Here is a 57,671-nt window from a genome sequence, read left to right on the forward strand (position 1 = left end):
TAAGTGCGGTGGTTAATGTAAATCCAGTATAGGAAATCAATCCCGTTTTTTTTAGAATCCCCAACTGCAACGCGGTGGTATCGCTAAAACCAACCAGTATCTTAGGGTTTTGCGCAATTATCTCATAATCAAGTAAGGGCAAAAGCCGTTGAGATCCTTGACCGCCTCGACTACAAATAATTGCTTTAATGTCAGGATCTGCAAAAAAGCTCATCATGTCTTGAGCACGATCGACGTCGCTACCTGCTAAGAATCGCTCCTCGTCCTGATAATGGGCTCCAAACCTTAATTTAAAGCCCATCTCATGCAGATAATGAACGCTTAAATCAATGGATTTTAATCTTAAGGGACTGGAAGGTGAAACGATACCTAAAGTATCGCCTTTCTGTAACGGCATGGGTCTTATGTTCATGAATCTCAAGTTTTATTACTCCTTGAATACCCTTAATTTTATTCCATATTATTTATGCTGAAAATTAAGTGATGCTGGTGAATTGATTTCCATTTACCCTACGTGCCCCAGCTTGTCCGAGGCATCCAGGAAGAGCTTCATTAAGAACAAATTTTTTCGTGGAAAAATCATCTAGAGAGCTCATTTTTTAAATGCGGGTTTTAATTTGACCATCCACTGGATGCCTCGGACAAGCCCACGTGGGTAGTGAGGACCAATTGTTCAACACACCTTATAATTTTGTTAACTGAATAATATTAGTATAATAACCCCAATTATATAATGAACGGCTATCAATGGGATTATGCAACATAGAAATGTCCTTAATCTAGTGCAGCATTACAGTTGGATTGCCTCTTGAAAAGAGTATAGGCTATTTTTGTAATTATTTTGTACAATAGATTATTTTTAAAAATATAACCTTGATAATGCTCAATACTTAAGGCAAAAATAATGGAATTTCATCCCACTTATACGCGTGTGATATATGGATAATAATCATATAGTTGTACTCAACTCAGGCTCTTCAAGTATTAAATTCGCTGTATATGAATTGAGTGCCTCCTTGCCCAAACAGTTGCATGGTATTGTTGAAAACATTCGGGAATCACCTGTTCTGAAACTGTATGACGAAAATAATGTCTTAGTGAGAGAAAATCATTTCGAAAAAGATCGCGGGTACAGCTACTTTTATGAATTATTATTGTCAGCTTTAAAAAACAATCAATTTGGTTTTCAAATCAGTGCCGTAGGACATCGGGTAGTGCATGGTGGTCTTGAGTTTAATTCCCCTGTCTTTATTTCTACAGACATCATGGAAAAATTAAAAAAACTCATTCCTTTTGCTCCGCTGCATCAGCCATACAATCTTGAAGCGATTGAGAATATCAGTAAACTCCATCCTGAATTACAACAAATCGCCTGTTTTGATACTGCATTTCATACCACTCATCCAAAGACAGCAGATCTATTTGGCCTTCCAAGAAAATTTTTTGAAGCAGGGGTTAAGCGATATGGTTTTCATGGGCTTTCTTATGAATTTATTATGCATCAGCTGAAAAACATTAATCCGGAAAAACACTCAGGTCGCATTGTCATTGCGCATCTGGGAAATGGTGCCAGCATGTGTGCGATCAAGAACGGAAAATCAATAGACAGTACTATGGGTTTCACCGCATTGGATGGACTGGTGATGGGCACACGTTGTGGCACTATCGATCCCGGGGTCATCCTTTATCTTTTACAATCTGAAAAAATGAGCCCAGATGAAATTCAAAATTTACTTTATAAAGAATCGGGCTTGTTAGGTGTTTCCGGCATTACTTTTAATATGCAAGAGTTGATTGAAGACAAAAGCCCGTATGCAAAAGAAGCAATTGAGCTGTTCGTCTATCGGATACGCAGAGAGCTCGGAGCACTTACTGCGGCACTTGGTGGGCTGGATGTATTGGTTTTCACTGGCGGTATTGGGGAAAATGCCTGGCAAATTCGTCATGCTGTCTGCCAAGACAGTGAATGGATCGGAATCGAAATCGATACGACTTTAAACAAGACAAAACAATTAATGATTAGTAGTCCCAAAAGTTTTGTCGATCTCTATACAATCCCTACCGACGAAGAATGGGTTATTGCCAATCATTGTTTCCATCTTATTAAGAATAAGGAATTATGACATGGACAACACATTACTTTCAGGAAAAAAAGCGTTGGTAGTTGGAATTGCCAATGAAAGTTCCATCGCCTTTGGTTGTGCCCATGCGTTAAAAATGGCTGGTGCTGATCTGGCAGTCACCTATTTAAATGAGAAAGCCAAGCCATTTGTGGATAAAGTCGCCAACATGCTGCAACCTTCCATTTATCGCCCGTGTGATGTGACCCAAGAGCATGATTTGGATGATTTATTTTTGGAAATTGGCAAAAAATGGGGGAAAATTGATATCGTGGTTCATTCGATTGCATTTGCACCCAAAGAAGATTTACAAAATCCTGTGCATGAATGCTCTAAAGAAGGGTTCCTCATGGCGATGGATATTTCCTGTCATTCGTTTATCCGTATGGCGAATCTGGCTAAACCGCTGATGAACAATGGCGGCTCCTTGTTTGCCATGTCATTCTATGGTGCAGAAAAAGTGGTCGATAATTATCATCTCATGGGGCCAGTTAAGGCTGCATTGGAGGCTTCTGTGCGTTACATGGCAGTAGAGCTGGGGCCACAACAAATTCGCGTCATCGCCCTTTCTCCCGGTCCGCTAAAAACCCGTGCAGCCTCAGGTCTGGAGAAGTTTGATGATTTACTTCAACTTGCAAAAGAAAAATCCCCCTTAAGGTCATTGGTTGATATCGATGATGTAGGTGCAATGGTGGTTTTTCTTGCCAGCCAATATGCTAAAAACATTACTGGAGATGTCATTTATATTGATAGTGGATATCATATTATTGATTAGGGTTTGTTGACCCAAGGTATCGTCAATTTTTTGATTAGAAACCTTGATGTATTGGATCATTAAATTAAACCTTCAATTCCATATTCAGACTTAACTTCCCAAATCCCACAATGATGCATTAAAATATAGTGAAACCACTGGTGCCACATCGCACTCCATGTCTCATGTAAATAATGGAAAACTATAATGAATATCGATCAAAAAATCACGTGTCCTATTTGTAGGAAACAAAATACCTGGTGCCCCGAGAACCAGTTCAAACCTTTTTGCTCTCAGCGATGTAAACTCATTGACTTAGGCGAGTGGGCTAGCGATTCTCGGAAAATTCCTGGAAATCCGCTTGATCCAGACCTCAAGGTTGCTGTTCATAATGGCCAAGATGAATGACTCTTCTTTCTTCTCATTCAGCGGAGATCAAAATCATATTATTTTATAGGAGCAAATCACCCAGGTAATCGCCAGTTCTCTATATTACGAGGAGACATCCATTCTATATGCGTAGGATAAAAACAGTCTACTTAATCAGCCTGATCTTTAGAGTCATCAGCGTCTTTTTGAGGATAAATTCTTACCTTAATAATTTTTGAGGGACTAACTTTTTCAATTTTGGCATGAAATTCTGGAAATTCAATGTGCTCTCCTTCCTTAGGTAAGTAGCCCAAGCGATGAATAAATAATCCATTTAAAATATCAATCTCATCGTCTATATCGATATCCTGGTTCAATGCTTGTTCTAAAGAATAGATGGAGCAATTACCTGAAGCAGATATACTCCCATCATCATTTAATACCCAATCCACTTTAGTACGATGAAATTCATCTTTAATTCGACCAATCATTACCTGCAGTAAATTATCGAGCGTAACAAATCCCAAAATACTCCCGTTACCGCGGTAAACGAGTGCAAAATGAGACATCCCTTCACGGAATTTATGTAACAAATCCAATGCAGGTACGCGACGTGACACTTTGAGAACCGGTCGGAGAAGTGATTGCAATTCTTTGATCTCGCCGTGTTGATAAAAGATGGGAAGGAGATCTTTAACATGAATAATACCTATAACATCTTTTTTATCTGGATCATAAACTGGATAACGACTGTAACGATGCTTCATAATGATCTCGATGATTTCCTGGATAGGTTTGCTTATATTGAGCATGACCATTTCTTCGTTAGATCGCATCACTTCAGTTACTTTAAGTTCCGCTAAATCCAGAGTATGCTCAATGATTTCAACCTCCTCTTCCGTAAGCTCACCATGAAGATGGCTTGTGCCTAAAAGCAGTTTTATTTCATCTGTAGAATAAAAATACTCACTCTGATGCACTTCATCTAATTTAAAAATTCTTAAAAGAAAATTTGAGCAAGTATTGAGTAGCCATATTGCAGGATACATAAGCCAATAAAAACCATATAGAGGTAGGGCAGTCCACACAGACACTCTTTCTGACTGACGAACTGCAAGGGATTTAGGCATTAACTCCCCAACGACAATATGGAGAAAAGAAATAAATGAAAAAGCGACAAAAAAAGCAATGACCGTGATTAATTGGGGTGAGCTCACACCAATAAAAATCAAAAATGGCCTCAACAGATCAGCAAAAGCGGGTTCTCCTATCCAACCCAATCCAAGTGAGGCAATCGTGATACCGAGCTGGCATGCAGATAAATACGCATCAAGATGTTTGTGGACATGGACTAAAATTCTTCCGCGTAAACCATACATATCCTTGATTGCTGCAACACGAGTGGCTCGCAGTTTTACCATTCCAAATTCGGCTGCCACGAAAAATGCATTAAGTAAAACCAATAAAAACGCTAATAGAACCTGTAAAAAATTGATCACCAGGAATTTCCTTATCTCGAAACTCAAAAGTTAGTGAGATTTATTTTTTTCAAGAGTCTCTCTCCAAGCTTGCTCTTCAGACATAGTTTCAAAAATCTCTTTATCTGTTTTTTCTATGTCATGTTCTTCTATTTTTTTCTCATGCTTAGAGCCTGCCAAATTACTGGGTTTCTTTTGATTTTTAATATTATTCACACGCTCCACTGCGTGGGGTTGAGGATTTTGATAGATTTTCATATAAGTCCTTTTTTACCAATAGCCGTAAGTATAAGTATAGTTCCTTCAGGTAAATTGGCTTATTTTTCCCGGAAATAACATACATTTGCCTATAAGTTTTTATGTTTTTTACTGCTGTAGATAGAACCTGGAGAACGAGTGGCGCAGACTGGTGCGAGCCTGTTCTATTGCTTATTGATTATATAGAGCGGCAGCATCAATTAATTCGTTCTTGGGGAGCGGCCGTTGTATGATGCGACCCGAGCGCCCCACTCCAACAGATTTTTATTGCAATCATCTTTATCCAAAATCACCTCAATAAAACATAAAGCATCTGTTTTTTTGGCTTCTTTAATTGCATCGAGAAGTGCTTGATGCGTTGGAGCTCTAAAAGCTCGAGCGTTCGCTTGTTCTCCATTAAAAACATCGACTAAATCCGCATAACGCCAATTATTAATCACATTATATGGACCGTCATGAATTTGCACCTCGATCGTATACGAAGCATTATTCATTAAAAAAATGATGGGCTTGAATCCATAACGAACGAGTGTAGAAAGCTCCTGGGCACTCATTTGAAAAGAACCATCGCCAATCAAAGCAATAACCCGCTTTTTATTGTGAAGCGCTGCTTGCATACCCAGAAGTGCTCCTACAGACCACCCAATCGATCCATATTGCATTTGAATTTCAAAGGGGCAATTTTCAGGCAAGTTAAGCCGCATACCATTGAACCATGAGTCTCCAGTTTCTGCCAAAACCCCATAATCACTGCTCAAAAGCTTTTGAATTTGTCCAAATAGAAAGCGGGTGGTCAGTGGTGAATTCAGATCATCAGGTTCGTTATATAAAGGTGCAGAACCTGCGATTCGTTGATACGCTTTGACTGAAGCATCATTAAATTTTAATTTGTCCTTTAATCCTCGCAAGAACTCATTCATATACACTTCGGTATATACTTTGCCAGCGATAGAGACACTCCCATCAGCAATAACAATAAGTTTCTTAGGCTGGATATTACACACATGCCCAACAGTCGTATAATCGTTAAAATTAGGCCCGATAAAGAAATACAGGTCGCTTGATTCTACAATTTCCCCACATCCCGGGGAACTGACGGGCCCCCAATAAATACCCATGTAATTAGGATGTTGTTCTGAAACAAATCCCTTTGCATCAGGCATTGCTGCTAAGGCATAGCCGCAGGATTTGCTTAAGGTTTCGATCATAGCGGTTGCTTCGCAGGGGCGAGATTTACTGCCTGCAATCAGTACTGGCTTAACAGCAGTATTGAGCTTCTCTGCTGCATCTTCAATCGCTGCAGTAAGAGAGGAGGTATCGCTCAAACGTTTGACATTAAGCGCCCGCTGTGTGGGTGGGGAAACAGTCAGCCCCGCAATATTGCAGGCAATTTCAATATAGACAGGTTTTTTCTTTTCCAAGGCAATTGCTATAGCGGTGTCAATTTGCATGGGCGCATCACTTGGCCTATGAATAAACACACTATGCGCCGTAATTTTCGCAAATATTTCGCGAACGTAGCTGTAATTTTCCGTTGCCAGCGTATGATGTAAAATTTCTGCATCCTGTACGGAGTTTGTATTAGGACCGCCTGAAATGACGATTACAGGCAAATTCTCAGCATAAGCTCCTGCAACTGCATTGACCGCACTTAAGCCGCCAACACTAAAGGTGACAACCAAGGCAGAGACGCCTTTTATTCGCGCATAACCATCTGCTGCATAACCCGCATTGAGCTCATTACAGCAATTGATCATTTTCAGGGACGTATTTTTTAATAATTCATCCAATAAACCCAGATTATAATCCCCAGGAATTGCGAAGTAATCATTCATTCCTAATTCTTGGAGACGCTGTGCGAGATAAGTACCTACAGTAGCCATAAGGAATCCTTTCTTTGAAATACTGAACAGAGCATTTAAATTTATTATGGCAGTGGGTGATTCTTTCTTCAAGGAATTCTTTGCCCTTTTATTGAGCACAGCAGTGAGGTGGAAATTTATGAGACAGTTACTTTTTTAAATGCTCAACAAAATAGTCCCAAATTCTACGCCAAACATAAGCATTCATAAAATACAGAGAATGGTTCTCATTCGGAACTAACAGCATATCGAAATTTTTATCTGCCTTAATTAACGCATCAACCAATTGCAACATATTGGATGGATGGACGTTATCATCTAAATCGCCATGAATCAGAAATAGCTTTCCCTTAAGTTGAGCAGCCAAGGGATAATTCGATTGCAGGGCATAATCTACATCGTTTGGTAAACCATGATACCGTTCACCCCAAAATGCCAAATAGCTTCGTAGATCTTGTAACCCAGAAACACAGACTCCTACCTGGTAAAACTCAGAATAATCCAACAAAGCGCGAGTTGCAGCATACCCGCCTGCTGATTGTCCGATAATCCCGACTCGCTTTATATCCATATAAGGATACTGCTCTGCCAGGCTTTTAATCACCGCAACATGATCTTCTAATCCCCCAGCGGTTTCTAAATGTTGGTAAGAATATTCATGAAATTTTTTAGAGCGCAAAGGGGTACCGCGCCCGTCCATGTTAACGACGATGAAACCTAATTCAGCCAAACTTTGCGGCCACCAGCACCCGTAGAAATATTCAGGAGGATCATAACAATAGGTTTTAGGCACACGTGTTAATTGTGGACCTGGATAAATGTCATCAATAATTGGGTATTTTTTCTTTGGGTCAAAATGGGTAGGAAAATACATGACCCCATAAATATCTGTTTCCCCGTCTGCACCCTTGAGGCAAAAAGAGTTCGGTTGTTTATATCCCAAGGCATGGAGCAGAGAAAAATCAGCTTTTTCCAATAGAGCAATTTCGTTCCCAATCTTATCATATATTTTGGTGACTGGAATAGAGTCCATGGAAGAACAATAATCAATAAAATAGTCGCACGAGGGTGAGAAAACAATGGAATGATCTGCAATTTCCGGGGTCAATAATTGCATCTCTTTCCCATCCAAGCGCGCTCGATATAAATAACGAAAATAGGGATCAACACCCGGTTCTTTGCCATTCCCTAAAAAATATACCCAGCGGTTTTTGGTATCAACATGAACGACTTTGCGAACCATCCATTCACCTTGGGTAACTGGATTTTTCACTTGCCCAGTTGATAAATCATATAAATAAAGGTGCGCCCAACCGTTATGCTCCGATAACCAAATAAATTCATGTGTCTCTGCAAGTATTTGCGTGTAATTCTGCCACAAAATTAATTGACTGGGCTCAACATATCCTGAGGATTTTTCAGTGAGAATGATTCGATACTGTTCTGTTGTAACATCCAACTCACACAAAGAAAGTTGATGATTGCCCCGTTCTTCTTTTAAAAAAAAGATTTTTTTACTGTCCTCACTCCACCAAACATAGCCGGCTTCAATGGGGGATCCGACTAATGCAGGCAACAATGGGGGCATATCGATTTTACTCAGTTTCTGTTCTGTGACATCAATCAAACATAATTTGATTTCTGGGATCGCCTCGTCTCCTACAAAAGGAATATGCGCATCATAAACTTTAGGACGAAATGAACCGTCCTCCGGAACATGTTGCAGCAGTGCTAATTTTTTCACCAGCTGCTGATTGCATTGAAAAGTAATAATTTTTTGTGAATCGGGAGACCAGATAGCCATAGGCGGTAATGGGGTCTGCATCCGATGCAGCGTTAATGAGGTTAGATTCGTATCAGGAGAAACAGCATATGCATTCGTTGCGGTGCCGTCAGTTGTAAGTTGATACTCTTTATTTTCAGCAAATGAAAATAGAAATAAGTTATGCTCCTTACTGTATATATCCCAATATTGATCTGGTGAACGAATTCTTGGCGCAATGGAAATGGGTAAAAGCCCCCAAAGCTCCATAATCGTGGGACATCGGGACATTGCAGCAGGTTTTTTTCTCTCTGGCACAAGCGAGAGCACCTGCGTCGTCCGATCATATTGAAAAATAAATTGCTCAATATGGAGTTGCAAAATATGTTCGTCAACAAAGCCAATTGTATTGATTGGCAAGGCAAAAGCCGTGATTTCCCGATTTAATTTTTCTGCAACGTTGCGCGCCAGCAATGAATGATCAAAAGCAGGTTCCTTCTTCTTGTTGTGCAGATTAAAAATAAGATATTCATAGCCTTGAATCGTATCATGTCGATAGCAAATCCGCTGTTCATCGGGTGACCACGCAATTGAAGGTTGAACGTTTTTTAGTAAAGCAACCACATTTTGCGGAAGAAATTTTTTTGCCTTCTCATAACGCTTTTCTCTCTCTTTCTCCATAAGCATCCCTATTACTTGTGACTTTGTTGCATTTTGGTGAGCATGTCATTTAAATCACTGTATACCCAAGCTTCCACAATTTGCTGATTATGATCCAAGCGGAAAATAGTAATGCCACTATAAAATACAGAGATACCTGTTGCAGGAATTCCTGAAAATTCATTACGATGGGTCCCATGTCCATGCCAGCGTGTCACCACTTTATCACCACTAACCATCAGATCATCAATAGAGTGTATTAGATCCGGGAAAGCGCGATACCATTGCAATAAGGCTTCTTTAAAATCCTGTAAATTGGCTGCTTGATCATAGCTAAAATGAATTGCAGTCTTTGCTGAAAAAAGCTCATCCGCCAATGCAGCATTTTGTTGATTCCACATCTCATCAAATACTCTTCTCACCGTCTTTTCTATTGCTGTAGTCATCTTCATTCGCTCCTTGATTCCTAGGACTTCACATGTCACGCTGCGGGATTCTGCGGAGTATTCGCCAATTGCTCGGCTTTATTTTTATATGCTTTAACTTCTTCAACTTGCTCAAACAACCGTTCATGTTTTTTTACTACAGTTGAATACAATCTGGAATTAAGTAACGCCGCAATATCAAAATCGGTAAGTCGCTCTCTTGATTTTTTATTTTCCAATGCAGCAATGAGTTTTTCTGCAGCCTTTATTTTATCTTCAACACTAAATCCAAATTTTAAGGTAATAAGATTCGTTTTATATTGCGCTGACTTTTCATTGACATGCATCCATTTTGGCAGGTTCCATTCCGCTCGACGTGTCTGACAATATTTTTTCAGATCGTCAATAAAATCATTGATTGCGTGATCATTATCTGATGAAGGAGCCTCTTTCTGAGCAGCCTTTTTATCAGTTATTTCTTTTCTTGGAGGAGGATTATTGAAAAGCTCTAAAAACTCTTGCAAATTATTTTCTTCTGCAAATTGACGTGCGGATTTTGATTCGTGTATATCTTCTAGTTCGGGATCATCTCCATACTCCAATAGTAGCCTGGCGACCCCCAGCTGATTACTCTTGACTGCCAAAAGCAGAAGGCTGAAGTCTTCTTCAAATCCTTTAGGGTCCACACCATGATCAAATAGCGCCTTTAAACTTTCAATAAAACCTTTTTCTATCGCCGCTGCCATGGCCTTATTTTTTCCACTAGGGCGTTGAGAGGCCTTCCCTCCGTATTCAAGAATTAATTTTACAATGTTGTAATCGTTTAAGCTTATGGCATCTTCCATGGCACTGTCAATTATAGCGCCCACCCCCTTAGGACCTACAGGACGAGAATTAGGGTCTGCACCATTTTTTAAAAGCATTTCAATAATATGCAGGTCTTTCATTGCTATTGCTGCGCGCAGGGGGGTGTTAACACGATCATAAGGCATATTCAGATCAACGTTGTTCTTTATTAGTTCTTCTATTGCCTGTACTTTTCGATTCAAAATAGCCAAAATTAGAGGGGTCACCTTATCCGCTCTCGGCTTATTAATATCTGCTCCATGAGCAACCAGAGGAGTAATCACTTCAAAATCGTTGCCTGCAGCTGCAGCAGTCAGCCAAGTTCCCCCTTGAGAATCAGCCCAATTGGCTTTCTTTGCCATATCTTTCTGTGAGCGACTCTTTACTTCCTGCGCCCAATTGATTAGTTCTTGATTTAACTGTTCATTCTCAGACAATACAGAGACGTGGGTGTAAATCGCCGCAATGTCATTGGCAGAACAGCCCTTTATCACCGCTCGAGCAAGTTCATCATTTTCTGTGAACTTCTGAGCTGGAATCTTGTTCGCATCGATAAAGGTCCATTTATCACTTCTAGGATCAAAAGACACTGCAACAGCATGTTGTATTCCATAACCTGCTAAAGTCAAGCATATAGGCGTAGTTGGCTTTGGAATCATGGCATTAATTTTTTCTCTCAGAAGCCCAAAATAATCACTTGCCATATCTTCATATCGATAAGCACCGGATAAGGTGATTGGTACAGAAATTATTTCTCCTTGGTTTTCAATCTTTCGAGGGGTAATTAATTTAACAAAGCTATCTTGCTCGAGTGATTCTGTATCATTAAATAAATGAGGATAGAGATGGCGTTGTTGCGTCAATTCGATTCCATCCAAAAAAGCATGCGTATCAACAAGGAGATTGTTCGCCTGCAATTCATCTTCCAGTATCTTCTTGAGCAAGTTTTCTGTGGTTTCTTTTCCCTCCTGTGCGTTAAATTGAATTGTCGCAGCCTTTTTAAAATCATCAAGAGGAATATCTAATAAACGGTTAACTCTTTGCTCAAAAACATCGAATTCATCTGCAAAAATAGCTTGCATTGCCATATATGCATAGCCGTTACATATACCTCCCTCACTAGAGGTGTAACCTAATGCTTTCATTAAATCAATCAGTTGGCCATGCTTGCTAAGTAGTGGTGGTGCTTCCTCTTTTTCTTGCATAATAAAACTAAACAAAATAGAGAATAGTTAAAGTATAGCTTTTTTTTAAATTTTTATGATGCCACACCAGTCTTACGTAACATGTCGATAGCTGTTTATGCTGAACAGCTAAAAAAGGGGATTACTGTTCTCCGAATTCATTGCATCGATCCTCAATTAAATGTCGATATAATTTACGTTTGTTGATGTAGTTGAACACCACCAAAGGTTCCTCCTGCACTCCCGATGTAATTTAATGCTTTCATCAAATGAATCAGTAGCCATGTTGCTGGATGTTGTCTCAACATTTTTCTTTCATTGTTCAAAAACCGGAACGTAAAGATTATTTTGTGTATTTATGGGTCACAACTGGATCGGCTTAATGCAGTTGCAGCAAGGACCCCTACTGCAGCGATGCTGAGCGCCACAGCAGGTTTAAAAAAACTAAATTGATTTGTTTTTTTTCTTTCATCTGTTTTAAATTCCTGAAGCATAGTAGGTCCCTGTGGAGGGCTTGCATTCACAATCATTCCTGGACGTGCTTTAATTTTTACTTCGGAAAATGGTATGTTCCCCTTTTCTGCCCTCATGGTGTAATCACCGGGAGGGACGTTGATAAAAGCAACGCCGCCATCCAAAGAAGTCGCTTTTAATGTTTTGATAAAAGGATTGGTTTTGTGAATAATTGGAAAAATATCAAAATAAAAAGTTTTTGCCTCTACTTTAGGAAACAATGATACCGTAACACCCTCAACACCTTGGGGAATATCATCCATAGTGGTATTAGGCGGCGTTACCGTTGCCGCAATCTGACACGCTTGAGGATCTTCAGTTTCGCCCATTGCAAAAGAAAGAAATTTATATGCCATATTGGAAGGGACCTGAAATGAAATATTTTTTAGAAAATTCTCATTATTTATTCCTTCGGGGGGAACAATTAGGGTCGCTGTTTGTATCGTCTTATACCCAGTCCAAAAAGATCCGGGTTTTTCAAAAACCAAAGTAATAGGCGTTCCAACAGGCCACTCAATTGGTCCAAATTTCCCGGAGGAGTCCGTCTTAAATTTTAATTCCTTATTTTCCAGTACCGTAACCGTTGCATCCGCAATGGGCTGACCAGATATAAACGAACGAGCAAACCCATATATCAATGCTGTTGCCATAATAAGTTCCTTTTAAAAAATCATAAGGCAAAGAGCGCCCGATGAGGTTTCCGCGAATAATTTTCAACCCTTTAGACTCTAAATGGGTTCTGGCGAAAATAAAAATATTCAATTACATCAAATTGCTAGAAAAGTGATTACAGGGTTAATTTTTCCTTATAAAAATAACGCAAGATGATATAGATTAAAAGTGCAAAACCTTTGTACTATTAATTACTGGGTGTCAAGCTGCTTCTCATCACCATTGCACTGAGGTATAGTAATTTTAAACCATGTTCCTTCTTGAAAACATTGAGGAGACCTATCCTGCTCGCATGTATTGCTTATCGCTGGATCACCGCCCAACTTCCAACTCTTTGCTGCCTTACGGGCATGGGCCTATTTTTATTATCAATAACGTGTCATGCAGAAAGCACACATACTCCTTCCTTTGACTATATTGTGGATACAGATATTGGAGGAGACATTGATGATGTTTTTGCATTATTGCTTGCAATTAATAGCGAGCATAAGCCACTCGCTGTGACAGCAAATCATATTGAAGTTGAGGAAAAATCCCGTATTGCCAAACTGATTATGACGGAACAAGGCTATCCTTATATCCCTGTCTATGCAGGCATAGGAGTAAAAAGATCCGATCCTAAGACTCAATTCTTACAACAAAATCCTTTATGGCCGCCCTTTTATGGCTATCCTAATCCTGAAAAAGGGGAAAAAAGTTGGCATATAAAACAAGCCGTCGCTTATAAAGACTTCTATGGGGAAATTTTTAATAAACAGTTTATAGAGCAAGAGACTGCTCCAGCCTTTATTGCAAGAACTGCAAGGCATTATTCGGCCGAACATAAGCTTATTATCGTTGCATTAGGACCTTTACATAATATTCATGCAGCTCTTTTGCTCGATAACTCGATTAAAGATAAGATCAAAATCTATGCAATGGGGGGAAATTATCCTAAAGGCTACAATTGGCTAATATCCCCTGAAATCACAACAGCAGTCCTAAAAAATGTTGAAACAATTTATGTTGCAAGCGAACTTATAGAAAAGCACCATCTGTATATAACCCCAAAAGAATTCGATGATATTGAAATAAGCCTGCATTCACGACTGGGGAAGACCATTATAGAAGACTGGAAAAATTGGCATCAAATAGATGCAAATCATAAAAAAAATACTTATTTGGCCGATCCAGTTACGTTGTATCTTGCACTGCATCCTGAAGAAATTACCCTATTAACCCCACAAAAAATTACATTTCCTTGCTTGGATGAAAAAGGAGTTTTAAAACAAGAATTTCAAGGCTTATGGTATTCCATGCCAGGTCTTGACGAGAAGCTTATTCAAATCTTGGACAAACCAATGAGCCCCATTCAAGCTGTATCCGAAATTGCAGCTCCGGACACTATAAAACAAGCAATTATGACCGCCATTTTAAGTTCAGACCGGAATTGAGTGCACGCGCATTTGATCTATTCCACACCTCTTTACTCATTGATGATGGAACAGTATCACAAGATAGAATTAAAAAGAGTAAGAAATTGACCATTGACAAAGATATGGAAAAAGTTGAATCTGAGTTATAAATTTGCCGATTTACCGTCTTTGTATCTTAAAAACTTACTTGGAACTAAGTCACTATGGTCACTTTTAAAAAAATAATCTTCTTCTTTTTATATTTCCTCTTAAGTATCACTTCCTATAGCCAACCACTGAAAAATGACCTGGAAATGCTGGTTAATTATAATTATCTGGGGGCATTTTCTAAAGAGGTAGCGCAGAAGACATTAAAAAAAATGCCACCGCTTGATGTGCTCGAAGCAAATTATGATGTGGATCTTTATAAAATCAGCTATAAAACCCCAGCCCCTGATGGCCAGATGACTATTGCTTCTGGACTGGTAGCTGTACCTCATGGAACAAATAAGATAGGAATTGTCAGTTATCAGCATGGTACTCGCTTCAAGCATGAGGATGCTCCCTCCAGGATAAAAGAGGGCGATTATGTATATCCCGCTTTGTTTGCCAATCATGGCGGTTATCTGACGGTAATGCCCGATTACCTTGGATTGGGGGATAATGAATTACCTCTGCATCCTTATGTACAATATGAAACACTGGCCAGCAGCAGCGTGAATATGCTTTTGGCTGCCAAAGAGCTTGCCGCAATAATAAAAATCGAACTCAATGACCAACTATATATTGGCGGTTACTCTGAAGGAGGATTCTCCTCCTTAGTGATGTTTGAGCTCCTTGCCCAAAAGTATCCACACATACCGGTTACTGCAGTTGCTTTAGGCTCTGCGCCATATGACTGGGATGAAACGATGAAATTTATTATGCTGGATCCGGGACCACGGGCTACTGCGTATTTGGCGTATTTTTTCTATTCACTGCAAACCTATAAAAATTATTGGCCTAATTTGAATCAAATCTTTATCAGTCCTTACAATACCCTCATTCCAGAGTTATTTGATGGGTTCCATTCCACCAAAGAAATACTTGAGGGGCTGCCTCAAAATCCGGCATTAATTTTTCAACCGGAATTTTTTAATGCCATCTTAAATCATACAGACAGCAACTCAGAGAAATTGAAGCACTATTTCAATCATTATGATTTTTCCCCCACAGCACCATTATTGCTTGTTGGCACAAAAGGGGATAGAGATGTTCCTTACCATGGGGCAGAAATTGCTTATGAGCAATTTACAAAATACAGTAGTGCGGTCTTTATTCAATCAGTCAGCGACACACTGGATCATCGGGATGCGGGGCCGTATGTCTTTTATAAAATGCTGCAATTTTTTAAACGTAAAACGTACCTGCTGAATAAGAAACATCTGTTAGGGCCCCGGAATCAATGGGGCAATCTGAACCCTTAGCAATCCTCAAAAATTTTTACTCTACATACCGCGCTTTAGGCGCGGTACGTAGAGAGAATTTTTAATTAAACTGAACAATATTTCAGCTCAATCTCCCCAAGCATCTGTTAATTTCTTCCTGCCATGACGCCCCCATCGACATTGATGATCTCTCCAGTAATCCAGCTTGCTTTATCTGACAAAAGAAATTCAATAGCGTTCGTGACATCTGTTGTTTTACCTACCCTGCCAATGGGATGAAACTCATTAAAACCCTGTAGTGATGCTTCAATTTTATCTTCGGGTATAAATGACTTATAGATGGGGGTTACTACTACTGCAGGCGCTACGGCATTCACTCTTATGTTGTATTCTGCAAGCTCCATGGCTAAATGCTGAGTTAATGAATGAAGTCCAGCTTTTTGCATGGAATAAGCCGAAGAAGGAGTGGCTTTCACCGCTTGATTTGCCCACATGGATCCAATATTAACTATTGAACCCCCTCCATTTTGTTTCATCTTTGCTGCAACAGCCTGAGTAATAAAAAAGAAAGCTTTGTTGAGATTAACTTGCCGATCATAATCTCCTTCAGTATGGTCTAAAAAGCTTATGGGTTTAAAATAGCCAGCAGCATTAACCAGATATTTTATTTTGCGTACTTCATTCTTTATTTTCATAATACATTGTGACACATAGTCTTTATCATAAAGATCACCCACTAAATACTCTATTTTGCCTCCTCCATTTTGCATTATTTCGTCGACTGCATATTTCAGTTTTTGTTCATCCCTTCCTGTAATTAAGAGATCGAAGCCACCTGATGCAAGTTTTTTTGCTGTTTCCAGTCCCATTCCACTGGATCCACCTACAATAATCGCTAAATTTTGATTGAACATGTTCCCCACCTTTTTAGTTTATAACAATTTGTTCCGTGGAGTATGTGCATTATATAATTCTAAAAAAAGTAAGTACTTAATGGTACACTAGGTACTTATTGGTACACATTATTGAATTATTTGAAGAAAAAATTGAAGCAAAAAATACCCCTAAAAACAGCAACAATGGTTGAAACAATTTACGGGTGTAAGTGGTCTCTTACCATTTATGCTCTTTTGCGAGAAGGAATTAACCGCCCCGGAGAAATGGTGCGCAGCATAGACGGCCTCACCACAAAAGTTTTGAACCAATGCCTCAGAAAAAATATTGAATTCGGTATTCTTGACAGGAAAACGTTTCATGAAATTCCGCCCCGTGTTGAGTATTTTGTTACCCCATTTGGAGAAAAATTTTTAAAAATTCTTGATGAAATCGAAGAATTGAATCGTTCTATTGACCCAGACCCCAGTCATTAAATTTATTCTAACTTACAGGAGACTGGGCCATTATCCAGTTGCAATTGATTACCACCAAAATCTGCCATATATTGGCCCTCATATGTTCGATTTTGTTTGTTTAATTGCGCAGAAATAAAAATTCGCGGGCGATCTTTTTCATCTTGGTCCATAGCGACCAGCAGTAAATTTCCTGTGCGCATACTAAATCGGGTCACAGTTGCTGGATAATCAAAATCAACTGCAGGTAAATCACCGATTTTATTGGGGACTGCAAAAGAAATAGTACCTTCTAACCCTTTCATGTGACACACAACTGATTTTTGCACAGCAGATGCTGCTGCAGATCCAATTAGAATCAATGATAACGATAACATGAGACGTTGCATAGGAATCAACTCCTATAATATTTTGAAAGCGCTACCTTTTTGAAAATAAATAATAACTGAATCAATACGAATTCACCAGATCCTTTCATGAGGTTCTTTTTAGGCAAAAATTTCGGTGAGTAATTGGGAGGGAATACGCGTATTTTTTGCCAATCGTATCAAAAATACGATTGGTGAGTTTTTATTATATAAATTAGGAATTACTTGAAAAACCCATCTTCATTTTTTCCAAAACTATTTCATTTTCTTTGGTCCACTGTTTCTGTTTAAATAAGGTTATTCCTGTTATAAAAATAGAAATACGTTCTGAATTCTTTTGCTCCGGTGATGGTGCCACTTCTTCTTCAAGTTTAAATTCTTGTTTAATTGCTTCGACTAAGCTTGCAAGATATTTTTTATCAGAGTTATCTTTATTATCAATTCCTTTATTATAAAAAGCTAAACGCCCCTTAAAAAACGATTGAATATCACTGAAATCACAACCAAATAGCAAAGGGCTTTTTGTTTCAAATAGTTTACGCATCATTTCAATTTCATAGATATACGCATTGGTCTCTGTATTAGCAATTTTTGCTGCAACATTAAAAGCATGTCCTCCCTCATGAATAATCGCACCGATCACATCAATTGTTTTTTGTTCAAAAAAAGTTGTCTTTAAAGCAATGGTTTGATTCATGACCCAATTTTTATGGAGATGTCCTAACAGTTTGTAAGTACTTTGGTTGACAAAAATCGCGGGATTACCCTGGACCCCCAAGAAATCATGCGGTGGTTTTAAAACATCAATTTGAATTTGCGGCATCGAAGCAGTTTTACCGTTATTGAGCCCGCTCCAACCCATTTCACGACATTCTTCTATAAGTAACCTGATGTGATAACTTGATATCATGATATTCTCCTTGCTTACATATTAATAGAACACAGCAAATAGTGACCAAAATGACTAATAGTTACAAAATGATTATTGCGAATTGATATTCGCCAGTCAATACATTTCATGATCATTTAGTTTATATTTGATGTATGTTGTTAAAAACCATCGAAGAAGTATCGAAAAGTACGCACGACTTAAAAATTTTGACACGTTGATTATTGAAAGTACTCGGGTGACATTTGAAGAGTGCTTACGCCTGTTTTGGCCTGATTACAGCTCTATGAGGAGGTAGGACAAAAAAATGCCCCACCCATAAAAAAGTTTTCTATGATTATCATGTGCTGATCAAGCACCACATCAACTCTTACCCATCCCTTTTTGTTGTATTTTTTCCAGAGCCGCTGCATCAGGCAACACTTCATAAAGAGAAAAATAATCTCGAGTAATAGGATCGCGTCGTAATTCAGGGCGTTGGGGGTGTCGTTCTTGTATGGCGAGAATTTCAGTTAAATCATAAAGCTCATTCCCGACCCCTGCTTCCAAACGTGAATTAGGTAATCGCACTGGAATTCTGGGCACGCTAAAACCAATAGGAGAGCGCATAGAGTTACCAAATATTGCTGTGTTGAGTGTTTGGAGCAAACCAGCATCAGCATGAGGCGTACAACAGTGAACAATATGGTCCTGCATTGTGTCATTAAATCGATTCCAGCGTAACTTTATTTCCTCAGGAATTACATTCCATATTTTTTGGTCCACTTTTGCGGAACCGGAAGTTAATCCAAGGACTTGGGCAAATTTTGCGATATTTACATTAGAAATTTTTATGCAGGGAATCGTTGCTTTCTTACCGTCAATTTCAGCTTTTATCACTGCGTCCTTCAGTTCAAACGCCCCTTTTTCAGCTGCCTTATGAAAAAAAGCTAAAAATAACTCAACCCTTTCTTTTCTACGTGCAATAGGAGGATTTTGAGTGCTTTCACGAATAACAATCTCCGATCCTAACCGCATCACTCGATAATGCTGGGCGCAATTTATCATCTCTAATATTTTATTAGTTACCCATTCAACAAGCTTCGCACCTTTTCGCTCTTTTTCTCCACGTTCACTTCTCATTTGCATGATTAATTCTCACAAGGATCTATTGGGAATTGAATTATAACAACAAGATTATTATTTGGACATCAATCGGATTATTAGAGGGTATCAGTTTAATGGATAAAGATTAAGTTATTCCGTTTAAAGAACATGGCCCCCATCAACTGCAATGATTTTTCCTGTGATCCAATTGGCTTTTTCTGAGGCAAGGAATAAAACCATATGTGCAATGTCATCAGGTGTTCCTGGTCTTTGCAAGGGAATATTGTTCACATAATATTGCCACAATTCCGGATTACTGGAAGCCGTGTCTTCATTCATTCCTGCCTCAATAACACCGGGCGCAATCGTATTCACGCGAATGCCGTACTGTGCTAAATCCAAGGCCGCATGCTTTGACCATTTATTTAGTGCCGCCTTCGAAGCGCCATAACCAATTCCCTTGGCCATTGTCATGATGCCACTGATTGAAGAAATATTTAAAATACACCCCTTATTTTCCCTTTCCATCATATTCTTGGCACATAATTGGGTTAAATAAAGTGGGGAAACGGCATTAACCTGAAAGACATGCTGCATTTTTTCTGGAGGCAATTCAAATATCGTTTCCCGGCAAAGCATTCCTGCATTATTAACTAACGTGTCCACGCAGCCTAAATATTCTATCGCTTGCTCAGCAAAAGTTGCCACATGTTCCATTTTGGAGAAATCTGCATAAAATGCTTTTGCGTTCCTCCCCATTGCTTTAATCGCTTGAACCGTTTCCTCCGCGCCTTTTGCGTCACTGCGGTAGCTAATAACAACATCTGCGCCTTGCTCAGCAAAAGATATGGCTATCCTTTGACCAATACTGCGGTTAGCGCCTGTAACAATGACCTTTTTCTCTTTAAAATCCATGTCAATCCTTAAAAATATTTAGTTAAAATCTTTTTTTATCATTCGTGTAGTTGAGAGCAGTGAAGCAAACCACAGCACCTTGTTCCAATTTTTTTATCATCACCATAAAATAAACACAATAATTGAAAAACTCAATTTTCTTTGCGCCAATCCTATTCATCGTACTGGAACAAATAAAGAAAATTTTTTACTGCGCTGATGATTAATTTCTTTTAATAATAAAACGTTATCGAAAAAATTTAACATCTTGACACCGAACCTGGCCCCCTGTAGAAATTAAACCATCAATAAAGGACTAAATAAGGAGAAGGTTTTATGGAAGGAAAACTGGAGCTCTACCAGCAAGAAATTAAAACTGCAACTCAGCCAATTTTTGCCCGCCTGGAGCACTATCGTAAGGCCATGTTTGACATAAGAAAATTATTGATGAACTATTTTTTTAATCCAGGGCGAACACAAAGTCTCACTGAAGTTGCCCAAGGGGAACAACTCGTTTTTAGCTTTAACATGGTTCAGGAGGCCATGGAAAAATGTTTGGTCGATGAGCATCAATTAGTAGAAACTGCTCAAGCAATGCTCGAGTCAGAAAAAAATCCAAGTCTTGTAGCAGCTTTCGATAGGAATGTTTTCCAAAGCGGCTTACCGCTGGAATTTCGCGAACAAGAAGGCTTGTATCTCTTTAAACCAGAGAAACCCTACACACCTATGGCGCAAGTTTTTATGCGTCAATTTGCTTATGCACTGGGTGCTTATCGTGTGTGTCTGGGCATTTGTGAGACCTATTTTGCTCTCTACAATCACGAAGAAACATCCACCAAGCAGCTGCAGAATTATATTGACTCAGCGAATGATTTAAAACAACACATTACGGAAGAATCCGATTTAATTGCTTTACATAAACAGGCAAAAACAATAGAAAATGAAATCATAGCCTTGCTGCGAACTGAGAAAGTACATGAAGGTTTATCTCAATTTAAGCGTGATATTGACGCGCTCAAAATAAAATTAATTGCCGTACTGGAAGCCGGAGCAGTTCATTTACAAAGCTGTTATACAGAATTTCCTAACGATGCCATATTATGGATGCTGCATGATCGAAGCTGGCACGCATTAGTCAAAACTCTTTCGGGCTTACTCTACACGCACTATAACTATTCTACTCTATATAGTACATTGGAAATTAATAAAGAAGTTATTGGAGCAATAAAAAAAGAAATAGAACATTTTGATACCGTCGTATGTGCAAAAGAACCCTTGCTTAAAATTGAATTATTAAGAAAAGCAGCAAAACTGATTAGTGAAGCAAAAATTGATGTACTCGCAAAGCTTGCCGAGATTGAAATCGAATTGATTGAAGCACCTAAAATGGGTATGTTTTCCACCCCCCCAACCCATAGTATTTATGGACTTATACTCGCCTATCAACAACGACAATTGGCGCTTGTGAATACATTTGGAGCTGATGTTGATGAGGATGAAAAAGAAGAGTTTAAACAAAGCACTCATGATCTGTAAAAATGACTATCTATCACAAATCATAATTGTTATGCTAATTTAAGGGGAAAATGCCATAACTTTATGGTAAACAACAATTTTTTTAAGGAACAATATGTTAAGGAAAACAAAATTACTCGGTATTGTGTCTTTATTGTTAGCCAATCCTTGTTTTTCAGGGTTTTACGTTGGTGTAGGAGTTGGACCTGAAGGCGCTCATTTTATGCAACGATCTCATGTAATGAGGCTAGGAGCGATTTCCAATACAGCAGGCGAAGGAGCTTTCAATGTTTATGATACAGAGCATTTCTCCGGGACAGGAGAGTTCGGAACTTTATTTGGTGGTTACAGTTTAAGATATAGAAATTTTTATCTGGGAGCAGAAGCCAACGCCAATATAAGCTCAGTTAAATATACCCTGGTTAACGACGAACTCATACACAGCAATTTTCTCAAAACTACTTTTTCAATCCCAAATAGCGAAGGTATCGGCATATTGCCTGGATACTTTTTCTCAGACTCTTTTTGGGCCTATGGACGAGTGGGTTATGCAAATGGGCAGGTAAAAATTAGGGAATCCGATCCAACGGTTAGGAGTTCTACATCAAACCGCAACGGTATTCGCTATGGTGCTGGAGTTCGTTATAATCTGTTGGATCCGCACTGGACCTTGATGATGGATTACAGCCAAATCAATTACACCAAGATAAAAAGTCATGTGTTTGAGCCTAATGGCGGAGTAACCAAGATTGCCCACATTTATCCCAATACTGCACAAGTCGCTTTTGGATTAATCTTTAATTTTGATACTCCTAAACAAGCCTTTGTTAAATAACGTAAGGAGACTCATAATGAGTCTCCTTATCCCCTATTTCTGGATGGGAAACAAACGGTTTATTTTTCTGTAACTAGAAAACAATTGAATAAGCGAAAGCCAGAGCAATCGTATATCCCAATATCAACAGAACTTTCTGGGCTGCCTTAATGGATACGCCAAAGAAAACTAAAATCAAATGGATCAAAAATAATGCGTAAAGAACGTATTCATTAATTCTTTCCGCTGCAGAAAAAGAGTAATTCCTAAGGAACCCATCAGGAAAGGCATTCAAACGCATAACAATTGTTGCCATAAGAATAATTAAAAAAAATAAATATAACACAATGAGATAAGTGATAAAAAAAATGGGGATCTTAAATTCTGCAACCTCCTCTTCTTTATCTAAATTTTTAATAAAAATCAAAGCAATTAAAGAAACAATAATCCCGATAAAATTAAAGCGAACAAATGGGGAAGTGAGTAAAGGAAAAAAATTCACCTGGGTTAACAAGGACCATTTATACTCAGCGATTAATACGATGAATACAAGTGGAAAAAAGAATGCTGCCTTCAATAAGATAGGAGATTGGTTGTTTGTCTTACATGAATGAAATAAGGAATCTGTATATTTAATATTGAGAAAAACAGTCCATACAAATGAGGTAACAAAAGTCAAAAAAAATGCAGTAACAAGAAATAATAGTGTAATAGGACTCAGTAAAATGGATATAAGATTTTCGTGCATTATATTTCTAGAAAAATTATTGGATATTCATAATTATAGAATGCAAATCAAACTCCTTTGTTAATTAATAAATATTTAAACCTGTTTTAACTCCATCCGGAGGAGTCCATTCAAATCGATCAAAATACAATCATCTATAATATAAAAACATCTTGTTGGTTTTATTTTGATCATGAAAGAGAAAATTGGGAACATTGCTAACCGCCTCGATGCATTAGGCATTAAGCAGCTAAAGCCATTACCTCAAGAAGATGCTCATGCCTTAATGCAGTGGGCAGCCTGCATTGATCATTTAAATCATGCAGCATATGAAGCAATTGAAGCGCAATACTCACAATTTAACCCTAATGCATCGAAAGATGAGCAAATTATTTTTTATAAAAGAATTTTGGCAATAAAAAATATTTTGCGAGAATTGCAAGTAGTTCATAACGATTTAACCAAGAGTTTACAAGAAAATTCAGCACTTTATATTCCTGATGAAGCAACTATCTCCTTAAACGCAAAATATATTCTTCCTGAATTAAAAGCAAAGGAACCTAAAGAAATTGTGCGGGCCAACTTTTATCAACTGCTAGAAAATATAAGTAAAAATAACTCACTCAGCAAAGAGGAGTTTAATTACATTACCTCGCTCCTAATGCAAATTGCCTCCAGACCCCAAGGGATGCAATTGATTGTAAAACTAAATTATCTGCTCACAACCAAAAACGCCCAGTTAATCTTAAAACCCAGCAATAATTTTGAATGTTCCTTGATACAGGAAGGCCGTGCAGCAACGAGTCCAAATTATACCCGCAAATCAATAACGCCAGAGGAAGATTTTAAAACCCTTTTTAAAAGAGAGGTGCTTCGTGGGGCTGGCGCTAAAAGGATTCCTATTGGTGTGGATTATCGCTTTAACGATAAAATATCTTCTGTGGATTTAGATGCCTATGCCTCTGCTGGACATGGATTAACTGATGGCGGTCCTGCATTTATTTTATTAGCGCATGAACTCATTCATGGTTTGCATAATCTTACCGGTAAAGCACTATATAATTTCAGTCCTTTTTTCCAAGGGCCAAAATATGAAGATGATCCAATGATGCAACTCTTATATCCGAAAAATTCCGGATTTAGTCTTGGTCCATCAGCTGAAGAATATTGGACCATAGAAGGTGGCAGTCTATGCGAAAATAGCATCCGCCATGAACATGGTTTTTTTAAGAGGACAGGGCATGTCAGTGCTGAACCAGGGGGACGTGCTCTTATCGATCTCTATTACATTGGATTAGCTCGAAGTTATGAGCAGTCGGATTTGCTAACATTCGTAAATCATTTCGAGAACACACAAACAAAGCCAGATGCCACGGAAGACGATAAAGTAGTAGAGAGGCTTTTGCTGCTTGAAAAATATAATTATTTTAGCTATTCCTTAACTGATCTCGTTGAATTATGCGAATACCTTTCCCCTATCCAACTAAAAAGAATAGGGCAACTTATCCAAAAATTGAGCGCCCCAGAAAATCCAGAACAGACTCTACAGGAGTTTTTAATGACGTCCCCTCCTAAAAGCGCGCAGTTATTGATGGCTATTTCAAAGAGTAAAGAAATAAATTATGACGAAGAAATAGATTCAGAGACACTTGAAAAGGCATTACCTAACATTCAAAAGCTTAATGAACTATTCAAAAGCTCCGGATTCCCCGATGAACTCGTCAGCGCATTTAGTGATTTTGCAGAAAATATGGAAACAAAATCCTCTAAATCCAATAGCTTTTCCGCCTAACAATTAAAAGAAGAACTCTTTTCTTGTTATTTTGATTGCCCCTGCGACCCCGAAAGTTTCAAAATCCCAGAAGGACTTTGGTTTTTTTCTATTAATTATTCATCTCGGTTAAAAAGTAAAGAATTGGGAGAGATCAATATATTCGTTTCAGGAAGCTATAATAAGAATAATAAGTCAATATGTTTTAAATTGGACGTCACGATGAAAGTCTTCAATAACATGAAAATGTATACTTCTTATTTAGGAGGCCTCTACCCGCATATTTTTGGGAATACTCCCATCTCTACCTGGGGTTATTTCTATTATGATTTGAACGGGCGTTGTCTGCAATTGATGTCTGATAAGTGGCTGCTCGATGTTTTCTTTAAAAATGATTTATTTGCCACTCAAATTATCGCTAATATTACTACAACTCCGGAAAGTTTATATGCTTCAGATGTTATTAATGATGAGCTACTGCCTTATTCAATCAAAGAAATTTTAATTGACCATAAATATGCTTATTTTTTCGATATCGTCCATAAAAATGAGAATTACACAGAAATCTATACATTTGCATCGATTACCGATTCGCATCGATCTAATAATTTTACTCTTAACAACGTAGATATTTTAAAAGTCATCAGCCAAGACCTAGCCACTCGATGCAGACGATTATTAACCAAAGAAAATATTCTAATATTGCCTAATGACTTAATCATTGAGATGAATTCGCTTGCAGAATCCCATTGTTCAAGGAATTCTTTAAATTTGAAGGAATTTATTTTGGCACAAAAAGAAACGAAATTGAATGAAATGGTAAATGATACAGTTTTTGATTTTAATACGTTACCTTTTAACTTTATGTCATCAAAACAACTAACCTTGAAAGAAAAAGAGATTATTTATCTTTACTATCATGGTTTTAAGGTACAGCGTATTGCTGATATTTTGGAAATATCAAAACGCACCGTTGATAAGCATTTCGAAAATATCAAGAAAAAACTTGTGTGTGAAAGTACAGGCCAGATCATTCCTACTTTATTACGATCTAATATTTCTATAAATCAATTTATTCAAAAATCTTAAGTTATCCGACATGAGCTAATGCTCCGAGTGTTTTATTTTTACCACCACGCCTCTTGCTTGACATCTCTGTTAAAAAAATTAAAGTATTAGCGCATTTTAGGGATTTTAGCAAAAATTTAAAATCTAAGTTCGTTAATTTAACAGGGATTTATATGTTTTTAAGAGATACAAAGTATGAAAAAAAACCTTCTTCTAATTCACCAGTACAGCCAATAGCACCAAAAATTTCTTTACCCAAGCCTTATATTGATGCCAAAACTAACTTATTAAAAATATTAGCGCAACTTAAAAGACTCGATAATAAAGGAGAGTTCGGTTCGATATTCCTCTCTTTAGAGCAAATAAGTCACGATCCTGAGGATAAGAGAGATTTTGAAGAATACAGTAAGAAGATTCAGACTAGAGCGTATCAACGTTTTATGGAGGCAATAAAAAATTTTATTTGCACTGCTTTTTTAGGACAAAGCGAACTAACAAATGATCAGTCCAAAGCAATTCAACTCAATATTGATGAAATATTAAGTCTATGTAGTCCTTCGCAGAAAAAAATATTTGCTCATGTGGCAAGTAGTTTAATAGTGCTTCTTTATAATAAAAAACAAATTTTGACACATGAAGAAGTGAGCGATTTAGAAAAGCAAGATGCGTCAAAGAAATTTTCTGATTTTAACCCTTTTATAAGTCCTGATCTAAAAAAAAGAATCAGTCAAGAAGCTTATCTGAAATTAGCTAAAAAATTTATGTCTCTTTGTGCATTAAGTGAAAATAAATCAAATCCTGCCCTAAAAGATACTGTATTTGATCTACGCGAAAGAGGATTATCTTCATATTGCAGAGTTTTTAAAGAAATTCTTGTTACTCTATTTAATGAATATAAAATAACAGAACACAGTGATTTTTTGAAAAAGGTAACTGATCCTTTCGAAGAAGGACTTTCTGAACATATACTAACCCATGGAGCAGAGGTCTTAAAAAAAATTAAAGCATCTATGGAAACAAATGCAGGGGCTAATACTTTAAAAAACTTAAAAAACTCTTTAGGTCGCCGTAATAAAAGTAAAAATGATCTTACTGTTGTTGAAACACCTCAACTATATCTTGAAGAAGCATCACAAGCTTTGGTAAGTCCTGATTTATTTGCCCTTAATGCTTCTATTAGAGAGTCAATCGCATTGCTCCTGAAGGGAGCTTCTACGGTCTTGCCTAAAATAGAACAAAAGCCATATGAAGAGCAACTTGTAGCAAATTTTTTAACGAATGAAGCGGTTCTTACCTTGTTTGGTAATGAAGATAATTTAAAGCAGGTTTTCCTTCGGTGGTTCATTAAAGTTTTTTTTAGAGCTGAAAATTCTAATATCAGAAAAGAATTATTCATAAAATTAGAAGCGGATGTTCAATTACCTTCGAATGTAATATTAAAATTTTTTCAATTGACGTACGATTTTCCAGATATCATAAAATCTCAACCAACTTATGCAAAATCAAACCAAAATTCTTTTAGAAAAAATAAAACCAAAGAAAGTCAAAATGATAAATATTCGATGTATGCTGCTTATTGTTTAAAAAGTAGAGACCTTGATCCTCTTATTATAAGTTTTTATAAAAAAGCTAAGGAGCAAGTGGATTTATTTAAGGAGAAAGAAGATCAGGGTCCTGAAGAGGTCAGTAATGAGACGGTTGTACTGAGGAAATCTAAAGAACACCATCCTTCCGTTACTACAATTTTTAATGATGATAAAGAAGTAAAAGAAAAAGTTAAGTTACAAAGAGAGGATTCAAAAAGTAAACTAAAATTAGCAAAACTACTTTCATCGGTAATTGGTGGCAACAAAATGGCTTTTTTTAATACCTCTTCTATAACAGAAAGTTCTTTAACTGATTCTCTGGCAGAAGATGATAGAAATGAAGATGGAAATAATTTACCACCTACTACTGTCCCTAGATCACCTCTATCATCGGAACAAGAAAAAAGACAAGGAAACAAATTACCTCTAAGAAGACCTCCTAATAAAGAGCTACCTCCCGTTCCAAAAGATAACCACAAAAAGGAGGAACCAACCTCTGCTCCAACCCTCCAAATGTAGGTTAATAGCAAATAGGACATTAGAGCGCAATTTTAAAATAGGGCACAACAACTAATTGGCATTGCCTTCTCTTCCGCTGGCTGAGCAAAATAATGATTTAGTGTTTTCTTGTTCAGCCTTTCATAATACGTAAACTCTTCATTACTTAGCAATTGATTCAACCATGATGCCTTCATATTCAGAGACGAACCATAGAATTTACCAAGATCTGCTTCAGTAAGTGAAAAAATCTTACCTATCCAAGGGTCAAGAAGAAAATCTTTTGTAATCACTACGGTATGCTCAATATCTTCGATATCATAAATAAAAGCAGGGATGTTTTGTAGTTTTAGCAAAGTGGCCAAATAAAATGCTTGGTGTTCACAGTTTCCCGCTCTATGCGTTGAAATTATATATTTTAGTGGTGCTCTCGCATCGAAAAAATCAATCTTTTTTTCCTCACGATACTTTGAAATTTTAAGCAAAAAAGATCTCACTTCGCCTACTTCCTTCACTGCGATTAAGCTATTTTCATTATATTTAGCCATCCGCTCTTTGCCTATTTTTGCTGTTAGAGGATTGATAACTAATGCAGAAGTGCTGGCAATGCACACGCCCATAGTGTGTTCTAGTGCGTCACATAAAGTTTCACGATATTGATTTGAGGTATTCGTTTCGATTTTTTTGTTTTTGAAAAATTTAACCCGCATCGCCAATCTCCATTTGGACTCAATACCCTAGTTATTGATAAAGAATTTTAAACATAGCTTCCAGTGCCAAAGCCAAAATCTTTATACTCAAGAAAAGAAACTAAAATCAATTGCTTTTCCTGTAGCTTACAATGAGTTAATATTAGGCACTATGACTATCATAACGATTTTTAAGCTTCATTTTTAAATTCCAAAACTGGCATATTACCGCGGCTGGAAAAGAAACAAAGCGGTGAAACAGCAGAAATGGATATCCCCGAAAATAGATCTGTGATTTTTGGGTATTTTCTGGCGAACTATACAAGAGAGGGACGATGAGCATTTTTAAGGATATGACACACCGTTATTGTCAAAAAATACTGGATGCCTACCAATTGCAGGCGGATGAAAAAACGTATAAAGGTAAGGAAGCTGAGTTATTAATTCAAAGAAATGAATTTGCAAGATGTTTAATTAAGAAAATTAAAGAAATAGACATTGATGGGGATAATTACACAGCTTATTTTGAAAGAATTTTAAAGGAAATTGAATCGATATCAAAGGAAGTTGTAACTGCCGTCAAAGAATATAATAAAGAACATAGCACCACATTCACAACCGATCTTTATGAAACATTCTTCACATCCAGCCTGAACAATTTTATTAATGCATTAAATGATCTAGCCCAAAACAGTCCTTCTCTAATTACTAATATTAAAGATGTATCATTATTTAAAAATAATAGAACTGTTCCCTGGGTCAATCAATTTTCATTTGTCTTATATGAATACATTCTTGAAAAGGAATTTGACATTGCTACCAATAAAGTTGAGCGAGATATTTTTGACATAAAAAAACGATTGATCCTGAAGTATGTGGAAAATGCAGGGAATCTTTATTCACGCTTTGAAGACGAGGGGGATACTGAATACCAGGAACTGATGAAGCTATTATTAACCAGTATGAGCTCCGATGAAAAGAGCATCCAACGACGTAAATCTGATGAGAATAACACAGGTTATATGTCTTATTTATCCCAAACATTTTATAAAGCCTCTGAAAAAATAATCGGAAAAAATCAATTGGGGCAAAAAATCGAATTTTTGGCGAAAGAATTTAATGAGCGAGCAGTGGGAAGCAAGGGATTAATGATATAGGTAATCCCTTGTTACCACATTAAGACAATATATTACTAATTTTTAATTTACCCGGCTCCTATTTCAAATAAGTTTGAAACGAAGAACAATTATCAAAATTGATAATCAACGCTTAAATATTATCAACTATGGGAGCCAAACTTACATCGTATTCTTCTGATTTATTATTTTCTTTAGCACCATTTAAATCGTCTTTAAAACTTTTAATTTTTTCAACGTCCTTGGTTATTAGGTTTTTATCAAAAATCGAAGCTACTTTTAAAAAAAACTCAGATAGCTTTTGTAAAAATCTAGGCAATTTGTGGTCGAGATTAGAAGCAGATTGTAAATCCACCATTTTATCATGCGGTGCGTCTTTATTCTCAATTTTATTAATTAGCAACGTACAAAATTTCTCTAATTTTTCTTTACGCATCGTTTTATGGGATGGATCCATTCTATGGACTTCCTTATCGAGTAATGATACTAAATGATAAATATCTTTCTTATATAAAATAACATTGCTCAGACTATGGACTTTTGCTTTTCCTTCTTCCTTAAGTCTGTGATTAACAACCTCTAATAATCTACTTCGAACCCCATAGGTAAAAGGGCCTCCTTTAGGTAGTCCAGTAATCTCACTTAATACACTAATTAAGTCCTTTACTTGAAAATGAAAGCGAGTATTCTTTTCGACTACTTCCTTTATATCGCCTGGAACTTTTACTCCCCCAACTACCAAACAACACCCAAGCTCCAGGCTTTCATATATTATTTCTCGATCAGTATGGCTGTAACTTTTTATATCAGCTAAAAGTCCTTTTATCTTATCCCATTGTCCTTCTTGTGCGTACAGGGGGATGAGTTGGCGCTGGACTTCAATGTTATCTTGGATACCTAAATTTTCCAAAGCACTGATTTTTCGTGCACGACAATGTATATGATGAATTCTATTAAATTCCGTTTTAATCTCTGGTGTCACTAAGGGAATAATAGAGATTTTTGAGGGAACCATGAGTGCTTTTTCTCTAGGTAATTCCTCAATGGCATCTTGTATTCCTTTTGCAGCTTGATACCAGGTTATTCCATTTTCATGTTTAAACGCCTGGTCTAATAGTTTATTAATTTTTTCATAGCCAGGTGAATCCTCAATGATATTCCTCACATACAAACAATATGCTTCTGGGGAGCAATAGGTAGTACGTTGTAAATCGTCAATATCCCGTGCTTTTACGCGAAACATAATATTCGCATACGGGTCTTGACCAACAACTGCGGTTCCCACAAGTCCTATATTCTTTTTCCATACCTCAAATGGAATTGAGGCTGATTGTTCTTTTCCCCAAGTCATAATACGAATATTTACTTTATCATTTTGTTCATCAAACTCGATATTTCTAATAATAAAAAAATGACCATCCATAAAACGTTGCACGAGATTTTGATTTTTAGGTTCCCCATCCTCTGGATCAAGAATATATGCAGCAAGGCTTCCTGTGCCGGCAAAACCCACCATATAACCATCTTGAATGAGTAATTGTAATTGCTTTATTGCCTCCCTATTATGAATGGGGATATTTCGCACATGGTTGTACCCAGCTTGTTGCATCCAGCCATTGATTTCATGATGCGTAGTAACACCAAAAAGTTTTTTGGCCAGATCTGCTCCTTCTTCACTGTAGTGAACAATAGAATTTTCTGATGAACGTATTCCATTTAAAATAATGTGATCTGCATCGTGAATCGTAGTTCCGTCCGAACTTTTTTTATTTGCAACCCCTTCCGTGACTTCGACCCGTAATACGCCTTCCTTCCCGGCAAACTCTTTAAGATCACAAACCCCTTTTGCAGCGAGTTCAGTTACTATCTGTACGTATTTTAATGGATTGAATAAGGCGATATTATGCACAAAAGCATTGACGCCACACACTTGCTCATCACGCTGATTGATATAACGAGGATCCAACACCCGAATCATCATTTGTAAAACGAGAAGATCACGATCAAAATTTTTAAATTTAAGCGGATCGCCATTATTTAGAAAGTTATTATACAGATAAGACTCATAATCACATTTTACTAATTTCAATAAGGGGAATTCTTCAACTATCGCGTTAATAGCTTCTTGTTCGCCTGTTAAATAAGCAAAAGCCTCCAGCTGCTTGGCCACTGTATATATCTTTGGATTACTTTTATCGTACCAATCACTTTTGTTTTCTCTAAGATGCTCTTGGAATTTTTGCAATAAAATTTTAGCTAAATTTTTCACATGGGCTTTTGCCAGGGGAGCATCATCCTCATGCTCACAAATACGAGTAATCTGATCTATAACTTGCAAATAACCCTCATATGAAGTGACTTTTTGGTTATTTATGTAGGCATCAAATGTTATTTGTCCATTATCGTGATACGTTAAAAGTTCTAATAATGATAAACCCATGACCACAAAGCTCCCATAACAAGTGAGTAAAAAACATTATTTCACATAGAAAAAGTGATTAGAGCTCTTTCGCAAAGTCTCTCGTTTCCATTGAATAATACAGATCCTACTCTTCACTTATATGTAAATTATAGTTTAAAGATTAAACGTATTGACGCTCTTGTGGTGTGTGGGTGGTTTTTTGGGCTACTGGATACCGCGAACACGTCGCGGTATGAGGGCAGGAGAAGCTTACCCACTATTTGTACAACTCTTGCTCTATTTTTATTTAATATGCTGCTGTAGGAAATCATAGGCCTTTTTAGCATACTGAAACGGGGAAGCTTTAGCTGGATCCTGTTCTGCTTCAACAATCATCCAACCTGAATATTGATGTTTTTGCAGCATTTGCATAATGGGAGCAAATTCAATGGCACCATCTCCAGGAACCGTAAATACACCAGTGCGTACGGCGTCCATAAAGTTCATATGTTCACTCTTAACTTTGTTGAGGATTTCGGCACGAACATCCTTTAGATGAACATAGCCAATACGATCATTGTATTTATTGATTAAAGCAAGTGAATCAATATCTGCACATGCAGCATGGCCGGTATCAAGTAATAACGAAATCAATTGAGGACTCGTATTTTCCATTAAATAATCGATTTCCTGTTCATAAAAAACGCCTGTTCCTGCATGATAGTGATAAACAAGCTGCATATCAAAATCATAAGCAATCCGGCCAATAGTATGTAATCCTTGAATCAGTTTTTCCCACTGCTCTTCATTAAACTCCGGTTTATGAGGACTTAAAATAGGCCAATCTGTTCCTTGGATAGAGTGCCCGCATTCACACACATTAATAAAGGATGCACCCATAGCGCGCATAAAGCTCAAATGCTCCATAAATCGGGATAAAGTATGTCCATGCTGTTCTGGCTCAGTAAAAAAAGTACTGAACCAGGCACTTGATAAGTGTAATCCACGGTCACTTAAAGCCTTTTTTAAAACAGAAACTTCACGAGGATACTTATTACCCAGTTCTGTACCTATGTAACCCGCCTCTGACATTTCCCTAATGCATTGTTCAAAACTAATCTCTTTCCCTAATTCGGGATCGTCATCATTGCACCAGTTAATTGGTGCAATTCCCAGTTTAATGTGCATACCTATTCCTTAACCTTAATATTCTCTAACCTGTTTCAATTGCTTTTGCATCATGTGATGCGCTTTAGTTACTTCTTCAGAGTTAGATACCTCTGCCACCCCTACACGCCACCAAGTTTGATAGCCATTACTCATGGTTTTAGGCAATATGGGTAAGACAATTACTGAAGAACATGGATCACTTCGCGCAGTATCCATAGCAACGACCAGCTGCTCATAAGAATCCGCAAAAAAAGTTTTAGCACCTAGCCCTTCAGCATATTTGCAAAAATCGATTGCCAAATAATCTCCAGAAAGCCTTTTGGTTTTTTCTTCTCGATAGCGGAACTCATTGCCAAAACCTTGACTGCCCTGGCTTTCTTGTAAATTTCTAATGCATTGAAAACCATGATTATTAAAAAGAACGATGGTTATTTTCTTGTGTTCCTGGATGCTGGTAAGCAACTCTGAATGCATCATCACAAAGCTGCCATCTCCAACCAAAACATACACTTCGCCGGGAGTATTTTCTTTAGCTAACCTTACCCCTAAACCTGCAGCAACTTCATAGCCCATGCAAGAGTAAGCATATTCCAGATGATAATCTTTAGGCTTTTTGGATTTCCACAGCCGATGCAAATCTCCAGGTAAGCTTCCTGCTGCGCAGATAATAACATCATCTTCTGTCACCATTTCATTTAACAAACTGATGACTCTGGTTTGTGATAAACCATCTGTTACAGTATGCGTTGCGGTACCAATTCGTTTTACTTCTTTCTGCCATTCATTTTGATAGTACTGCACGCATTGTTGATATTCTTTAGATGTTTGATAAGCCCCTAATTTTTTCCCTAATTGTTCTAAGCCTGTTTTTGCATCCCCCTTCAACATCAAACCATTCATTTTGATTGCATCGAAACGGGAGACATTAAGATGAATGATTTGGCATGCTTCATTTCTAAAACCCCATTTAGACGCAGTAGTGAAATCTTGTAGACGCGAGCCAATCACTAAAACCACGTCCGCTTGTGCCGCCAGAATATTAGCTGCTTCAGAACCAGTGACACCTATTCCACCTACATTCATACAGTGGCTGTCTGGCAAAGCACTTTTTCCAGCCTGAGTTTCGGCAACTGGGATTTTATGGTGTTCTGCAAATTGAGATAAAACTTCTGTTGCAAATGAATAATGAACACCACCTCCAGAAATAATAAATGGTTTTTTTGCTTTAAAAATAAGTTGCACTGCTTCATCCAGAGCGCGCTCACTAACAGGCTCTCGATCTATATACCAAAAACGTTTTTCAAAAAAAGAATGCTCATAATCATACGCTTCGGATTGCACATCCTGTGGTAAACATAAGGTGACCGTACCTGTTTCAACAGGATCCGTAAGCACTCTCATTGCATTGATGCATGCTGTCATCAATTGTTCAGGCCGAGCAATTCGGTCCCAATATTTACTCACCGGCTTGAAACAGTCATTCACAGACAAGGTATAATCATGTGATACCTCAAGTTGTTGCAATACGGGATCGGGTTGTCTGCAACTGAAAATATCTCCCGGCAGCAACAAGAGGGGAATTCTGTTTGTGGTTGCTGTAGCTGCTGCGGTAATCATATTGGTAGCACCTGGACCTATAGAGGAAGTACAGGCAAAAATGCTTAATCTGTTTTTTTGTTTTGCATAAGCTGTTGCTGCGTGTGCCATCCCTTGTTCGTTATGTCCCTGATAATAAGTCAAGCCGTAATTGTCATACTCAAGCGCTTCACCTAAACCCGTCACATTCCCATGCCCAAAAATTCCAAATACTCCCGCAATAAACTGATGGGCGTTACCATCCAGCACTACGTATTGATTTGCCAAAAACCGCAATAAAGCCTGAGCCATTGTCAATCTAATTTTCATGAAAATTATTCCTTGAAATTATTATTTTTCCAGACTTGACTGCCGTCCTGCTTCCTACCTCCCGCGACTTGTTCGCGGGATCCAGTGTTACTGGACAAACTAGACTCCGCGGATAACCCCGTGACCAAGTCATGGGGGCAGTGCGTAGGCTGGTTGCAACGGCGGTCGAGGCCTGTTTTCCATACCCTGTTATTTGCCTTATGCGTTCTTGTCCATTCATGCTCTTTGATAAAAGTCGGTGTCGTATAAGGGTTCTCTTTTAAATGACGAATAAACCAAAGTGTATAAAGGGCATATCCTGGAGCAGCACAATGAGCATGGGTCTGGCCATTAGCAATTCGATACGTATCATAATTTTCAATACGTAAAACTTCTTTCCCATTCTCACCAAACGCATAGCCTTGTGGTTCTGTAAAACGGTAATGATAGATTTCAGGTTGCTCATGATAATGGGAAGGATAACTTGACCATCGTCCTTGAAAAGTAATAATTTCTCCAACGACCAAATTAGACTCGGGTCTGTTGCGCTTATCAAATACAGTCCTCACGATGCGATAGGAGCTATCGTCTAAAATGTCCTTCCCTCGATTATCTAACTCCAAAAGATTGGATTGATTAAATAATAAAGGAGCAAATGAAGCATAATTCTCTGTCTCAATCAACAAAATTTCACAATCAGTCAAAGCATCCACAGAAGCTCTTGATCCTGCAGGGCAATGCAAGACGATAGGCTCCTGAGAAAAATAATCGTATCGTGCTGCGTGTTGGCTTTGATGTGCATAATGAAATACTACTTTCCCCGTCATTAATAAGGCAGCAAATTCATAACCCTCATTAAATAAGTAGCTTTGCCCTGCATCTAATTTAATCGAACTAAAACTCATACCATCGGATAAGGAATCCAGAGTGACAATGGTATTTAATCCTTGCTTGAAACCTTGGGAATTTTTAATAAGCATCTGAGAATTATGCTGATTATGCTTTTGATGTAATTGCCTCAAACGCGCACTGTTCCAAATTTGTGGTTCTTCATCAAAATGTTGAATAAAATAGTCCAGCTCTTCTTTATAGGGGATTGCTGGGGCACAACCATGGCGAGTGACTACCAAAGCTCCGCTGGCATTTGCATAGGTAGTAGCGGCCTCCCAGGATTTTCCTCGCAAAAGAGCGGATAAGAGGCCAGCCATAAATCCATCGCCAGCCCCAAGCACATTAAGTATTTCCACAGGAAACGGCTTAGATTGTAAATGCTGGCTGTTGTTGGCAAAATGAACCGCACAACCTTTCTCTCCACGCTTTATCACCACGGGTGCCTGAGTCAATTCCCTTATTTTCTCTAATGCATCATAGACTTCCTCACATCCGCCTGCGATACAAATTTCCTCCTCAGTCCCTACGATTAAATCACAATGAGATAAAATACGTTGATAGATTTTACTTACTTTCTGGCTATGGCGATATCGCGTTTCCCCATCTCCTAATGCTGTTAATCCCCAAAGAACGGGACGATAATCCAGGTCAAGAACTATTGCTGTTTCAGCTTTTCTTGCAAGATGGACAACCTCTTCAGTAGTTTGTAACATTGCATCTGTAGATAATCCTGTACCCGTTATTAGAATTGCTTTCGCCTGTTGCAATACATTCTGGCTTATTTGCTGTGACTTAATTTGCATGTCCGCACAATCAGTACGATAAAACATCAAAGGAAATTCATGAGGAGGCTTAATACCCAGCAACACAAGTCCTGTTAAATGATTTTCAGTGGTCTGCAACAAATCGGTATTAACTCCTTCGGCGTGTAATTCATTTTTTAAAAAACACCCCATTTCATCGTGCCCCACACAAGAAAACATCATGCATTCCAGGCCAAGACGGGCAGCGCCCACCGCAATGTTCCCTGCACAGCCCCCTAGATATTTTTTAAAGCTCTGAGCGTCGCTAAGCGATACACCAATTTGTTCCGCATACAGATCAACTGCTACCCGGCCCATGCAAATCAAATCCACGGTTCGATTTGCATCAAAGTAAAATGATGGATAAGTCATGTCATCCTCAGCTCAAAAAAACAGGTAATTTAGTAACTAAAGAGTGTTTCGCAGCTTGAGCTATACGCAAAGCTTGCAACCCATCTCTTCCAGAAACAGGGCTAGGTTTATTATGCAGCCATGCATCATAAAATGAATTTAACTCCGCTCTAAAAGCCTGATGATAACGTTCAAGGAAAAAATATTCTGGATTGGCTTGTTCTGTGCAGGTATTCGCATAATGAAGCACTGAATGTTTCAGTTGATTATTGGCCAACAACATTCCTTCTTTTCCGAACACTTCAATCCGTTGATCATATCCATAAACTGCCTGGCGGCTGTTATCAATCACGCCCATAGCGCCATTAGCAAAACGCATTTGTATGATTGCAGTATCCACATCATCCAATGCTTCAAAATCAGGATTAATTAGTACTGCACCCGTTGCATACACTTCAATGACTTCCGATTGGGTTAAAAAACGAGCCATATCAAAATCATGAATGGTCATGTCCATAAACAGGCCACCTGAGGTGGCACAATATTCCTTGCTAGGACAGACAGGGTCACGAGACGTAATCTTAACAAGATGAACTGCACCAATTTCACCTGCCTGAACCTGTTGTTGCAGTTGGGCAAAACTGGGATCAAAACGTCGATTAAAACCGAGCTGCAATAAGGTATTGTTTGTCTGTACTGTGTGTAACGCATCCAAAATTTCTTTTTCATTCAAACCTATTGGTTTCTCACAAAATATCGCTTTACCTTCTTCGCTCGCAGCTTTAATCTGCTCCACATGTAAATTCGAAGGTGAAGCAATCAGGATTGCATCCAGATGTTGATGAAACAGTACGTCTTCAAAATAAGTGTATTGACCTGTAATCGCCAATTTATCTGCCCATTCCTTATCCAGGTTAGGATCTGCAATGGCGAGTAATTCATATTGTGGTAAATAATATTTGATATTCTCTGCATGCAACTTACCGATTCGTCCTGCACCAATGATACCTATGCGACATTTTCTTTGTTGATTTGCATCATCCATTTTTAATCTCTCACTAATTCAAATTCGTTTGTTTTTATTTCTGATAATGGTTTGCCAATGTCTCTGATTCTTTTACCTGACATCAAGTTTTTCTCTATTTTTTCCAAAGAAGTACCGGTCGTCTCCGGTATAAAATGATATATAAAGAAAAAAGCCAGCAAACATAATGCACCAAATAAAGCAAAAGTAAGTCCTTCTCCTAAATTTTGATAAATCGCTAAAAAAGATATAGACACCACAAAATTAGCACCCCATTGGGCCACTGTGGCAATGCTCATCGCCAGACCACGTACCGATGTAGGATAAATTTCAGAGATCAAAACCCAAAATAAAGAGCCTACACTAATGCAATAACCCATAACGTATGTTGATAAGGAACCCAATATCCATAATTTTTGACCAGGTAATTCCGTATTAAATAACAAGCTCACTGCAAAAAGGCTCAGTGCAGCGATCATTGCACCGCTTAATAATAAGAACCGCCGGCCTAATTTATCGATATAAAACAAAGTAAGTAATGTAAATAAAAAATTAACCGCCCCCATACAAAAGGTAGCCAAAATGGCATTCGAAACTGGATAAAAACCTGCCGATTCAAAAATAACTGGTCCGTAATACATCACTGCATTAATTCCAGAGAACTGCTGAAATATTCCCAAAACAATACCAACCAAGAGAACAAAAACAATTGGGGATCTGAACAATAAATTATGATTCGGTTGAGTTTGTTGTATATTGCTCTGAATCTCTTCGACTTCTTTTTGAATATCATAACCTGACGGACGAATACGTTTTAAAATGTGTAAGGTTTTATCCATTCCATATTTCTTCATGAGCCAACGCGGTGAATGGGGAACAAAATGCATCCCTGTAAATAAAACCAGGGCAGGGATACTCCCCATCGCAAATAAGAGTCGCCAGCTGTTTACCGAGTAGTCATGAAAAAAATAACCGATTAAATACGCTATTGCCTGACCAAAAGTAATTGTTAATCCATTAATCAACACTAAAGTTCCTCTTCGGTTGGGAGGAGCAATTTCCGCAATAAATAATGGAGCAATATAAGAAGCAATTCCGATGCAAATACCGATGATAAACCGACCAATTAATAACAGAATGAAGTCATGTGTGATTGCACATAGCGCAGTCCCTAAAATAAACCCCATAGCGACTGTTTTGAGTAGAAAACGCCGACTTAGTTTATCGGCAAAGAAACCACTTAAAGGGATACCAAGAACACAACCAAGTATACTAATACTCACTACCTGAGACCATTGCCATTCCGAAAGCAACAATTGGGCCATCACCTGATCTTTAACATCGGCGATCACGCTGGAATCAAAACCAAATAAAAAGCCGCCAAATCCAGCAATCAGGGCGACAAAAAAAACAAATGAATTGACTCCTGCATTCATAGTATCACCTTCCCTAGCTCATACTTAATGGTTGGTGATGTTATCATTCTCCATGTTGAATAAACAGATGGGAATCTCGAGAATAAACAATTTTCCAGCGAGGTATATTTAATTACAATTATCCCGACTTCCCGCGGCTTGTCCCTGAACGATCGTCAGTTTTTTTAAATTTATCATGTAGCACTTAAGTTTCTCTACGTACTGCTTTCCTACGTACCGCGCTTTATGCGCGGTATCCAGAACGATATTTTAAGATGCCGCTGAGCATTTCTAGAGCAAGATCCCCTGGATACCGCGCATAAAGCGCGGTACGTAGACGAAGAAATTAAGCGCGGTAGGTAGGCGAAAAATTTAGTGGAGGTTTCTCAAAACTGACGATACCGCAGGTATACAGACCCTGAACGATCGTCAGTTTTTTAAATTTATCATGTACCACTTAAGTTTCTCTACGTACTGCTTTAAATTTCTCTACGTACCGCGCTTTATGCCTGAGAGATGGTCACTTTTTGTGACCATCTCTCAGGGCTTGTCCGCGGGATCCAGAAGATCTGCGCTAAAACACTGGACCCCGCGGACAAGCCTCGGGGAGTAGGGAAGATGTGATCAAGAGACAGCTGCAAGCAGCTGTGCTACGTTTGCTCCCATTAATCAAGTAGCAACTGCTTTTTTATTTCTCTATAGATATTCCTTGATGAAATACCATCCGCCATGAACCATTCTTTCTTCGCCAAATTGAAATACGTCGTGCACGTTTACTTTCGGAAAAGTGGTTTTGTTGCATCTCGCTCAGGTAGGTTAATAAAACCACATCTTCTGTCAAGAATTTTGCCTCAAACTCCATGCCTTTTGCTTCAGAATAATCCTCTAATGACAACCATCGGGCTGCTTCATTTTTATCATGGATTTGGCCGTTACTCCCATATTCAATAAATTCATCATCGATTAAATTGATTAAAATATCGACCGAATCACTCTTGGCAAGCAACTGTTTTTCATGATTAATAATTTGGCTTACAATTAACTCCATGAATTATTTCCTCTCGAGTCAATTTACATAGTTAGTTAGGAATCGTATACGCTATTTACACAAATTTTTATCAAAAAATATGATAATATGTAAAAATGAGTGATGCAAAATAAGAAATCATCTCCACTATGAAATGTATTTTCTAGGATTTTATACTTTTCTTAAACACTTTATAAAAGCTATATTTTAAAAAAGCCTTTTTTCCTTTACCAAGGTTAAGTTATGAAAAAAAAGCGGATTATTATCGGCATTACTGGAGCTTCTGGAATTATTTATGGGATCCGTCTGTTGGAGTTATTAAGCAATACAGAGTATGAAACTCATTTGATAGTATCCAAAGCCGCCCAACAAACTCGCGCCTATGAATCCGAACTTTCTGCAACAGACCTTCATCATCTTGCAGATAAGCATTATCCAATTCATGATATCGCCGCATGCATTTCGAGTGGTTCTTATATTACTTCGGGCATGATCATTGCGCCGTGTTCCATGCGAACTTTAGCAGACATTGCTTGTGGAACAACCTCTAATTTATTAACCCGCGCAGCAGATGTTATTTTAAAAGAACGCAGACGCTTGGTATTAATGGTTCGTGAAACTCCTCTGCATCTTGGCCATATTGAAAATATGAAACGGGCGACAGAAATAGGTGCTATTATTGCTCCTCCGGTGCCTGCGTTTTATAATAATCCTCAAACAATCGATGATCTTGTTACTCATAGCGTTGGACGCGTTCTTGATTTATTTGATATAGAACTCAATTGCATTAACCGTTGGGATGAAAAAGAAAAAAAGGGTTCTGAATAGGGAGATTAATGTAAGATAATTTAATTATCTTTCGTTGCAGGAAAATTGGCTTGATTTTTGGGTTCGTATTATGCAGAAAAAAACTGAGAATGTTATGATCGGGAGGGTTAAATTATCTCCTATTCAAAGTTCTGGGGATTGCGGCTATCATGTCGTGATCATTGGACTCCTTTATTTAGCCCTAAAAGCCACTGAAGATGCGAAAATAGCATCTACGATTAATTCAAGCAATGCAATAAGCAAACTATTATCTACTCACCCTAATTCGTTCAAATGTCTTGAAAGACCATTTAAAACCAACCAAGAATGCCTGTTGAATTATTTAGATGCCATGGCCGTCCCAGGTTTTGAACAACTCTCTTTTTCTGAAATTTTATCTCATGTTACATTACAATTAAAACAAATAAATTCCGGCTCAGATTGGCTGCAAGAGCGTATTAAAAATGAAATAAAAAGCGGTTTATGGTTAGAAACCAATCGAGCATGGGAAAAATTATCTTCATTCAAAAATATAATGAAAAAAATTCAAATGAAAGCAGATAAGCTTTATGAAAAAGCAACTGCAATCAAGAGTGATATTTCTAATAACGAACAACTTCTTGAAATTATATTCCAAGCACAAATTGAAGCGTGTGATGCCTTAACCGAGGACGAGTTAACCGCCTCATCTAAGGAAGTAATTTCTCATTTTTATACAAAAGATGCACCGAAAGCTTGGCTGGATGATGAGTTTCTCAAATGTTTAGTCACTCATTTATTAGGCTCATCAGATATTATGTTTGATAAAAATGCCATCCAAATAACTGGGAAAGGCCCCAGCAATAATCATTGGTACCTAGAACTTCCTAATGATAAATGGACGCAAAAATTTATTTCAATCTATAAAACAGGTTATCATTCGGGGCTTACTCTGATACTACCAGGAACCCAAGTTGAAGTTGTTTTATCGAGTTATAGTTCTCTATTTCCACCTGTATCGACGATCGATAAAAAACGTCAGTCTGAAGATCCCACAACGACTCTATGTAATAACTAAAATACATTTAGGTTGGTAGGCTTTTATTTTTATTCATTTCAAAATCATCCAGTACTTCGGATTTATCATGAGTTGCGGGTTTTTCTTTACTTGACTGGAAGGATAAACTCGAACTAATCAATGATGATGTAGATATTTTATCTTTCCTTGATTCAATCTCTTTTTCAACTTTTTTGATTTTTTCATTCAGCGCGACAATAGATTTTTGCGTCATACATAAATTGGTATAGTCCGAAAGATTGTCTTCACTAGCTGCTACAATAGGCATTAAAACCTCATCTATCGTTGCTTGAAGGGGCGGTTCTTTCTCAAAACAACTTAAGCCTGAAAGTCCAATCAATACCTCTTCCGGAAAAGAGGAATCAAGATATTTCGCATAAAGACCAGAAGCGATTTCTTTAAATTTCATGATCAATTGTTGTTGGGCTTTAAGTAAGTCTTCATGCTCTTGTATCAGAGGAGAAAGATCATCTAAGTTGCTATCTTTTACTCGATACACTTCAATTTCTTTAAGATCCTTACTCGGCCCTGAATTTACGGTTTTTAATAAAGAGTCCGATATCTCACCATTAGGAACATCGACATACCAGTGTATTTGTGAAGGACCATCACTGGTAATTTGAATTCTTTTAGGATCAAAAAACAAATTATCGGACCCGGGGAACAGTTGTTTCGAAAAATATTTTAAAAATTCAGCGTCAAGCCAGGCTTTCTCAGAACCAGGACCATAATATTTTTCAATGACTGCCTTGGACATACTTTTTAATGTTTCTTCATTTAATTCTTTAAAAATCTCCACTGTAGCTTGGAATCGCAACGCTCCTGCCTCATCTGCGGTGACATCCTTGCCATTGGAAAGCATCAGCATTTTATCTAAAATTTTTTCATTTAAACGTTTAAATGGTGGCAGATCCATCCATTTTTGGTTATCAAATACCCACGCGCCTTCATGTATTGTTTTATTAAAATAATCCAATCCCCAATCCGAAGTGACAAGCGAGCGACGTATCCCATTACTGAACTCATTCAATACCTCTCTAAAAGAAATCCTATCCCATCCGGAAGCATTAAGCCCTATGAATATGTTCTCAATAGTTTCCATATTATTAGAACCCGTCATTCTACTGAGCAGTGGCATATGGGAGAAAATGGTCGTTAACACTTTACTATTATTAATTGTTGCGGCGAGTGCTTTATCTGTTTTAGCTTGCATTCCAAGATACAACAAACATACACATACTGCATAATAACCACAATCTCCTGCATCATATGGGGGTTCAAGTTTAGAACGTTTGCTCACAGGGAGTTCTTTTGTAACATTTGCTTTGCTTCTCATACAACAACCACGAGATGGATTACAATTATTCAAATTATAGTATAGTTGATCTTTTTGTCATTTTTTATCACAGGCCGTCTTATGGTCTTTCTTTATGGCTTATTTAATGCATGTCATTACCTTACCTTCCTTGTTGTCGCAGTTGCCTTGGATACTCTCCATGCCAACAGGAACGATTGAATTATCGGCTACAAGGACACGTCCAGTGTCGTCAATTCCTCCTTGATTGAAAGGAACCATACGGCAATGGCTCTGAAAATGCATATTTGATATCTCTCATTGAGTTCTGTTCCCTGGTATTCTTGTGATAGAGTAGATCAACAATCAGAAACATAAATTAAGACAACGTTACAGCCAGCCAATTTTCAGTGATTTCTTAACAAGGAATGAAAAATGATGACGCGCCAATTATTTAGAAAAATTCTCACTATTTTTTATCTCTGGGCAGCTGTAATATCACTTGCTTCGTGCACAAAAGCTGCCAACTCTGACCCACAAATTGGGGAAGAATATGGTACAAACGAGCCGGGCTGGCGTTAAACGCGCATTGAACTGGAAGGGAAATTCGCATCTTATGAGAACTTTCTTGTTATTGTTTACTTTTTTATATTGCATCGCTACTCAAGCACAACCCCTGCTTGCATTTGAGCGTGATGGTTCCATTTGGACTGCCAAAATGGATGGAAGCGATGCTCAAAAAATTACCGAGGGTTCCATTCCCGAAATTTCGCCTGACGGAAAATACATTGCCTATAATGTAGTAAATAAATCAGGAAGCCGCTATCTGGCTATAATTGAACTTAAATCGGGTAAGGTACAACAATTAAAGAATATACCCTCTGCAAACAGCTTTAATCCAGTATGGTCTCCAGATGGTAACAAGCTGCTCTTTAATACCTTTATCAATCATAATTGGCATCTGGCATTAATCCACGCTGATGGCAGCGGTTATTACCTCATAAAGAATACCCAGAATGAATATAGCCCGACATGGGCGAAGGATGGAGCATCTTTTTTTAGCCAGGACCTGGATGCAATTTACTGGATGGATTTTAAAGGGAACCTAATAAAGAAATGGATTATCCATGAAATTATCCCGCAGGGCAGCATGAGCAGTGCTTCTCGCCTCCACATCTCTCCTGATGGAAAAACACTAATTATGGATGTGGATATGAATGAAGCGATTCTGAAAAATTGGAATGAACCACCGCCCGCACTCTGGACCCTCAATCTGGAATCAGGAGAAACTACCCGAATTACGCCCAAAGGGATTCCCGCATGGAGTCCTTTTTGGATCAACTCAGAAGAGTTTATTTTCTTAACACAAAGAATAAACGAGAAAACTCCTGGGTTATATCGCGGTTCGCTAAAAAGTCCATCTAAGGTGCGCTTACTAAAGAATGTTCAAACACCAAGCGTTTCGAGATAAGAATCCATTACCATGTTTTTTCCTAGAGCTGTTTCAGTATCACCGTATTTTTAGGCCTGATACGCTACATAATTCATGGATTTTTGCTCATTTTTTAGAATATACGTACACCTGCAACTCCCCAATCCATACTCATTTTTTAACGTCTTCGTTACCAAAAAACTGCCATATTTTGTACTGAATTAAAAATTTTCGAACAAAATGCGTATATAATTATAATAATATGATTAAGTTTATGAAGAGATGTATACGCTCTCCAAGCAGAATATCAAACCGATGAAGAACTCTTCGAGAATTCAGGGCTTACCCATTTTCAATGCCTCAACAACATAAGTTCATTCCCTAATATAGATTATGTTGGAAAACTCCAAGAAGGGTTGGAAATAGAAGTGCATCCAGTTAGTGCGAGGTGACACGTATGCTTACTCGGATAGAAGTGGTAATGGATAGTGGTGGGACTATTGCTGAAGCCGGGTCTCAGAAAGAACATTTTACCAATGGCTTTGGAGGATGTACTGCATTTCATGCCAAAACTGACTCGGGATTATACGGACTTTATCATCTAAGCGGAACTTCAGACCGAAAACCACAGATGGTGGAAAATGCTACAGATACCAATGAGCCCTTTAGAGATTGGATTCAGGCTTTAGCTTTAGCATTAAAAGAGCATCACTCAGGACAAATCCTCCATTTTGAGATTGGCACCCCTTGGCTTTTTGGTAACAACACCAAAATTAAGGAGAGCCATCCTCAATTGGGGATGGAGCGCTATTTAAAGGGGCTCTGTGCCAAATATGGAATTGAACATTACGATATTACCTTAATTAATATGATTGGAGTTGAGAGCATCGTTGTTTCAGAAAAAGGGATGACGTGCTATGGCTCTAATGAACAAAAAACGAACGTTTGCCCAGCAAAATATCAAACTGATGCGGAGATATTTGAACATTTGGGTTGGACAAATGAACAATGCCTTCGATATGTTACTGCAGACAACAATGTAGATTTCGACGGAAAGCTGCGAGAAAAATATCAAACTCGATGCAATGCAGAACAGATGGCTAAAATGAAAAAAGAAATGGAACTCCAACGAAAAGAGATAGAAAACCAGAAAATGGAGAAAGTACAAGAAATAAAAGGATCTCTATTAAGTGAGATAAAAGTCCTAGTCAATAAATACCAACTTCAACTTGAAAAAGAACCCAAAGAAGATATCAACGCATTTAATCAATGCGTCTTCTTAGAAGAGTTATACCAAGCGGTGGAATCCAATGACTTGAGCTTATTACACGATATGAACGATCTCCCCTATTTTAAACAAGTGACAGAAGGTAACTCCCTGCTTTCTTTCTTTTCAGAAAAAACCGAAATTGGTAACCTTTTTGATAAAGCAGAGGAACAGTTACTTCAAGTTCAGGCATTGTCCTCCGAAGAAGCCACTGACTATGGTTCAAGAACAGGCCCCAATGGAACAAGTTAATAAGTTAAGCACTAACGCATCGCTGACTCTCGAACTACAGCAAGCCCAATATGGAGCAAAAAGCAATTGGAGCTTATGGATGAACTGCGTCGTACTGTGCCAAAAATTGAAAGCTCAAATTTACCCATATATACAATGTAACAACCAATAGAGCTCTAATAAAATACATAAGCCTATTTTTCAAGGCTTATGTCCTTTTCACTCTTTATTTCCTAATAAATTGAATGGTTTTTCTGAAGAAAAATTTTAAATTGGAATACCCTATCCCCAGCATATTCCCAAAAAAAATATTTACCCCTAGAATAAAGAAATAAGCGGCTATTAAAAAAAGTGCATTATGGATGCTACAAAGAGGAAAAGCATTTTTGCTGGTTTATATGGAAATACTTTAGAGTGGTTCGATTTTCTTCTATATGCCAACTTTACCCCCTTATTTGCTCAATTATTCTTTCCCTCAGACGAGTATTTTGTTTCTCTTCTCCTTACCTTTGGGGTTTTTTCGGTGGGCTTTTTTATGCGTCCGTTAGGAGGGGTATTATTGGGACATTATGCAGATCAAATTGGCAGAAGAAAAACCCTGATTCTCTCAATATCTATTATGACATTTTCCACTGCATGTATTGCTTTAATTCCCGATTTTAATTCTATAGGAATTGTTTCTCCTTTATTATTTATTTTTTTTAGATTAATTCAAGGAGTTGCAGTAGGAGGAGAACTTCCTGGTTCAACCACTTTTCTTATTGAACATATGGCCGATCATCGGCGTGGTTTTGCGGGAAGCTTAGTATTAAGCACTGCTTTTCTAGGCATTTTTTTAGGTTCATTTACTGCCTCTTTACTTAGTGTTTTATTGACTGAAGACACCCTTCGCGCCTGGGGATGGCGTTTGGCTTATTTAATCGGTGCTTTACTGGGATTAATAGGCATTTATTTACGCCTTACGAGTGTTGAGCCCGCAACCTTTTTGAAAGCCAAACATACCACAGAACTTCCTGCAAAAATTGTGTTTTTCGGTTATTCGCGCAAATTAGTGTTAGCCATTATTTTTACGAGCATATTAGCAATGAGCAATTACCTACTCATCGCTTACATAACGAGTTTTCTAGTGAAATCAGAAGGATTTTTATTAAGAGATGCTTTAGTAGCTAACTTTATTGCGCTACTGGTTTTAACAATTTTAATTCCTTTGATGGGGTTATTATCGGATTACTTCGGTAGGAAGCCGATTTTTTTGTTGGGTGCACTGGGTATTTTCATTTGTATTTATCCCATATTCATTCTTTTTTCGAGTGGAATTTGGTGGCAAATACTCTTAGGAGAAATAGTCTTGGCTATCATACTTGCACCGTTGAATGCAGCGGTGCCTACTATGCTTGCAGAGATGTTTCCCACAGCGATTCGTGCTAGTGGCGTATCTATTGGATATAATATTGGGCAGGCAGTTTTTGGTGGGACAATGCCCTTAGTTTCCTTAACCTTGGTTGAGTTAACTGGAAATAAATATGCTCCTGCGTTCTATATTCTATTTTGGGTAATTATCGCAATAATTGCCGCTCGCTCTACGCGAGAGACTTATCTGGATAAGTTAGATTAAAATGCCGGCAAGTAGTCTTGCCCACCTATTTATGCTAGCTTTATAGAATGCCTACATAATTACTGACATGCGATGAACAATTGGATTATAAAAACTACCTTACTCAGCCTATTCCTTGTTTATTCAGCTCTGGGTTTTTCTGAAATCCATAGGGACAGTGTTTCTAAAGAAGAAGTAAATGGTACCTTCATTATGAAATTTCCTGCACCCCATAACGATCTTTCCAATACTTTGACAGTTCGTGCTCTTGGCAGCGGCAAAATTAATATTTCTTTTAATTTAATCTACCCATACGAGGTAAACGGTGAACTTCAAGCCAATACAGGGGAATTATCCGGTATCGCTCACATTAAAGGAGACACGGCGGTTTACTCCTCTTCTGAATATGGGCAATGTACCATTACCCTAACCTTCATCAAACCCGGAATGTTGTCTGTCAAGCAAGAAGGGTCTGATGCTGATTGTGGTTTGGGTCATAATGTTTATGCCGATGGAACTTATTATAAAAAACAAAAATAGAAGACTTTCTTGTATCCGAAGCGGTTTACCCATCAAACAGGATATTGATATATCATCATTTATTTTTTTAACTGATCACTTGTTCATTTTTTTACAAATAAAAATTGTGCAATTTTAAATCACCCTCAAATATCTTCTATAATAAAAAGAAAGACATTGAAGCATCCTTCGCTCAGAGCTTCACGCTATCGAATAATGGAAAGGACATAAATGATTTCTATATCCGGATATGCATTACGCGAAAAAATGCGTCGCAACCATAATATTGATACATATTATGCCCTACGATTAAAAGATAGGCGTAGAGTCCTGCTGAAGACTCCCAATAAATTTCATTCGAACTCTGAAAATTTAGCCATTTTACAACATGAATTTCATTTACTGAATATGATTGAAACGCCTACGATCATTAAAGCTTATGATTTCCTGCAAAATACCTATGCGCCTGTTTTAATTCTAGAGGATGTAAAAGGACAGTTGCTCACTTCCTATCTTTTAATACATCAATTGGATATTGGCGATTTTTTTAACTTAGCATTGCAACTCGTTGATATTGTGGGAGAATTGCATCAACGCCAAATTATTCATAAAGAAATTAATCCATCCAATATTGTTATCGACCCTGAAAACATGGTGCTTAAGTTAGTTGATTTAAGCGCTTCAACAAAGCTTACTGAAGAAACCTTTGATTATCTCAAGCTCAGCGAATTTGAAGAAGGTCTAGCTTATATCTCACCTGAGCAGACAGGAAGAATAAACCGGCCTATTGACTATCGTACTGATTTTTATTCACTAGGTATTACCTTCTATGAAATGCTGGCAAATCAATTACCATTTCAAGCAGTTGATGCACTTGAACTAGTACATTGTCATATTGCGAAAAAACCACCCACAGTATTACACGTTAGGCCAGATACACCCAAAATGCTTGCGGCGATTATCGATAAGTTATTAGGAAAAATGCCGGAAGAACGTTATTCAAGCATTATCGGATTGAAGTCCGATCTCCAGGAATGCTTTAGGCAATGGCGATTGAATGGCTCGATTAATGAATTTTCACTGGGTACACATGATATTCGCGATCACTTAATCATTTCTCACAATTTATATGGTCGAGAAAAGCAAGTTAACCAGCTAATCAAAGTATTTAACCGGGTTAGTCAAGGTACTAAAGAAATGATCTTTGTTGCGGGTTATTCTGGAATTGGCAAAACGTCTTTAGTTAAAGAGGTGCATAAACCCATCATTCAACATAAAGGCTATTATATCCAAGGTAAATTTGACCAGTTACAGCGAAGTATTCCCTATAGTGCCATTGTTACTGCCTTTAAAAATCTAGTCAAACAAGTCCTTTCCGAAAGTGAAGAGCGGTTAGAAAAAATAAGAAAACTACTCATTTACTCATTGGGTAATGTGGGACAGGTTGTTATCGATGTAATTCCAGATGTAGAGTTAATTATAGGCAAGCAAGCTCCCGTACGTTCCTTGAATCCTACTGAAGCCCAAATTCGCTTTAACCTGGCATTTCAAAATTTCGTACGCGTATTTGCCCAACCTGAGCATCCACTGGTTCTGTTTTTGGATGATTTACAATGGGCAGATAATTCTTCACTTAATTTCATTGAAAATTTATTACAAGACCGGGAAACAAATTATTTACTCATTATTGGGGCTTATCGAAATAATGAAATTAATGAGAATCACCCATTGCAATTAAGCATAAACAATTTAAATAAAAATAAAGTGAATCTAAGTACCCTCACTCTAAAACCCTTGCGATTAAATAATATACAAGAACTTTTACACGATACATTGTCCGGCTCACAAAGAAAAATCCAAGGACTTGCCCAATGTATTTATGATAAAACACAGGGTAACCCATTTTTTATTAACGCATTTCTTAGAAATATTTATGAGCAAAAGATACTTAATTTTTCTTATAAACGTGGTGCATGGGAGTGGGATTTAGCCAAAATTCAACAACAAAGTGCTACAGATAATGTAATTGATTTGTTAACTAGCAAAATTCATTTACTTCCCAATGCTACCCAGGAAATTTTAAAACTCGGCTCATGCTTTGGTCATCAATTTGATTTTAATACCTTAAAAGTTATCAGTAATGAATCAACGAGTCAAATTGCAGAACAACTGTGTCAGGCAATTAAAGCAAATCTTATTTATCCACTGGAAGAAAGTTATAAAACATTAGGTCTAATGGGACTTAATGAACATGTTGCCACCCTCGATACAAACCCGCTTCGTTATAATTTTTCTCATGATCGCATTCAGCAAGCAGCTTATGAACTTATTAATGTACAAGACAGACCAAATATTCATTTAAAAATTGGTCGTTTATTATTAAAAAACAAACTCTTAGTAGAAAATGATGAACGATTATTTGATGTACTCGAGCACTTTAATCAAAGTATTGCTTTAATTCGTGACTCCAAAGAAAAACTAAAACTAGCTCAATATAATTTATGGGCTGGTCAAAAAGCAAAGCTCGCATCTGCTTATTATGCGGCGAATGAATTTTTATCAGCGGGGATTGAATTATTAAAGCCTAGTAATTGGGAAAAAAGATATAATTTAACATTCCAGCTTCACAAAGAATTAGCTATTTGTAGGTATTTAATTGGTGATTTTAAAGCTGCAGATAAATTTTTTTCTGAACTATTAAAGCATGCAGAAAATGCACTCGATAAAATTGAAATTTATCGTTTAAAAATTGAGATGTTATCCGCCTTGGGTAAACATACTGAAGCTTTAGAAATGGGATTGAATACATTGCGAAATTTTGGCATTAAACTGCCTAAAAAACCTAATTTAATGCATGTTTTAATTGCTATTTATAAAGTAAAACTCCAACTAAGAAATACTAAAGTAGAATCTCTAAACTTACCTTTAATGAACGATGCAAAACAAATAGCACTTGTGGATTTAATTACTCAATTATTCAATAGTGCATTTATCACAAATCAACAACTGTTTGTGATTCTCACCTGCAAAAATATTAGTTTAAGTTTAAAGTATGGCTATACAGAAAGTACTTCAATGTGCATTCCGGTTTATGCATTTATAATAATGCACTCATTAAATCTTTATGATGAAGCCCTTTCATTTGTAACACTCTATAACAACCTAAAACAAAAATACGGAGCATCGAATTTCGAAGGAAAAAACCAATTTGTCTTAGGCTCTTTTATCGAACCTTATCAAAGGTCGATACATCAATGTAATAACACCATTACTAAAGCATTTAGACTGTGTTGTGAGGTCGGAGATTTAGTATACAGTAATTACAGTAACTTACTTTTGGTTCTTCATTCGCTTTCCTCAGGAAAAAAACTTGATGAGGCTAAAAAGAACGTACAGTCTGCACTGTCTTTTATGTCACGCGTTAAAATTTCTGATTTTATTGAAGTAGCAAAGTTTTGGGACTATTTATGCCAATGTCTGGAAAAGCCAGGATTCACAAAGATTAAACAAATATCCTTATTTGAAGAAAACATTATTAAAGGGAAAAATAAAACCGAATTAAGCTTCTTCTATAGCTCTTTGACCTTATTGCATTTCCTGCTAGGAAATTTTTCCGAAGCAATCAAGGCAGGAAAGAATCATGAACTTCACTCTGAATACGATAAAGGTTTAATAAGTCATTTAGATGGTAAATTTTTCTATGCTTTATCCCTATTTTGTCATTTGCCTTTTTTATCAAAATCTACGTACCGGCTTGCTTTAAAAAAATTAAAACAACTGAATCTTTTTATTAAAAAATATACCAATTGGTGTCCTGAAAACTTTAAATCCTATTCCATGCTTCTTGATGCTGAATCCTCACGTTTAGACAGGCAGCATGAGAAAGCTCTTGCACTCTATGAACAAACGATAGAAACAGCATTGGCAGGAGGGCTCATTTTAATAGCTGCCATTGCAAATGAACGAGCTGCATATTATTGCCTTAATCTTAACTTAAACCAAATTGCAAAAATTTATTTGCATAATGCACATTGTTATTTTAAAGATTGGGGAGCAAATACCAAAGTGAAGCTATTGGAGCCAATGAATCACGCAGCAACACCAGACCTTTCTATTTCGCCGCATATGTTCCCGACAACTCAAGCAAAAGCAAATAATCAAACGATTGATATGTTGACCATTTTAAAATTTACTCAACTTATCTCCAGTGAAATTCGTTTAGATAAATTATTGCAGAATCTTTTAGTTATTGTATTAGAACATGCCGGAGCACAACGAAGTATTATTTTAACTAGAAATAGTGAGCAATGGGTTATCGAAGCTGAAGGTGATTTAGAACAACAAAGTATTTATCTTATTGGCTCGGAAGATACAGAGAGAGATATTAAATATCCGATTTCTATTTTAAATTATGTTCAGCGAACTCAAAAACCTATCATTTTAAATAATGCCATTCAGTCAGAGTTAACTTTTCAAGACGAATATGTTCAAGGAAAAAATCCACGCTCACTTTTAATGATGCCTCTGTTTTACAAAGGAAATTTGTGCCGAATGCTGTATTTAGAGAATCACAGTACAAGTCATACATTTACAGCAAGCCATTTAGACAGCCTTCAATTACTTGCCTCCCAAGCAATGATTTCGCTTGAAAATGCCAAACTCTATTATCAGGCAACTCACGATCCTTTAACCGGATTAGCCAATCGAAATATGTTGTATGAATTTTTTCAACACATGACCAAACAAAAAACACTTTTTAATGAGAAAGTCGCACTATTATTCCTGGATATCGATTATTTTAAAGTAATAAACGATACTTTGGGGCATGATAATGGGGATAAGCTCTTGATTCATATTGCCAAAACAATTAATTCATGTTTGCGTGAATGTGATTTTGCCGCGCGCCTGGGTGGAGATGAATTTACAATTATATTGTCCAATATTAATTCTAAAAATCAAATCACAATGATAGTAAAAAAATTATTAAGTGAAATTTCGAGACCAGTTCCAATTGATGAGCATTTAATTCAAATTTCATCCAGTATGGGAATCAGTATTTTCCCTGAGGATGGCCAAGATATTGGAACGCTTCTTAAGTTAGCCGATACCGCTCTTTATCAAGCAAAAGAAAAGGGAAGGAATCAATTTCATTATTATTCTACGGAGTTGTATGAAGAATATCAGCAAACTCATGGTTTGGGTAAAGAGCTACAACATGCTTATGATAAACAAGAGTTCTTCTTGATGTATCAACCGTTTTACACCACGGATGGACGGATCATCGGGCTTGAATCCTTATTGCGTTGGAATCACCCTGAGAAAGGAATTATAGAAGCATCAAAATTCATTCGTAGTTTAGAAAAAAGCTCATTAATGATTCCTGTAAGCGAGTGGATTATTAAAAGTGCCTGTCATCAGGCAAAAATATGGCAAGATCAAAAAATACTTCCAGGCCCCATTGCAATCAATATATCAACAATACAATTTATTCGACATTCACTGAGCAAAATCGTCGCCGACGCTTTGGCTGAAAATCGGCTGAATGGATCATGTATTGAGTTGGAAATTACCGAATCCATTTTCATTGAGTACAATGATGCACTGTATAATGAAATTGATGCACTAAAAAGAATGGGTATTCATTTGGTAATTGATGATTTTGGAACGGGTTATTCGAGTTTGTCTTATTTAAAAAACTTGCCTATTAAGAAAATAAAAATAGACAAAGCCTTTATTAATAATTGCCATAAGGATTATTTAGATCAAACGATCATTAAAGCAATTGCCACAATTGCTCATAAATTAAATATTAATGTTGTGGCCGAAGGCGTTGAAAATAAATTGCAGCTTCAGTTCTTACACAAACAGGGTATTGATTGCATCCAAGGATATTACTATTCTCATCCATTAACTGTTGAAGCATGTGAAACCCTTTTAAAAAACATGCAATTGAAAAAAAATAAGTAGAATTTTTGCGAAATGCCAAAAATATCTTTTTCAAATTGAATTCCTTTTATTCTAATGATAAATTCTTTCTCTTATTCATTAGAGATAAAATACAATGACAAGGACGCTTTTTACTCTATCACTCATCCTATTTTGGTCTATTGCTTCCGCCCAAGATAAAGTGATCCAGCATTTTTTTAAAGATGTGGACCCATCGGAAATTTCTTCTACGATAAAAAATAGCATACAGGCAAGTCATTTTCGCCTTGTTGAGATCGACCTGGGTCAACTTTATGCGGAGTTAGAGAATGCTCCTCATCGAGATATATTAAAATCAGGGGAAGCACTGCAAATTGAGCTTCCTCTGCCAGATAAAACGACGAACCTGTATCAGGTAGAGGAAAATAGTACGCTGCATCCGGAGCTCAGCGCAAAATTCCCCCAAATTAAAACCTATGATGCTTATGGAGTTACCGAACCCGGCGAACTGGTCAAACTGGATCTCACCCCCCAAGGGTTTCATGCAATGATTTTCAGACCAGGACAAGACCCCGTTTTTATTGATCCTTTAAGAAAAGGGGATACCCAATATTATATTGTTTATAATAAAAAAGATTTCATTACTTCAAAACGCTTAAAATGTGGAGTACACAGTCAAAGTCCATTTGCAACCTCGCCTGTTAGTTCAAAGCATTTTGCTAATTTTAATCCGTGCCAACTCAAAAAATACCGTTTGGCTATGGCAGCAACAGCTCAATACACACAATACTTTGGCGGAACAGTAGTCGCGGCATTGGGCGCCCAAGCAACCACAATAAACAGGGTAAACGGCGTTTATGAAATCGATATGGCCATAACCATGCAAATTATTGCCAATAACTATCTCATTATCTATACCGATCCTAATAATCAACCGTATACACATGGCGATCCCGAAAGCATGATTGATGAGAATCAAGAGAATGTTAACCAGGTTATTGGTCCGCTTAATTATGATATTGGCCATGTTGTTGATTCCGCTGGAAGCGGTCTTGCAGCATTAGCCAGCGTTTGTAATAATGGAATTAAAGCCAGTGGGGTTACTGGTCAAACAAATCCTATAGGAGATCCTTTCGATATTGACTATGTTGCTCACGAAATAGGTCATCAATTTGGAGCAAATCACGTACAAAACAACAACTGCAACAGAAATGGGCCAACAGCTGTAGAACCTGGAAGCGGTAGTACGATTATGGGTTATGCAGGGATTTGTGCGCCAAATGTTCAAAGTCATTCAAATGCTTATTTTAATGGCATTAGCTTACAGGAAATGGGAAATTTTGTCTCCAGCCCTTCGCATACCTGTCCTGTAACTACCCCGATTTCCAGTGCTCCTGTAATTAATTTCGTCAATGGTGGATTTATTCCGGCGCAAACTCCTTTTGCCTTGATTGCATCAGCAACGAAAACTGGAGGTGGCATATTAACTTATAGCTGGGAACAGATGAACAATGAAGTCTCTCGCCAACCTCCAGTGAGTTCAGCAACTGGCGGTCCAAATTTTAGAAGTTTTTCGCCTCAAACTGTAGGTACACGCTTCTTCCCTAATCTCAATGCACTGAGTAATGGAGGCCCTTTTACCTGGGAAGTGTTACCTTCAGTTTCCCGTATTATGAAATTCAGAGTTTCCGTACGGAGAAATACTCCTGGAGGCTCTTGTAATGCATACACCGATACTACAGTAACCACTACAAGTAGTGCTGGCCCTTTTATAGTGACATCCCCAACGAGTCCAGGCACCATTTGGACAGGCCTATCACCACAAGCAGTCACCTGGGATGTAGCTAATACTAATTTGCATCCCATTAATGCCTTTTATGTAAGCATCTTTTTGTCTCTTGATGGAGGAAAAACATTTCCCTATCCTCTCTCAATAAATACGCCAAATAATGGATACGGGCAAATTTGTGTCCCTAATCTGAACACCAATACAGCGCGGATTATGGTGCAGGCAAATAATGGATCCTTTTTTAATATTTCGAAAAATAATTTCTCAATCATTGCTGTCCCGCCTAGAGCGCCTGTATTGACCACAGCCGAGCGCAATCCAATGAATACCGAGGAGGCATATGTCTTCTATGCGGGTTGTGCCCCCCTATCCGGTGAAGTCTATACAGTAAATGGCTTACCTGGGGCAACTGTAACATTGGATGGCAAAAACCAACGTTTCCTCATAAAAAACATCCAAACACCTAAAAGAGTATCTCAGGTCACAATTACAGCAACTGATACAAATAAGGTCAGTATAACTTCAAACCCAATTACTATCCCCAGTATTTTATAGACAAGGTTGAATATGAATAAACATTACATCTCAATAATTATCGCGTGGATGCTGTCATACAATGCTTATACTGGCATTTACTCAGGTATTAATTTAGGTATTAATGCAGTCACTATAGATA

General features: G+C 37.6%; 46 protein-coding genes (2 of these 46 cut by a window edge). 22 read left to right on the forward strand and 24 right to left on the reverse strand.

The genetic code is table 11. The annotated features are described in order from the left end of the window. On the reverse strand, positions 1 to 412 hold the start of the coding sequence (locus tag LXO92_RS00525; protein WP_182350809.1) for a S66 peptidase family protein. 467 nt of this gene lie to the left of the window's left edge; only the first 412 of its 879 coding nucleotides appear in the window; its start codon is at positions 410 to 412; its stop codon lies beyond the left edge, outside the window. Between the two features lie 526 nt (positions 413 to 938). Between LXO92_RS00525 and LXO92_RS00530 the strand changes: the two genes are divergently transcribed. The 3 genes from LXO92_RS00530 to LXO92_RS00540 all read left to right on the forward strand — a co-directional run bounded on the left by LXO92_RS00530 (position 939) and on the right by LXO92_RS00540 (position 3,282). Further along, a complete protein-coding gene (locus LXO92_RS00530) occupies positions 939 to 2,123 on the forward strand; it encodes an acetate/propionate family kinase (RefSeq protein ID WP_232890106.1) in 1,185 nt (394 codons plus the stop codon). A gap of 1 nt (position 2,124) precedes the next feature. Further along, positions 2,125 to 2,895, forward strand: a complete 771-nt coding sequence (fabI, locus tag LXO92_RS00535; protein ID WP_182350811.1) for an enoyl-ACP reductase FabI — start codon at positions 2,125 to 2,127, stop codon at positions 2,893 to 2,895. Positions 2,896 to 3,081: 186 nt separating this feature from the next. Continuing rightward, a complete protein-coding gene (locus LXO92_RS00540) occupies positions 3,082 to 3,282 on the forward strand; it encodes a DNA gyrase inhibitor YacG (protein ID WP_182350812.1) in 201 nt (66 codons plus the stop codon). 131 nt (positions 3,283 to 3,413) lie between these two features. On the opposite strand, the gene LXO92_RS00545 is transcribed toward LXO92_RS00540, so the two are convergent. The 7 genes from LXO92_RS00545 to LXO92_RS00575 form a co-directional block, all read right to left on the reverse strand. Then, entirely contained in the window at positions 3,414 to 4,742 is a 1,329-nt protein-coding gene (locus tag LXO92_RS00545) for a hemolysin family protein (protein WP_182350813.1), read from the reverse strand. Positions 4,743 to 4,772: 30 nt separating this feature from the next. Then, entirely contained in the window at positions 4,773 to 4,979 is a 207-nt protein-coding gene (locus tag LXO92_RS00550) for a hypothetical protein (protein ID WP_232890107.1), read from the reverse strand. Positions 4,980 to 5,179: 200 nt separating this feature from the next. Beyond that, entirely contained in the window at positions 5,180 to 6,862 is a 1,683-nt protein-coding gene (locus LXO92_RS00555) for a thiamine pyrophosphate-binding protein (protein ID WP_232890108.1), read from the reverse strand. A 127-nt stretch (positions 6,863 to 6,989) separates the two neighbouring features. Further along, positions 6,990 to 9,284 carry a S9 family peptidase gene (locus LXO92_RS00560; RefSeq protein WP_232890109.1) on the reverse strand — a complete coding sequence of 765 codons (2,295 nt, stop codon included), beginning with the start codon at positions 9,282 to 9,284 and terminating at the stop codon, positions 6,990 to 6,992. Between the two features lie 11 nt (positions 9,285 to 9,295). Further along, a complete protein-coding gene (locus LXO92_RS00565) occupies positions 9,296 to 9,709 on the reverse strand; it encodes an ester cyclase (RefSeq protein ID WP_232890110.1) in 414 nt (137 codons plus the stop codon). 35 nt (positions 9,710 to 9,744) lie between these two features. Further along, on the reverse strand, positions 9,745 to 11,739 hold the full coding sequence (locus LXO92_RS00570; protein WP_232890111.1) for an ankyrin repeat domain-containing protein: 1,995 nt from the start codon (positions 11,737 to 11,739) through the stop codon (positions 9,745 to 9,747). A gap of 335 nt (positions 11,740 to 12,074) precedes the next feature. Next, entirely contained in the window at positions 12,075 to 12,881 is an 807-nt protein-coding gene (locus LXO92_RS00575) for a carboxypeptidase-like regulatory domain-containing protein (protein WP_182350818.1), read from the reverse strand. A gap of 282 nt (positions 12,882 to 13,163) precedes the next feature. Between LXO92_RS00575 and LXO92_RS00580 the strand changes: the two genes are divergently transcribed. Together LXO92_RS00580 and LXO92_RS00585 are read left to right on the forward strand one after the other, a co-directional pair. Further along, positions 13,164 to 14,336, forward strand: coding sequence for a nucleoside hydrolase (locus LXO92_RS00580; protein WP_232890112.1), 1,173 nt, complete (start codon positions 13,164 to 13,166; stop codon positions 14,334 to 14,336). Between the two features lie 185 nt (positions 14,337 to 14,521). After that, on the forward strand, positions 14,522 to 15,763 hold the full coding sequence (locus LXO92_RS00585) for an alpha/beta hydrolase family protein (RefSeq protein WP_232890113.1): 1,242 nt from the start codon (positions 14,522 to 14,524) through the stop codon (positions 15,761 to 15,763). 107 nt (positions 15,764 to 15,870) lie between these two features. On the opposite strand, the gene LXO92_RS00590 is transcribed toward LXO92_RS00585, so the two are convergent. Next, positions 15,871 to 16,638 carry an SDR family NAD(P)-dependent oxidoreductase gene (locus LXO92_RS00590; protein ID WP_182350820.1) on the reverse strand — a complete coding sequence of 256 codons (768 nt, stop codon included), beginning with the start codon at positions 16,636 to 16,638 and terminating at the stop codon, positions 15,871 to 15,873. Between the two features lie 132 nt (positions 16,639 to 16,770). On the opposite strand from LXO92_RS00590, the gene LXO92_RS00595 reads away from it, so the two are divergent. Further along, positions 16,771 to 17,094: a winged helix-turn-helix transcriptional regulator gene (locus LXO92_RS00595; protein ID WP_232890114.1), complete on the forward strand. Its 324-nt coding sequence runs from the start codon at positions 16,771 to 16,773 to the stop codon at positions 17,092 to 17,094. A gap of 2 nt (positions 17,095 to 17,096) precedes the next feature. Here the strand turns inward: LXO92_RS00595 and LXO92_RS00600 are convergent, their stop codons facing one another. The 4 genes from LXO92_RS00600 to LXO92_RS00615 form a co-directional block, all read right to left on the reverse strand. Further along, on the reverse strand, positions 17,097 to 17,462 hold the full coding sequence (locus tag LXO92_RS00600; protein WP_182350821.1) for a hypothetical protein: 366 nt from the start codon (positions 17,460 to 17,462) through the stop codon (positions 17,097 to 17,099). Between the two features lie 193 nt (positions 17,463 to 17,655). Beyond that, the gene (locus tag LXO92_RS00605) at positions 17,656 to 18,351 is read right to left on the reverse strand and encodes a hypothetical protein (RefSeq protein ID WP_182350822.1); all 696 of its coding nucleotides are present in this window, start codon (positions 18,349 to 18,351) and stop codon (positions 17,656 to 17,658) included. 342 nt (positions 18,352 to 18,693) lie between these two features. Then, positions 18,694 to 19,458 carry a hypothetical protein gene (locus tag LXO92_RS00610; RefSeq protein ID WP_232890115.1) on the reverse strand — a complete coding sequence of 255 codons (765 nt, stop codon included), beginning with the start codon at positions 19,456 to 19,458 and terminating at the stop codon, positions 18,694 to 18,696. Between the two features lie 117 nt (positions 19,459 to 19,575). Continuing rightward, positions 19,576 to 20,331, reverse strand: coding sequence for an SDR family NAD(P)-dependent oxidoreductase (locus tag LXO92_RS00615; RefSeq protein ID WP_182350824.1), 756 nt, complete (start codon positions 20,329 to 20,331; stop codon positions 19,576 to 19,578). A gap of 315 nt (positions 20,332 to 20,646) precedes the next feature. Between LXO92_RS00615 and LXO92_RS00620 the strand changes: the two genes are divergently transcribed. After that, positions 20,647 to 21,846, forward strand: coding sequence for a hypothetical protein (locus tag LXO92_RS00620; protein ID WP_232890116.1), 1,200 nt, complete (start codon positions 20,647 to 20,649; stop codon positions 21,844 to 21,846). A gap of 94 nt (positions 21,847 to 21,940) precedes the next feature. Beyond that, entirely contained in the window at positions 21,941 to 22,660 is a 720-nt protein-coding gene (locus tag LXO92_RS00625) for an outer membrane protein (RefSeq protein ID WP_232890117.1), read from the forward strand. Between the two features lie 73 nt (positions 22,661 to 22,733). On the opposite strand, the gene LXO92_RS00630 is transcribed toward LXO92_RS00625, so the two are convergent. Then, on the reverse strand, positions 22,734 to 23,387 hold the full coding sequence (locus LXO92_RS00630; RefSeq protein WP_182350827.1) for a hypothetical protein: 654 nt from the start codon (positions 23,385 to 23,387) through the stop codon (positions 22,734 to 22,736). 172 nt (positions 23,388 to 23,559) lie between these two features. On the opposite strand from LXO92_RS00630, the gene LXO92_RS00635 reads away from it, so the two are divergent. From LXO92_RS00635 to LXO92_RS00645, 3 genes are all read left to right on the forward strand, one after another. Further along, a complete protein-coding gene (locus LXO92_RS00635) occupies positions 23,560 to 25,158 on the forward strand; it encodes a type III secretion system effector protein (protein WP_232890118.1) in 1,599 nt (532 codons plus the stop codon). A gap of 201 nt (positions 25,159 to 25,359) precedes the next feature. Then, positions 25,360 to 26,226 (forward strand): helix-turn-helix transcriptional regulator, encoded by an 867-nt coding sequence (locus LXO92_RS00640; protein ID WP_182350829.1) that lies wholly within the window; start codon positions 25,360 to 25,362, stop codon positions 26,224 to 26,226. Between the two features lie 152 nt (positions 26,227 to 26,378). Then, positions 26,379 to 28,310, forward strand: coding sequence for a hypothetical protein (locus LXO92_RS00645; RefSeq protein ID WP_232890119.1), 1,932 nt, complete (start codon positions 26,379 to 26,381; stop codon positions 28,308 to 28,310). A 32-nt stretch (positions 28,311 to 28,342) separates the two neighbouring features. Here LXO92_RS00645 and LXO92_RS00650 read toward each other — a convergent pair whose 3' ends face one another. Continuing rightward, positions 28,343 to 28,999: a hypothetical protein gene (locus LXO92_RS00650; protein WP_232890121.1), complete on the reverse strand. Its 657-nt coding sequence runs from the start codon at positions 28,997 to 28,999 to the stop codon at positions 28,343 to 28,345. Between the two features lie 314 nt (positions 29,000 to 29,313). Here LXO92_RS00650 and LXO92_RS00655 point away from each other — a divergent pair, with 314 nt between their 5' ends. Continuing rightward, a complete protein-coding gene (locus LXO92_RS00655) occupies positions 29,314 to 30,135 on the forward strand; it encodes a hypothetical protein (RefSeq protein ID WP_182350832.1) in 822 nt (273 codons plus the stop codon). A 112-nt stretch (positions 30,136 to 30,247) separates the two neighbouring features. Here the strand turns inward: LXO92_RS00655 and LXO92_RS00660 are convergent, their stop codons facing one another. The 7 genes from LXO92_RS00660 to LXO92_RS00690 all read right to left on the reverse strand — a co-directional run bounded on the left by LXO92_RS00660 (position 30,248) and on the right by LXO92_RS00690 (position 41,101). Then, the gene (locus LXO92_RS00660; RefSeq protein WP_232890122.1) at positions 30,248 to 32,554 is read right to left on the reverse strand and encodes a hypothetical protein; all 2,307 of its coding nucleotides are present in this window, start codon (positions 32,552 to 32,554) and stop codon (positions 30,248 to 30,250) included. A gap of 264 nt (positions 32,555 to 32,818) precedes the next feature. Beyond that, positions 32,819 to 33,703, reverse strand: coding sequence for a myo-inosose-2 dehydratase (iolE, locus tag LXO92_RS00665; RefSeq protein WP_182350834.1), 885 nt, complete (start codon positions 33,701 to 33,703; stop codon positions 32,819 to 32,821). Between the two features lie 15 nt (positions 33,704 to 33,718). After that, a complete protein-coding gene (gene iolD, locus LXO92_RS00670; RefSeq protein ID WP_182350835.1) occupies positions 33,719 to 35,590 on the reverse strand; it encodes a 3D-(3,5/4)-trihydroxycyclohexane-1,2-dione acylhydrolase (decyclizing) in 1,872 nt (623 codons plus the stop codon). A 5-nt stretch (positions 35,591 to 35,595) separates the two neighbouring features. Continuing rightward, positions 35,596 to 37,635, reverse strand: a complete 2,040-nt coding sequence (gene iolC / locus LXO92_RS00675; protein WP_232890123.1) for a 5-dehydro-2-deoxygluconokinase — start codon at positions 37,633 to 37,635, stop codon at positions 35,596 to 35,598. Between the two features lie 7 nt (positions 37,636 to 37,642). After that, positions 37,643 to 38,659 carry an inositol 2-dehydrogenase gene (gene iolG / locus LXO92_RS00680; RefSeq protein WP_182350836.1) on the reverse strand — a complete coding sequence of 339 codons (1,017 nt, stop codon included), beginning with the start codon at positions 38,657 to 38,659 and terminating at the stop codon, positions 37,643 to 37,645. Between the two features lie 2 nt (positions 38,660 to 38,661). Next, on the reverse strand, positions 38,662 to 40,074 hold the full coding sequence (locus LXO92_RS00685) for a sugar porter family MFS transporter (RefSeq protein WP_232890127.1): 1,413 nt from the start codon (positions 40,072 to 40,074) through the stop codon (positions 38,662 to 38,664). A 667-nt stretch (positions 40,075 to 40,741) separates the two neighbouring features. Beyond that, the gene (locus LXO92_RS00690) at positions 40,742 to 41,101 is read right to left on the reverse strand and encodes a DUF4440 domain-containing protein (protein WP_182350838.1); all 360 of its coding nucleotides are present in this window, start codon (positions 41,099 to 41,101) and stop codon (positions 40,742 to 40,744) included. A gap of 222 nt (positions 41,102 to 41,323) precedes the next feature. Here LXO92_RS00690 and LXO92_RS00695 point away from each other — a divergent pair, with 222 nt between their 5' ends. Next, a complete protein-coding gene (locus LXO92_RS00695; RefSeq protein WP_182350839.1) occupies positions 41,324 to 41,908 on the forward strand; it encodes a UbiX family flavin prenyltransferase in 585 nt (194 codons plus the stop codon). 70 nt (positions 41,909 to 41,978) lie between these two features. Next, positions 41,979 to 42,944: a hypothetical protein gene (locus tag LXO92_RS00700; RefSeq protein WP_182350840.1), complete on the forward strand. Its 966-nt coding sequence runs from the start codon at positions 41,979 to 41,981 to the stop codon at positions 42,942 to 42,944. Between the two features lie 7 nt (positions 42,945 to 42,951). Here the strand turns inward: LXO92_RS00700 and LXO92_RS00705 are convergent, their stop codons facing one another. Together LXO92_RS00705 and LXO92_RS00710 are read right to left on the reverse strand one after the other, a co-directional pair. Beyond that, a complete protein-coding gene (locus tag LXO92_RS00705; protein ID WP_232890128.1) occupies positions 42,952 to 44,280 on the reverse strand; it encodes a hypothetical protein in 1,329 nt (442 codons plus the stop codon). Between the two features lie 99 nt (positions 44,281 to 44,379). Beyond that, positions 44,380 to 44,544, reverse strand: coding sequence for a hypothetical protein (locus LXO92_RS00710; protein WP_182350842.1), 165 nt, complete (start codon positions 44,542 to 44,544; stop codon positions 44,380 to 44,382). A gap of 129 nt (positions 44,545 to 44,673) precedes the next feature. On the opposite strand from LXO92_RS00710, the gene LXO92_RS00715 reads away from it, so the two are divergent. From LXO92_RS00715 to LXO92_RS00750, 8 genes are all read left to right on the forward strand, one after another. After that, positions 44,674 to 44,820 carry a hypothetical protein gene (locus LXO92_RS00715; RefSeq protein WP_182350843.1) on the forward strand — a complete coding sequence of 49 codons (147 nt, stop codon included), beginning with the start codon at positions 44,674 to 44,676 and terminating at the stop codon, positions 44,818 to 44,820. 34 nt (positions 44,821 to 44,854) lie between these two features. Next, positions 44,855 to 45,709 carry a TolB-like translocation protein gene (locus tag LXO92_RS00720; protein ID WP_232890129.1) on the forward strand — a complete coding sequence of 285 codons (855 nt, stop codon included), beginning with the start codon at positions 44,855 to 44,857 and terminating at the stop codon, positions 45,707 to 45,709. A 418-nt stretch (positions 45,710 to 46,127) separates the two neighbouring features. After that, on the forward strand, positions 46,128 to 47,189 hold the full coding sequence (locus LXO92_RS00725) for a hypothetical protein (protein WP_232890131.1): 1,062 nt from the start codon (positions 46,128 to 46,130) through the stop codon (positions 47,187 to 47,189). A gap of 337 nt (positions 47,190 to 47,526) precedes the next feature. Further along, the gene (locus LXO92_RS00730; RefSeq protein WP_182350846.1) at positions 47,527 to 48,783 is read left to right on the forward strand and encodes an MFS transporter; all 1,257 of its coding nucleotides are present in this window, start codon (positions 47,527 to 47,529) and stop codon (positions 48,781 to 48,783) included. 72 nt (positions 48,784 to 48,855) lie between these two features. Next, positions 48,856 to 49,302, forward strand: a complete 447-nt coding sequence (locus LXO92_RS00735) for a hypothetical protein (protein ID WP_232890133.1) — start codon at positions 48,856 to 48,858, stop codon at positions 49,300 to 49,302. Between the two features lie 210 nt (positions 49,303 to 49,512). Beyond that, positions 49,513 to 55,248, forward strand: coding sequence for an EAL domain-containing protein (locus LXO92_RS00740; RefSeq protein ID WP_232890135.1), 5,736 nt, complete (start codon positions 49,513 to 49,515; stop codon positions 55,246 to 55,248). A gap of 94 nt (positions 55,249 to 55,342) precedes the next feature. Next, on the forward strand, positions 55,343 to 57,550 hold the full coding sequence (locus LXO92_RS00745) for a reprolysin-like metallopeptidase (protein WP_232890136.1): 2,208 nt from the start codon (positions 55,343 to 55,345) through the stop codon (positions 57,548 to 57,550). A gap of 12 nt (positions 57,551 to 57,562) precedes the next feature. Next, positions 57,563 to 57,671 carry the 5' end (the start) of an outer membrane protein gene (locus tag LXO92_RS00750; RefSeq protein ID WP_182350849.1) on the forward strand. The gene runs 608 nt beyond the window's last position, so 109 of the gene's 717 nt are visible here — the first part of the coding sequence; its start codon is at positions 57,563 to 57,565; its stop codon lies off the right edge, out of view.

Source organism: Legionella resiliens (genome assembly GCF_021344005.1).
GTDB lineage: Bacteria > Pseudomonadota > Gammaproteobacteria > Legionellales > Legionellaceae > Legionella > Legionella resiliens.

Coding starts and splice junctions, on each gene's coding strand:
- LXO92_RS00600 (WP_182350821.1), bottom strand. CDS start 17,462: ATGCAACGTCTCATGTTATCGTTATCATTGATTCTAATTGGATCTGCA.
- LXO92_RS00575 (WP_182350818.1), bottom strand. CDS start 12,881: ATGGCAACAGCATTGATATATGGGTTTGCTCGTTCGTTTATATCTGGT.
- iolE (WP_182350834.1), bottom strand. CDS start 33,703: ATGCACATTAAACTGGGAATTGCACCAATTAACTGGTGCAATGATGAC.
- LXO92_RS00640 (WP_182350829.1), top strand. CDS start 25,360: ATGAAAGTCTTCAATAACATGAAAATGTATACTTCTTATTTAGGAGGC.
- LXO92_RS00605 (WP_182350822.1), bottom strand. CDS start 18,351: ATGATATCAAGTTATCACATCAGGTTACTTATAGAAGAATGTCGTGAA.
- LXO92_RS00695 (WP_182350839.1), top strand. CDS start 41,324: ATGAAAAAAAAGCGGATTATTATCGGCATTACTGGAGCTTCTGGAATT.
- LXO92_RS00685 (WP_232890127.1), bottom strand. CDS start 40,074: ATGAATGCAGGAGTCAATTCATTTGTTTTTTTTGTCGCCCTGATTGCT.
- iolD (WP_182350835.1), bottom strand. CDS start 35,590: ATGAAAATTAGATTGACAATGGCTCAGGCTTTATTGCGGTTTTTGGCA.
- LXO92_RS00530 (WP_232890106.1), top strand. CDS start 939: ATGGATAATAATCATATAGTTGTACTCAACTCAGGCTCTTCAAGTATT.
- LXO92_RS00630 (WP_182350827.1), bottom strand. CDS start 23,387: ATGCACGAAAATCTTATATCCATTTTACTGAGTCCTATTACACTATTA.
- fabI (WP_182350811.1), top strand. CDS start 2,125: ATGGACAACACATTACTTTCAGGAAAAAAAGCGTTGGTAGTTGGAATT.
- LXO92_RS00715 (WP_182350843.1), top strand. CDS start 44,674: ATGATGACGCGCCAATTATTTAGAAAAATTCTCACTATTTTTTATCTC.
- LXO92_RS00720 (WP_232890129.1), top strand. CDS start 44,855: ATGAGAACTTTCTTGTTATTGTTTACTTTTTTATATTGCATCGCTACT.
- LXO92_RS00650 (WP_232890121.1), bottom strand. CDS start 28,999: ATGCGGGTTAAATTTTTCAAAAACAAAAAAATCGAAACGAATACCTCA.
- LXO92_RS00690 (WP_182350838.1), bottom strand. CDS start 41,101: ATGGAGTTAATTGTAAGCCAAATTATTAATCATGAAAAACAGTTGCTT.
- LXO92_RS00730 (WP_182350846.1), top strand. CDS start 47,527: ATGGATGCTACAAAGAGGAAAAGCATTTTTGCTGGTTTATATGGAAAT.
- LXO92_RS00725 (WP_232890131.1), top strand. CDS start 46,128: ATGCTTACTCGGATAGAAGTGGTAATGGATAGTGGTGGGACTATTGCT.
- LXO92_RS00745 (WP_232890136.1), top strand. CDS start 55,343: ATGACAAGGACGCTTTTTACTCTATCACTCATCCTATTTTGGTCTATT.
- LXO92_RS00610 (WP_232890115.1), bottom strand. CDS start 19,458: ATGCAAATGAGAAGTGAACGTGGAGAAAAAGAGCGAAAAGGTGCGAAG.
- LXO92_RS00700 (WP_182350840.1), top strand. CDS start 41,979: ATGCAGAAAAAAACTGAGAATGTTATGATCGGGAGGGTTAAATTATCT.
- LXO92_RS00735 (WP_232890133.1), top strand. CDS start 48,856: ATGAACAATTGGATTATAAAAACTACCTTACTCAGCCTATTCCTTGTT.
- LXO92_RS00655 (WP_182350832.1), top strand. CDS start 29,314: ATGAGCATTTTTAAGGATATGACACACCGTTATTGTCAAAAAATACTG.
- LXO92_RS00590 (WP_182350820.1), bottom strand. CDS start 16,638: ATGTTCAATCAAAATTTAGCGATTATTGTAGGTGGATCCAGTGGAATG.
- LXO92_RS00615 (WP_182350824.1), bottom strand. CDS start 20,331: ATGGATTTTAAAGAGAAAAAGGTCATTGTTACAGGCGCTAACCGCAGT.
- LXO92_RS00740 (WP_232890135.1), top strand. CDS start 49,513: ATGATTTCTATATCCGGATATGCATTACGCGAAAAAATGCGTCGCAAC.
- LXO92_RS00555 (WP_232890108.1), bottom strand. CDS start 6,862: ATGGCTACTGTAGGTACTTATCTCGCACAGCGTCTCCAAGAATTAGGA.
- LXO92_RS00625 (WP_232890117.1), top strand. CDS start 21,941: ATGTTAAGGAAAACAAAATTACTCGGTATTGTGTCTTTATTGTTAGCC.
- iolC (WP_232890123.1), bottom strand. CDS start 37,635: ATGACTTATCCATCATTTTACTTTGATGCAAATCGAACCGTGGATTTG.
- iolG (WP_182350836.1), bottom strand. CDS start 38,659: ATGGATGATGCAAATCAACAAAGAAAATGTCGCATAGGTATCATTGGT.
- LXO92_RS00585 (WP_232890113.1), top strand. CDS start 14,522: ATGGTCACTTTTAAAAAAATAATCTTCTTCTTTTTATATTTCCTCTTA.
- LXO92_RS00620 (WP_232890116.1), top strand. CDS start 20,647: ATGGAAGGAAAACTGGAGCTCTACCAGCAAGAAATTAAAACTGCAACT.
- LXO92_RS00570 (WP_232890111.1), bottom strand. CDS start 11,739: ATGCAAGAAAAAGAGGAAGCACCACCACTACTTAGCAAGCATGGCCAA.
- LXO92_RS00710 (WP_182350842.1), bottom strand. CDS start 44,544: ATGCATTTTCAGAGCCATTGCCGTATGGTTCCTTTCAATCAAGGAGGA.
- LXO92_RS00540 (WP_182350812.1), top strand. CDS start 3,082: ATGAATATCGATCAAAAAATCACGTGTCCTATTTGTAGGAAACAAAAT.
- LXO92_RS00565 (WP_232890110.1), bottom strand. CDS start 9,709: ATGACTACAGCAATAGAAAAGACGGTGAGAAGAGTATTTGATGAGATG.
- LXO92_RS00645 (WP_232890119.1), top strand. CDS start 26,379: ATGTTTTTAAGAGATACAAAGTATGAAAAAAAACCTTCTTCTAATTCA.
- LXO92_RS00635 (WP_232890118.1), top strand. CDS start 23,560: ATGAAAGAGAAAATTGGGAACATTGCTAACCGCCTCGATGCATTAGGC.
- LXO92_RS00550 (WP_232890107.1), bottom strand. CDS start 4,979: ATGAAAATCTATCAAAATCCTCAACCCCACGCAGTGGAGCGTGTGAAT.
- LXO92_RS00705 (WP_232890128.1), bottom strand. CDS start 44,280: ATGAGAAGCAAAGCAAATGTTACAAAAGAACTCCCTGTGAGCAAACGT.
- LXO92_RS00660 (WP_232890122.1), bottom strand. CDS start 32,554: ATGGGTTTATCATTATTAGAACTTTTAACGTATCACGATAATGGACAA.
- LXO92_RS00560 (WP_232890109.1), bottom strand. CDS start 9,284: ATGGAGAAAGAGAGAGAAAAGCGTTATGAGAAGGCAAAAAAATTTCTT.